57 protein-coding genes, 4 tRNA genes and 1 pseudogene (2 of these 62 running past the window's edge) are annotated in these 57,671 nt (G+C 40.0%); 22 read left to right on the top strand and 40 right to left on the bottom strand.

Annotation, left to right across the window (positions count from 1 at the left end; all coding sequences use genetic code 11):
• Both FTV27_RS07030 and gloB read left to right on the top strand, forming a co-directional pair.
• Window positions 1-234, top strand: partial view of a flavin reductase family protein gene (locus FTV27_RS07030; protein ID WP_180077708.1) — the 3' end only. The gene continues 375 nt to the left of window position 1, outside the view; 234 of the gene's 609 nt are visible here — the last part of the coding sequence; the start codon falls outside the window, past its left edge; its stop codon occupies window positions 232-234.
• Window positions 235-343: 109 nt separating this feature from the next.
• Window positions 344-1,075 carry a hydroxyacylglutathione hydrolase gene (gene gloB / locus FTV27_RS07025; protein WP_180077707.1) on the top strand — a complete coding sequence of 244 codons (732 nt, stop codon included), beginning with the start codon at window positions 344-346 and terminating at the stop codon, window positions 1,073-1,075.
• Window positions 1,076-1,166: 91 nt separating this feature from the next.
• On the opposite strand, the gene FTV27_RS07020 is transcribed toward gloB, so the two are convergent.
• A complete protein-coding gene (locus FTV27_RS07020) occupies window positions 1,167-1,433 on the bottom strand; it encodes a hypothetical protein (protein ID WP_111883866.1) in 267 nt (88 codons plus the stop codon).
• A 441-nt stretch (window positions 1,434-1,874) separates the two neighbouring features.
• Here FTV27_RS07020 and FTV27_RS07015 point away from each other — a divergent pair, with 441 nt between their 5' ends.
• Window positions 1,875-2,078 (top strand): hypothetical protein, encoded by a 204-nt coding sequence (locus FTV27_RS07015; protein ID WP_078188846.1) that lies wholly within the window; start codon window positions 1,875-1,877, stop codon window positions 2,076-2,078.
• 305 nt (window positions 2,079-2,383) lie between these two features.
• Here FTV27_RS07015 and FTV27_RS07010 read toward each other — a convergent pair.
• From FTV27_RS07010 to FTV27_RS06985, 6 genes are all read right to left on the bottom strand, one after another.
• Window positions 2,384-2,468 (bottom strand) — tRNA-Leu (locus FTV27_RS07010).
• Window positions 2,469-2,541: 73 nt separating this feature from the next.
• Window positions 2,542-2,626, bottom strand: a tRNA-Leu gene (locus FTV27_RS07005).
• 38 nt (window positions 2,627-2,664) lie between these two features.
• A tRNA-Trp gene (locus FTV27_RS07000) sits at window positions 2,665-2,738 on the bottom strand.
• 37 nt (window positions 2,739-2,775) lie between these two features.
• A tRNA-Leu gene (locus FTV27_RS06995) sits at window positions 2,776-2,860 on the bottom strand.
• Window positions 2,861-2,967: 107 nt separating this feature from the next.
• Window positions 2,968-3,792, bottom strand: a complete 825-nt coding sequence (locus FTV27_RS06990) for a protein kinase (protein WP_180077705.1) — start codon at window positions 3,790-3,792, stop codon at window positions 2,968-2,970.
• Window positions 3,770-5,281, bottom strand: coding sequence for a DUF3336 domain-containing protein (locus FTV27_RS06985; RefSeq protein WP_180077703.1), 1,512 nt, complete (start codon window positions 5,279-5,281; stop codon window positions 3,770-3,772). Before FTV27_RS06985 ends, FTV27_RS06990 begins: the two co-directional genes overlap by 23 nt.
• Before the next feature lie 189 nt (window positions 5,282-5,470).
• Between FTV27_RS06985 and FTV27_RS06980 the strand changes: the two genes are divergently transcribed.
• Complete coding sequence (locus FTV27_RS06980; RefSeq protein WP_180077701.1) at window positions 5,471-6,343, top strand: ATP-binding protein; 873 nt, start codon at window positions 5,471-5,473, stop codon at window positions 6,341-6,343.
• A gap of 69 nt (window positions 6,344-6,412) precedes the next feature.
• On the opposite strand, the gene FTV27_RS06975 is transcribed toward FTV27_RS06980, so the two are convergent.
• On the bottom strand, window positions 6,413-7,756 hold the full coding sequence (locus FTV27_RS06975; protein WP_180077699.1) for an amidase: 1,344 nt from the start codon (window positions 7,754-7,756) through the stop codon (window positions 6,413-6,415).
• On the bottom strand, window positions 7,753-9,048 hold the full coding sequence (locus FTV27_RS06970) for an MFS transporter (RefSeq protein ID WP_180077697.1): 1,296 nt from the start codon (window positions 9,046-9,048) through the stop codon (window positions 7,753-7,755). The genes FTV27_RS06975 and FTV27_RS06970 overlap by 4 nt, the downstream gene beginning before the upstream one ends.
• 97 nt (window positions 9,049-9,145) lie before the next feature.
• On the opposite strand from FTV27_RS06970, the gene FTV27_RS06965 reads away from it, so the two are divergent.
• Window positions 9,146-10,114, top strand: coding sequence for an Lrp/AsnC family transcriptional regulator (locus FTV27_RS06965; RefSeq protein WP_180023872.1), 969 nt, complete (start codon window positions 9,146-9,148; stop codon window positions 10,112-10,114).
• Between the two features lie 40 nt (window positions 10,115-10,154).
• Here the strand turns inward: FTV27_RS06965 and tsaD are convergent, their stop codons facing one another.
• Window positions 10,155-11,171 carry a tRNA (adenosine(37)-N6)-threonylcarbamoyltransferase complex transferase subunit TsaD gene (gene tsaD / locus FTV27_RS06960; protein ID WP_078193616.1) on the bottom strand — a complete coding sequence of 339 codons (1,017 nt, stop codon included), beginning with the start codon at window positions 11,169-11,171 and terminating at the stop codon, window positions 10,155-10,157.
• Window positions 11,172-11,317: 146 nt separating this feature from the next.
• Between tsaD and rpsU the strand changes: the two genes are divergently transcribed.
• A complete protein-coding gene (gene rpsU, locus FTV27_RS06955) occupies window positions 11,318-11,533 on the top strand; it encodes a 30S ribosomal protein S21 (protein WP_001136722.1) in 216 nt (71 codons plus the stop codon).
• Between the two features lie 39 nt (window positions 11,534-11,572).
• The gene (locus FTV27_RS06950) at window positions 11,573-12,019 is read left to right on the top strand and encodes a GatB/YqeY domain-containing protein (RefSeq protein WP_078193617.1); all 447 of its coding nucleotides are present in this window, start codon (window positions 11,573-11,575) and stop codon (window positions 12,017-12,019) included.
• Window positions 12,020-12,132: 113 nt separating this feature from the next.
• Here FTV27_RS06950 and FTV27_RS06945 read toward each other — a convergent pair whose 3' ends face one another.
• From FTV27_RS06945 to FTV27_RS06880, 14 genes are all read right to left on the bottom strand, one after another.
• Entirely contained in the window at window positions 12,133-12,681 is a 549-nt protein-coding gene (locus FTV27_RS06945; protein WP_180077695.1) for a GNAT family N-acetyltransferase, read from the bottom strand.
• A 47-nt stretch (window positions 12,682-12,728) separates the two neighbouring features.
• Window positions 12,729-13,088, bottom strand: coding sequence for a hypothetical protein (locus FTV27_RS06940; protein WP_111885700.1), 360 nt, complete (start codon window positions 13,086-13,088; stop codon window positions 12,729-12,731).
• Window positions 13,089-13,210: 122 nt separating this feature from the next.
• Entirely contained in the window at window positions 13,211-14,650 is a 1,440-nt protein-coding gene (locus tag FTV27_RS06935; RefSeq protein ID WP_180077693.1) for a M48 family metalloprotease, read from the bottom strand.
• An 85-nt stretch (window positions 14,651-14,735) separates the two neighbouring features.
• Window positions 14,736-15,707 carry a D-glycerate dehydrogenase gene (locus tag FTV27_RS06930; RefSeq protein WP_180077691.1) on the bottom strand — a complete coding sequence of 324 codons (972 nt, stop codon included), beginning with the start codon at window positions 15,705-15,707 and terminating at the stop codon, window positions 14,736-14,738.
• 20 nt (window positions 15,708-15,727) lie between these two features.
• Window positions 15,728-16,375: a hypothetical protein gene (locus FTV27_RS06925; RefSeq protein WP_180077689.1), complete on the bottom strand. Its 648-nt coding sequence runs from the start codon at window positions 16,373-16,375 to the stop codon at window positions 15,728-15,730.
• Between the two features lie 174 nt (window positions 16,376-16,549).
• Window positions 16,550-18,439, bottom strand: coding sequence for a M48 family metalloprotease (locus FTV27_RS06920; protein ID WP_180077687.1), 1,890 nt, complete (start codon window positions 18,437-18,439; stop codon window positions 16,550-16,552).
• A 91-nt stretch (window positions 18,440-18,530) separates the two neighbouring features.
• A complete protein-coding gene (purF, locus tag FTV27_RS06915; RefSeq protein WP_078193623.1) occupies window positions 18,531-20,069 on the bottom strand; it encodes an amidophosphoribosyltransferase in 1,539 nt (512 codons plus the stop codon).
• A gap of 24 nt (window positions 20,070-20,093) precedes the next feature.
• The gene (locus tag FTV27_RS06910; RefSeq protein ID WP_078188866.1) at window positions 20,094-20,681 is read right to left on the bottom strand and encodes a CvpA family protein; all 588 of its coding nucleotides are present in this window, start codon (window positions 20,679-20,681) and stop codon (window positions 20,094-20,096) included.
• Between the two features lie 5 nt (window positions 20,682-20,686).
• On the bottom strand, window positions 20,687-21,688 hold the full coding sequence (locus FTV27_RS06905) for a quinone-dependent dihydroorotate dehydrogenase (protein ID WP_078188867.1): 1,002 nt from the start codon (window positions 21,686-21,688) through the stop codon (window positions 20,687-20,689).
• A 90-nt stretch (window positions 21,689-21,778) separates the two neighbouring features.
• Window positions 21,779-22,258: a type II secretion system protein GspM gene (gspM, locus tag FTV27_RS06900; RefSeq protein ID WP_111885689.1), complete on the bottom strand. Its 480-nt coding sequence runs from the start codon at window positions 22,256-22,258 to the stop codon at window positions 21,779-21,781.
• Window positions 22,258-23,397 (bottom strand): type II secretion system protein GspL, encoded by a 1,140-nt coding sequence (gspL, locus tag FTV27_RS06895; protein WP_180077685.1) that lies wholly within the window; start codon window positions 23,395-23,397, stop codon window positions 22,258-22,260. The genes gspM and gspL overlap by 1 nt, the downstream gene beginning before the upstream one ends.
• A gap of 27 nt (window positions 23,398-23,424) precedes the next feature.
• On the bottom strand, window positions 23,425-23,880 hold the full coding sequence (locus FTV27_RS06890; RefSeq protein WP_180077683.1) for a phosphoglycerate mutase family protein: 456 nt from the start codon (window positions 23,878-23,880) through the stop codon (window positions 23,425-23,427).
• Between the two features lie 79 nt (window positions 23,881-23,959).
• On the bottom strand, window positions 23,960-25,033 hold the full coding sequence (locus tag FTV27_RS06885; protein ID WP_180077681.1) for an NAD(P)H-dependent glycerol-3-phosphate dehydrogenase: 1,074 nt from the start codon (window positions 25,031-25,033) through the stop codon (window positions 23,960-23,962).
• Between the two features lie 60 nt (window positions 25,034-25,093).
• Window positions 25,094-25,684, bottom strand: coding sequence for a nitroreductase family protein (locus tag FTV27_RS06880; protein WP_218948321.1), 591 nt, complete (start codon window positions 25,682-25,684; stop codon window positions 25,094-25,096).
• A 212-nt stretch (window positions 25,685-25,896) separates the two neighbouring features.
• On the opposite strand from FTV27_RS06880, the gene FTV27_RS06875 reads away from it, so the two are divergent.
• Complete coding sequence (locus FTV27_RS06875; RefSeq protein WP_078188876.1) at window positions 25,897-26,286, top strand: hypothetical protein; 390 nt, start codon at window positions 25,897-25,899, stop codon at window positions 26,284-26,286.
• A gap of 98 nt (window positions 26,287-26,384) precedes the next feature.
• Here the strand turns inward: FTV27_RS06875 and rhlB are convergent, their stop codons facing one another.
• The gene (rhlB, locus tag FTV27_RS06870; RefSeq protein WP_180003018.1) at window positions 26,385-27,536 is read right to left on the bottom strand and encodes an ATP-dependent RNA helicase RhlB; all 1,152 of its coding nucleotides are present in this window, start codon (window positions 27,534-27,536) and stop codon (window positions 26,385-26,387) included.
• A 99-nt stretch (window positions 27,537-27,635) separates the two neighbouring features.
• Window positions 27,636-27,848 (bottom strand): cold-shock protein, encoded by a 213-nt coding sequence (locus FTV27_RS06865; protein ID WP_005014923.1) that lies wholly within the window; start codon window positions 27,846-27,848, stop codon window positions 27,636-27,638.
• Between the two features lie 415 nt (window positions 27,849-28,263).
• On the opposite strand from FTV27_RS06865, the gene FTV27_RS06860 reads away from it, so the two are divergent.
• The 6 genes from FTV27_RS06860 (at window position 28,264) to FTV27_RS06835 (ending at window position 31,811) form a co-directional block, all read left to right on the top strand.
• The gene (locus tag FTV27_RS06860; protein WP_078189214.1) at window positions 28,264-28,458 is read left to right on the top strand and encodes a sulfurtransferase TusA family protein; all 195 of its coding nucleotides are present in this window, start codon (window positions 28,264-28,266) and stop codon (window positions 28,456-28,458) included.
• Between the two features lie 142 nt (window positions 28,459-28,600).
• Window positions 28,601-29,470: an RNA polymerase sigma factor RpoH gene (gene rpoH / locus FTV27_RS06855; RefSeq protein WP_078188879.1), complete on the top strand. Its 870-nt coding sequence runs from the start codon at window positions 28,601-28,603 to the stop codon at window positions 29,468-29,470.
• 168 nt (window positions 29,471-29,638) lie between these two features.
• Window positions 29,639-30,004: a DUF423 domain-containing protein gene (locus FTV27_RS06850; RefSeq protein ID WP_111885687.1), complete on the top strand. Its 366-nt coding sequence runs from the start codon at window positions 29,639-29,641 to the stop codon at window positions 30,002-30,004.
• A gap of 57 nt (window positions 30,005-30,061) precedes the next feature.
• Window positions 30,062-30,259 carry a sulfur carrier protein ThiS gene (thiS, locus tag FTV27_RS06845; RefSeq protein ID WP_111885686.1) on the top strand — a complete coding sequence of 66 codons (198 nt, stop codon included), beginning with the start codon at window positions 30,062-30,064 and terminating at the stop codon, window positions 30,257-30,259.
• Window positions 30,260-30,271: 12 nt separating this feature from the next.
• The gene (locus FTV27_RS06840) at window positions 30,272-31,057 is read left to right on the top strand and encodes a thiazole synthase (RefSeq protein WP_111885685.1); all 786 of its coding nucleotides are present in this window, start codon (window positions 30,272-30,274) and stop codon (window positions 31,055-31,057) included.
• Between the two features lie 181 nt (window positions 31,058-31,238).
• Window positions 31,239-31,811, top strand: coding sequence for a hypothetical protein (locus tag FTV27_RS06835; protein ID WP_180077679.1), 573 nt, complete (start codon window positions 31,239-31,241; stop codon window positions 31,809-31,811).
• A gap of 82 nt (window positions 31,812-31,893) precedes the next feature.
• On the opposite strand, the gene FTV27_RS06830 is transcribed toward FTV27_RS06835, so the two are convergent.
• Window positions 31,894-32,505, bottom strand: coding sequence for a glutathione binding-like protein (locus tag FTV27_RS06830; RefSeq protein ID WP_078188886.1), 612 nt, complete (start codon window positions 32,503-32,505; stop codon window positions 31,894-31,896).
• Between the two features lie 215 nt (window positions 32,506-32,720).
• On the opposite strand from FTV27_RS06830, the gene FTV27_RS06825 reads away from it, so the two are divergent.
• The 3 genes from FTV27_RS06825 (at window position 32,721) to trmB (ending at window position 37,285) form a co-directional block, all read left to right on the top strand.
• The gene (locus FTV27_RS06825; RefSeq protein ID WP_180077677.1) at window positions 32,721-34,163 is read left to right on the top strand and encodes a SulP family inorganic anion transporter; all 1,443 of its coding nucleotides are present in this window, start codon (window positions 32,721-32,723) and stop codon (window positions 34,161-34,163) included.
• A 289-nt stretch (window positions 34,164-34,452) separates the two neighbouring features.
• On the top strand, window positions 34,453-36,393 hold the full coding sequence (locus tag FTV27_RS06820) for a sensor histidine kinase (RefSeq protein ID WP_180077675.1): 1,941 nt from the start codon (window positions 34,453-34,455) through the stop codon (window positions 36,391-36,393).
• A 175-nt stretch (window positions 36,394-36,568) separates the two neighbouring features.
• Window positions 36,569-37,285 carry a tRNA (guanosine(46)-N7)-methyltransferase TrmB gene (trmB, locus tag FTV27_RS06815; protein ID WP_078188891.1) on the top strand — a complete coding sequence of 239 codons (717 nt, stop codon included), beginning with the start codon at window positions 36,569-36,571 and terminating at the stop codon, window positions 37,283-37,285.
• Between the two features lie 103 nt (window positions 37,286-37,388).
• Here the strand turns inward: trmB and FTV27_RS06810 are convergent.
• The 6 genes and pseudogenes from FTV27_RS06810 to FTV27_RS06785 all read right to left on the bottom strand — a co-directional run bounded on the left by FTV27_RS06810 (window position 37,389) and on the right by FTV27_RS06785 (window position 44,755).
• A pseudogene (locus FTV27_RS06810) lies at window positions 37,389-39,005 on the bottom strand (GMC family oxidoreductase).
• A gap of 222 nt (window positions 39,006-39,227) precedes the next feature.
• Window positions 39,228-39,905: a methyltransferase gene (locus FTV27_RS06805; RefSeq protein WP_180077674.1), complete on the bottom strand. Its 678-nt coding sequence runs from the start codon at window positions 39,903-39,905 to the stop codon at window positions 39,228-39,230.
• A gap of 62 nt (window positions 39,906-39,967) precedes the next feature.
• Complete coding sequence (locus FTV27_RS06800) at window positions 39,968-40,744, bottom strand: Rossmann-like and DUF2520 domain-containing protein (protein ID WP_180077673.1); 777 nt, start codon at window positions 40,742-40,744, stop codon at window positions 39,968-39,970.
• Window positions 40,745-40,971: 227 nt separating this feature from the next.
• Window positions 40,972-41,184 (bottom strand): hypothetical protein, encoded by a 213-nt coding sequence (locus FTV27_RS06795; protein ID WP_078193638.1) that lies wholly within the window; start codon window positions 41,182-41,184, stop codon window positions 40,972-40,974.
• 332 nt (window positions 41,185-41,516) lie between these two features.
• A complete protein-coding gene (pepN, locus tag FTV27_RS06790; RefSeq protein ID WP_180077671.1) occupies window positions 41,517-44,126 on the bottom strand; it encodes an aminopeptidase N in 2,610 nt (869 codons plus the stop codon).
• A gap of 353 nt (window positions 44,127-44,479) precedes the next feature.
• On the bottom strand, window positions 44,480-44,755 hold the full coding sequence (locus FTV27_RS06785) for a hypothetical protein (protein WP_078193640.1): 276 nt from the start codon (window positions 44,753-44,755) through the stop codon (window positions 44,480-44,482).
• A 494-nt stretch (window positions 44,756-45,249) separates the two neighbouring features.
• On the opposite strand from FTV27_RS06785, the gene FTV27_RS06780 reads away from it, so the two are divergent.
• The 3 genes from FTV27_RS06780 to thiM all read left to right on the top strand — a co-directional run bounded on the left by FTV27_RS06780 (window position 45,250) and on the right by thiM (window position 47,701).
• Window positions 45,250-45,513, top strand: a complete 264-nt coding sequence (locus FTV27_RS06780; RefSeq protein WP_078193641.1) for a hypothetical protein — start codon at window positions 45,250-45,252, stop codon at window positions 45,511-45,513.
• A gap of 149 nt (window positions 45,514-45,662) precedes the next feature.
• Window positions 45,663-46,820, top strand: a complete 1,158-nt coding sequence (locus FTV27_RS06775) for a hypothetical protein (RefSeq protein WP_111885041.1) — start codon at window positions 45,663-45,665, stop codon at window positions 46,818-46,820.
• A gap of 11 nt (window positions 46,821-46,831) precedes the next feature.
• The gene (gene thiM, locus FTV27_RS06770) at window positions 46,832-47,701 is read left to right on the top strand and encodes a hydroxyethylthiazole kinase (protein WP_180077670.1); all 870 of its coding nucleotides are present in this window, start codon (window positions 46,832-46,834) and stop codon (window positions 47,699-47,701) included.
• Between the two features lie 97 nt (window positions 47,702-47,798).
• On the opposite strand, the gene FTV27_RS06765 is transcribed toward thiM, so the two are convergent.
• The 3 genes from FTV27_RS06765 to FTV27_RS06755 all read right to left on the bottom strand — a co-directional run bounded on the left by FTV27_RS06765 (window position 47,799) and on the right by FTV27_RS06755 (window position 51,001).
• Complete coding sequence (locus FTV27_RS06765) at window positions 47,799-48,350, bottom strand: DUF3828 domain-containing protein (RefSeq protein ID WP_180077667.1); 552 nt, start codon at window positions 48,348-48,350, stop codon at window positions 47,799-47,801.
• Window positions 48,351-48,369: 19 nt separating this feature from the next.
• The gene (locus FTV27_RS06760; protein WP_180077666.1) at window positions 48,370-49,098 is read right to left on the bottom strand and encodes a hypothetical protein; all 729 of its coding nucleotides are present in this window, start codon (window positions 49,096-49,098) and stop codon (window positions 48,370-48,372) included.
• 382 nt (window positions 49,099-49,480) lie between these two features.
• Window positions 49,481-51,001, bottom strand: coding sequence for a transporter associated domain-containing protein (locus FTV27_RS06755; RefSeq protein ID WP_180077664.1), 1,521 nt, complete (start codon window positions 50,999-51,001; stop codon window positions 49,481-49,483).
• 616 nt (window positions 51,002-51,617) lie between these two features.
• Here FTV27_RS06755 and FTV27_RS06750 point away from each other — a divergent pair.
• On the top strand, window positions 51,618-52,082 hold the full coding sequence (locus tag FTV27_RS06750; RefSeq protein WP_078193646.1) for a MarR family winged helix-turn-helix transcriptional regulator: 465 nt from the start codon (window positions 51,618-51,620) through the stop codon (window positions 52,080-52,082).
• Window positions 52,083-52,102: 20 nt separating this feature from the next.
• On the opposite strand, the gene FTV27_RS06745 is transcribed toward FTV27_RS06750, so the two are convergent.
• On the bottom strand, window positions 52,103-52,762 hold the full coding sequence (locus FTV27_RS06745; RefSeq protein ID WP_180077662.1) for an SOS response-associated peptidase family protein: 660 nt from the start codon (window positions 52,760-52,762) through the stop codon (window positions 52,103-52,105).
• A gap of 38 nt (window positions 52,763-52,800) precedes the next feature.
• On the opposite strand from FTV27_RS06745, the gene FTV27_RS06740 reads away from it, so the two are divergent.
• Window positions 52,801-53,787 carry a hypothetical protein gene (locus FTV27_RS06740; protein ID WP_180077660.1) on the top strand — a complete coding sequence of 329 codons (987 nt, stop codon included), beginning with the start codon at window positions 52,801-52,803 and terminating at the stop codon, window positions 53,785-53,787.
• Window positions 53,788-53,863: 76 nt separating this feature from the next.
• Here FTV27_RS06740 and FTV27_RS06735 read toward each other — a convergent pair whose 3' ends face one another.
• The 3 genes from FTV27_RS06735 to FTV27_RS06725 form a co-directional block, all read right to left on the bottom strand.
• Window positions 53,864-55,306 (bottom strand): aldehyde dehydrogenase family protein, encoded by a 1,443-nt coding sequence (locus tag FTV27_RS06735; protein WP_180077658.1) that lies wholly within the window; start codon window positions 55,304-55,306, stop codon window positions 53,864-53,866.
• Between the two features lie 111 nt (window positions 55,307-55,417).
• Window positions 55,418-55,894, bottom strand: a complete 477-nt coding sequence (locus tag FTV27_RS06730) for a hypothetical protein (RefSeq protein ID WP_180077656.1) — start codon at window positions 55,892-55,894, stop codon at window positions 55,418-55,420.
• 88 nt (window positions 55,895-55,982) lie between these two features.
• Window positions 55,983-57,671 carry the 3' portion of a malate synthase G gene (locus tag FTV27_RS06725; protein WP_180077654.1) on the bottom strand. Its footprint extends 474 nt past the window's final position, so only the last 1,689 of its 2,163 coding nucleotides appear in the window; its start codon lies beyond the right edge, outside the window — the gene reads right to left on this strand; its stop codon occupies window positions 55,983-55,985.

Raw genomic sequence — 57,671 nt, 5'->3', positions numbered from 1 at the left:
GAAGGTTGTGCTGCTTGGCTACTGTGCAAACTTATTCCTGAGCCGCACAATCAACAAGCGCACGATCTGTTTATTGGCGAAGTCATTGCTGCCTATGCAGACGACCGCGTCTTCCGTAACGGACATTGGTATTATCATGAAGTAGCAGATGAATGGAAAAGCCTACACCATGTTGCTGGCGGGAACTTTTATACCATTGGTAATCCCGTATCTGTAGACGAGACACCAGACTAAAATAGCGCTGTGAGCTCTGTCGTTTATCTAGGGTTGAAAATCAATAATCATCCGTTTTGAGCATTTTCATGCTAACTTTAACTTAATTTTAAATATTGAATGAATGGATATGGCGTTTAAAATACATACATTGGATGTCAAAAATTCACTGCAAAATTATATTTGGCTGCTTGAACACACCGAAAGCCATGATGTCATTGCGGTAGATCCTACTGAAGCTGCCTTAGTCGAGCGCTATTGTCAGGAACATCAACTCAATCTCACACAAATTTGGTTAACGCATTGGCATAAAGATCACGTCGGTGGCGTACCGGAACTTATTCAGGATAAAAACATTGCCGTTTATGGTCCCCGTGCAGAATTAAGCCGTATTCCATGGGTGAATTATCCTCTCGATCATAATGACCGTTTTGAATTTCATGGTCTTGAAGTTGAAATAACAGCAACGCCCGGCCACACCCTTGGTCATATCGTATATTTTATCGATGACATTCATACACTGTTCTGTGGCGATGTATTATTTGCTATGGGCTGTGGACGTGTATTTGAAGGTACTTTTCAACAAATGTACGATTCATTGAACCGTATTGCCGCATTCCCTGCAGAAACTCAAGTGTATTGTACTCACGAATACACCCTATCGAATGCGCAGTTTGCGCGGCATGTTGAACCTGACAACCTTGCCATACAACAGCGGTTTGATGAGGTTGAATCCCTACGCATGCTCGGGCAATGTACTTTACCAAGCAGCATTGAATTAGAATTAGAAACCAATCCATTTTTACGCGCAGAAAGTGTTGAAACGTTTCAGCGCTTAAGAGAACTTAAAGACAATTTTTAATTGGATTGAGAGTTTAATGAATTTAAGATTTCATCACAAATATACTGTTTTATTTGTGATGAATGTTTCGGGCCGATTTATCATTTTATGTTTATAAAATTTGATTGGTTGCAGCAAACTCATCCAGTTCAGCTTGAGTCACAACTCGTACGGCTTGCATTTCATCGATACGTACCATCAATAAACCACCTAATGCCGGTTGATAACGTCGTGCACTACCAAATGGTGTATATGCCACTTTGGATTGCTCCGAAAAGACCAACCAATCTTCATGTCCAAGCATCACCGCAACAGGCGTCTGTCCTGCTTGTTGCATCTGTTCAATTTTTGCTTTTACAGCGTGCTCAATGTTCTGCATGCGTTCAATCTACTTATACCAATAGAACATAGTATAAAAGCTTTTCGATAAATCTTGATGAGAAATAGCATTGCAAGCTCACCTATCCAGCGAATTAGGCTTTGAACAAGCTGTTATTTGCAATCCACAACTGCATGCCCAAACAGCTGTGCATTCTAAGCCAAACAATCGTTTATTTTGCGCACAGCTTCTCTATAAACATAGTTCAGATTTTAAGCCAGCAGTTAAAACCCAAATTTTTAAAATACGTTATATTTACTTACATTAAGTTTAGCTTGTTATAAAACAGCGAGTTAAATAAGTTTATACCGTTTACAAGCCGATAATCTGTTTATTTATCCATCAAAATTTCATATTTTAAATAAAAGTTTTCCATTTCCCCTTTAAAAAATATTTTGACACCCCTATTTAATATTTTAATGATTGATAAGGAGTTCGCTCGTGAAAAAAGTGGTTAAAGCAAAAAATTTAGTTGCCTTCCGTCTTTGGTTAGAAAAGTTAGGATATTCTGTTCGTACACTGGCAGATAATCGTGGATTTACATTCAGTTTTAAAAAAGAATATGGTCTAGTGACTGTAGACTTGTCTGGTAATGCTTTGGCCATGCAGCTCGGTGAAGAGTTTGAAGATCATTTAAAGGCATAATCTTCTTTAAAATTTATTCGAACGATTAGAAATAAATGATTTAATTCGATTGATTCGAATCCGCATTTCAAAATTTGCCCGTATATTCGGGCTTTTTTTCACCTTTGTTTTACTGACTCATTTTAACGAGATAAATTTCAGACAATAAAAAAGCAAGATTAGACATCTTGCTGTATCTCTTCGTTCATCATTCTTTCATTAGATTTTTTATTAGAATTAGTCTTCAAAAAAGACCATGTTTAAGACACTGATTTTTTCGAATTTCAAAAACAAAAAAGCAAGGTATAAAACCTTGCTTAATCTAATGGTGGGGACGGAGAGACTCGAACTCTCACACCTCGCGGCGCTGGAACCTAAATCCAGTGCGTCTACCAATTTCGCCACGTCCCCAACTCGGGTGCTGACAATGTCAGACTTAAATTTGTTTTAAAAACCTGTTTATTTGGCAACTTAATAAATTAAGTGGTGGGGACGGAGAGACTCGAACTCTCACACCTCGCGGCGCTGGAACCTAAATCCAGTGCGTCTACCAATTTCGCCACGTCCCCAACAGGGTTGCTGACAATGTCAGACTATTTTTAAAACTTGGCAGAGGATCAAGGATTCGAACCTTGACGAACGGTTTTGGAGACCGTCATGCTACCATTACACCAATCCTCTGTGACCTTCACTACTAAACTCATGTTTAGTAATTCAGTGGTGGGGACGGAGAGACTCGAACTCTCACACCTCGCGGCGCTGGAACCTAAATCCAGTGCGTCTACCAATTTCGCCACGTCCCCGATGGCTGTGTATATTATAGAGATCACCCCTACATGACAAGCCTTTTTTATAAAAAAGCATCTTGTTTGTTTAAATAAAAAACAATAGTGCTTTTTTTGTATTTTTCTTAAGCAAATTCAGCAACTAAGTCGCTTTTTAAGCGATAAAAATCCACCAATCTGTCATTTTTTTGCTTCATCAACATGTGTTGCAATAGCTGACTAAACCCTTGATATTGCATTGGCAGATCAAGCTTTAAGCGTTGGCAATGTAAATAGGCCCAATCTTCATAGTTTTTCGCCTCTAAACGCTGTGATGTCAGCCATTCCAAGAAAATAATCCCCAGCGCATAGATATCACTGTGCAAAGATTTTGCTTGTCCATGGAAAAGTTCTGGAGCCATATAACGTGGTGTCGCAGTTAAGGCATTTTGCTGGTCAACAGCCAACGGGAGCGCTTGCTCAAAGTCGATGAGTCTGCACTGCCCTTGCCAATTCACAAAATGCTCTTGTTTTAAATCTGCATGTATCCAACCGTGCAAGCTTAATCGCTCAACCACATCGATTGCTTGCCATAGCACTTGCCTCACCTCCTCAATGCTCAAATTCGATACAGGCTGTAAGAACCAAGGCTCAGCATTGGGCAGTATTAATAGGCGATCAATAGGCTCTTGCTGAATACTGAGATGCGACTGTTTTATCACTTGAAAAGGTAGCGTGATGCTGTCTTGTGTAGACGCTTGATTGAATAGCTGGTACAGCTCAATTTCTCGACCGAAACTAGCTACATGTTCAGGGCTGCTGTCACTGACTTGCGCCTTGAGCCAATAACGTTGTTGATTGAATTGAAATTGATATAGACGACGGCCAAAAACCAAACTTTTGGTTTTGGTTTTTGGCTCATAAATGATTTGCGTTAAATCTGTGGATTTAAACCGCAATAAATTCTGCATGGCGTTGATTGGGTGCATTTTGATAATTTAATAATTCCAAACAATGCTGAATGGTCTTACCGATGCGAGCTTGCGTTTCGATTAATGAAATCTTCGGCCAAGTGGCTCTTTCACCTTCACGCTGCAATACTTTAAACAGGTAGGGTCGAGGATTTTGCAACATATAACTATAGTGTCTTAAGCCATATTTCCCCACAATATTGACATCACCATAGTAACGCTGATCCACCACGCCATAACCATGATCAAGCAAACGTCTTACAGGTGGGATACTTCCTGCACGCTCACGGGCAAAATCCATCACCCCTTTACTAATCACCTTACCTTGACGACGAACGATCCGCTCAGGCCAACTCAACATGCTTTTACGAAAGCGTGATGCATCATCCTGCATAAACGGCACAATATGCGGATTGACCTGACTGGCGATACTATAATTAATATTATACAAACGCGCCATTTTCTCCTGTGGGAAATCACTGCGCACACTACCATCCACCCAACGTGTAGCCGACATATATGGCGTAAATTGCCCGTCATAACGCTTACTGGTCAGTCCTACCGGTGGAAATAGAATGGGCACTGCACATGATGCCAATACTGCACTCCACACCAACAAATCGGGTGATGTATAGGCATTCATAATTCGTGCATCTTGTGATGCATCATAAGGCGCAACTGCCACATTGATATGCAGACCTGATTGCTTATATGCTTCGGCAAAAGTTAAGTCACCTAAGTTTTCAACCAAAAACTTTTTCAGATATTTTACATCTGCCAAACCACCATTGCCCTGCACTAACTCAGTCAATTTACGAAAGTGAAATGCCTCACTAAAGAAATTTTGTCCGTTTAATAAATTGGTAAATTCTGACGGTTTAGATACACCCAACATCCCGGTCATAATTGCGCCAGCACTGGAACCAGACAGAACTTTTGGCATCAAATCTTGTTCCATCAGTGCTTTACACACACCGGTATGAAACAAACCTAAAGTTGAACCGCCTGAAAACATCAAAACAGGTTGACCATAGGCTTTTTGGCTTTGTTCAAAGAATTCAATTTTTTGTGCAGCATCAAGACAAACGCATTCTTCAGATGCGATAAATGCCAAACTTTGACTCACCTCATCAACATAGTCTTCAATAATTTTTTTGGTGCCGACGTAGGCTTCTGTAAACAGTAAAGGATGAGCAATATTGCCAACATCATAAGTTAAACCTTCACTTAAAATGTACATCAAATCTCGAGTACGTTTCTGAGCACGATATCGTCTCAGTAACCCTAAACGATGAGTAATAATTTCTGCATCAAAATACGGTGAACTATTATCGAATTTCCATTCTTGCGCACCCGATTCTTCATCTATTTTAAGTGCGATATCTTTCCATTCTTCATAACATTCAGCACGGTCGAGCTGACGCTTTAATTTTTTTATCCGATATGCCTGATGTGGATTAATACTTTTTGAAAACCCTGTAAACAACATGACTATCCCTCAGCACACTTTAAACTGTTCACTCAGCTAGATTTATAACAACTTTTTGGTTATTCGAATAGCGCTGATCTCCTAGAACAATCATTTAACTTTGACATATTGAGGCGATTATAACTGCATTATTGATGTACACTGCTGTCATATACCAACCAACAACAAGACACGACAAGCTGACTTATCATGGCTACAATTGATTTACCTGACAACATCCTTCAATCGCTATCTACTGTACTCTTACAATTACAGCACAGTTTGCCTGAGCTTAAACAAGCACCCGATTTTTCGAGTATCGCTTTCAAATGGCAAGATAAGCAGCTTAAAGCCATTCAACAGCCCAAAGTCATGTATTTAGAAGACTTAAAAGGAATTGAACGTCAAAAAGAAAAAGTGATTCAAAACACTTTACAGTTTTTAAAAGGCTTACCTGCCAATGATGTTTTACTCACTGGCTCTCGTGGTACAGGTAAATCATCCATCGTACGTGCTCTGCTCACCCATTATGCAGACCAAGGTTTACGTTTAATTGAAATTGAGCGTGATGATTTATCTGATTTGCCAGAAATTCAAAAGTTAATTGAAAATCGCCCTGAAAAATTTATCGTATATTGTGATGATTTGGCATTCAATGCTGAAGATGAAAACTATCGCAGTTTAAAAAGTGTTTTAGATGGTTCATTACAATCAGGTTCGAGTAATTTTATTATTTATGCTACCAGTAACCGTCGTCATTTATTGCCTGAATTCATGCATGAAAACACACCTGTAACCAAGGTAGATGTGCCTCAATATACCGAACTTCACCCTCAAGAAGCGATTGAAGAAAAAATATCTCTTTCTGACCGCTTTGGGATGTGGCTGTCTTTTTATCCAATGGATCAAAATTTATATTTAGAAATTGTTGAACATTATTTGGCTAAAGCCGAGATGCCATGGACAGATGAAGCGCGTGCTGAGGCACTACGTTGGTGTCAAGGTCGTGGGCAACGTTCAGGGCGTGCTGCTTATCAATTTTCAAAGCATTGGATTGGGTCAGAACAACTTAAACAAGCCTAGAGCCAAAAAACTAAATAAAAAAAGAACCGCAATAGCGGTTCTTTATAATTGAATATGACAAATGATTCTTTAATTCTGACAAATAGGTGGAAGGACAGAACGAATACCTAAACCATTGGCAATTTTCTGCACTGTGTTTACCACATTAACATCATTAGCTTGATATGAAACCAATTGAATACCCATCGGCAGTCCACTTTCACTTTGAGCCATTGGAAAAGCATAACTTGGTGCATCTAAATAGTTAAATGGACGCGTGTATTCACCCACATGACTAAACTCGGTATCCGTTGAGCTTGACACAGCTGCAAGGAATGGGCTCACTGGAAACAGCAAACATTGACCATTTAAAGAAGCTTTAAATGTCTGCTGAAACTCAGTTCGCTCTGCAATCAATGACTCGTATTTTTCCTGTGAAATACTCTTACCGCGTAGCACACGCTGACGAACTAATTCCCACATCTGTGTTTCAGCATTTTCAGCTGTATCGCCATGATATAAATAACTTTCATAAGCAATAATGTCAGACGTCCGGTCCGATAAATTATGAAAATCGAAATGTGCAGGTGGTTGCCAGTTTTTAATTTCGATTCCCAATGATTCAATGCGTTTTAGCCCTTCGCGCCAAAGGGTTAATACCTCAGGCTCAAGCGGATATGGAAATGCAGATTCATCTAAAGCATAAATTACATTTTGACTTGATGCCGCTCCAACATCTTCATCCATCAATACATTGACTAAAGCGCTAATATCATCTGCAAATCGTGCAAAAGGCCCTAGAGTATCTAAAGTTTTGGATAAAGGTACTGCACCCGTGTCGGCAATTTTATGGGCTGAAGGTTTAAAACCAAATATGCCATTTAATGCTGCTGGTGTACGAATCGAACCACCTGTATCACCGCCAAAGGCCATAGGACTAAGACCACTAGCCACAGCAACCGCTGAACCTGAAGATGATCCACCCGGTGCAAATTGCTGCTCTGCCCACGGGTTTTTAGGTGTGCCTTGCATTGGATTTTGACCAGACAAACCAAAAGCCAACTCGGTCATTTTAGTTTTACCTAAAATCACAAAACCTAAATCTTGCAATTGATCAACCAGTTTACAGTTCGCTTGCGCTTTTTGATCTAAATAAACCGTACCTGCATAGGTGATATGACCCGCTACATCCAGATTATCCTTTAGTAAAATTGGCACACCATGAAATGGACTCAATCGTGTGCCTTGCTGAAGCAACTCATCTAAATGTTGTGCCTGTTGCAAAGCCTCGATTTCGAATAATTCCGAAATACAATCTAGATGTTTAAATGTTTGGTTTCGATCAATATAAAATTGAACTGTCTCTACTGAAGTTATCTTTTTGCAGGCAATCTGGCGACCAAGCTCAAGTGCAGATAAATTCACAATATTCATTTTATATCTTCCAAACCTTTTCCTGCCGTTTCAGGCATTTTCATAAATGTGATTAATGTTAATAATGCGCCAACCAATACCATAAAGTAGAAATAATCTTGTTTACCAATACTTTGTAGCCAAGTTAGCACATACGGTGTTGTGCCGCCGAGTAAAGCCACCATCAAATTGTAGGGTGCGCCAATGCCAACTGCACGAACTTCTGTCGGAAACTGTTCAGACATTACAGCTGGGCCAATGGCGGTATATAAAGCATATAAAACCAAGCCGAAAAGCTCGACCAATAAAATTGATGCAAACGTGCCATCCATCCATTTAATGATTGGATAAAAGAACACTAAATATCCCACAGCAAACACGATCAACTGTGGTTTACGCCCAATTTTGTCTGATAGCCAGCCAAATACAGGCTGACACAACATAAAGATAATTAAGCCAACAGTATTTGCAGCAAAGGCTGTTTGTGGCTCTGCGCCTAAAACTTTAATGGCATAGGTCGGGACATAGACCACAAAAATATAGAATGCAAATGTTGTTAAGATAGAAATACCCACAATACGAAGCGTTTCTTTCGGATGACGTTTAATCAGTACAACCAAAGGATTTTTTACTGATTCTTTTTTATGGGTCATTTCACTATCAGGTACTGATTTACGAATCCACATACCCACTAAGCCGCCAATCGCACCCAAAATAAACGGAATACGCCATCCGTATTCGCTCATTTGCGTTTCAGTTAAAGCACTTGTTAAAGCCCAAGCAAGACCTGAGGCCATCAAAATACCAATCGCTGAACTGAAAAACATAAAGCTTGAATAGAATCCGCGTTTATTTTTCGGTGCCATCTCTGAAAGATAAGTTGCCGCTGAAGCGAACTCACCACCCAAAGATAAACCCTGAAGTAATCGCGCTAATACCAAAATAATCGGCGCAAAAATACCAATTGATTCATAGGTTGGTGAAAGACCTATCATCAAAGAACCACCTGCCATCATTATGATGGTTGCGGCCAAAGCTGCTTTTCGACCATAGCGGTCAGAAAAGATACCCAATACGATTCCACCTAATGGGCGCATGAAGAAACCTACAGCAAAAATTGCGAAGGTCGCAAGCAAGGATGCAGTTGGATCATCTGAAGGGAAAAATTGTTTCGCGAAAAATACTGCAAAAGTTGCATAAATCGTCCAATCGAACCATTCAATAGCATTTCCTACAGTTCCTGCAAGAATAACTTTCTTTTGTGATACATTTCCTTGTGTGGAAATTGAGTTTTGCATTTTTGACTCATCCATAAGCGTCTCATTTAATATTTAGACATAAATAAAGGTTGTATTTTATTTTCTAGACTTAAATTTAGATTATAATTAGTTTTTGGACAAATCAATCATCATGAGTGAATCTTTTAGTTTCGACGAAATCGATACTGCATGCATCAAAGCTCTTATCTCCAATCCGAGAGGATCATGGCGAGAACTGAGCCAGATTAGTGATGTCCCTGAAAAAAAGCTGTCTCGACGTCTAGGTAGATTGCTAGATGACCAAGTTATACGAACTGCAATTGAATTAAATCCTGTGGTTGCCAATAAGGGTTACACCGTTCATGTCTGGATCAGTGTGAAATTTGGGAAGGAAAAAGAAGTTGCGCAATTTTTTGCAAACCGTCCAGAAGTACGCATTGTTTTTCTAACCACAGGACTTGCCGATATTTTTCTTGAAATTGGATTAGAAAAGGCCGCCGATCTCTCTGTTTGGATGCATGATTTTGTTACGCATATTCCGGATATTAAAACCGTAGAAACCCAAGCCGTATTAAAACCATTTACTTGGGCAAGCAAACCCAAAGCTTTAGAAGGTACAAGCGATAAAAACGTCAATTTTAGAAGTTTGACTGAAATAGAGTTAAAACTGATTCATGCTCTGTCTATTGATGGGCGTTCATCTATTAAAAGTTTGGCAGAGCAAATCGAACTCAGTGAACATAAAACTCAGAAATTATTGAATGATTTATTGGAAGAAGGCATTTTCAACATTCGTGTCGATGTAGAACCCAGTTTGATGGGCTATAAGTCCGAAGCGATTATTTTGATTAAAGCTCGTCCAGATGCAGCAAATCAAATTGCCAAAACCTTGTCTGAACTTAAAAACACACGCTGCCTATTTGGCATTAGTGGAGATTCACAATTTTTCTGGCATGTCCTATGTAATGATTTAAGTGATTTATGGAAACTCATTACAGAAGATCTTGGTAATTTTGAAGGCATTCAATCTTGCAATACCAACATGGTGACATTGGCATTAAAACGTGCAGGATTTATGCGAAAAATCAGCAGCGCGCAGTTATTTTCAAATTTAGATTAAAAAAAAGAACCGCAAATGCGGTTCTTTTTTTTAACGATTTTTACGCTTCGTTTGGATTACTTAATTCCGTCATCGGCCAACGCGGTGTAGTTGTAACAGACAAACCATCATGCTGACCCGCTTTAAGACGCTGATAACCTGCAAACGCAATCATTGCACCATTATCTGTACACAGCGCAGGTTCTGCATAAAACACATTTGCACGGATTTTTGCCAAGTCAGCTTCTAAGCGCTCACGTAAACGCTTGTTTGCACTTACACCACCGGCAATAACTAAACGTTTTAAACCAGTTTGTTTTAAGGCCTTCACTGATTTTTTCACCAATGTATCAACCAACGCTTCTTGGAATGATGCAGCGATATCCGCCTCACGACCTTCGCCTTCAACTTTTTTCAATTGAACTGAAACGGCAGTTTTTAAACCACTAAATGAAAAATCTAAACCTTGGTGTAGCATTGGACGTGGAAATTCAAAGGCATTGATGTCGCCATTGATCGCCAATTTCGAAATATTTGGACCACCTGGGTATGGTAGACCCATCATTTTAGCGACTTTATCGAATGCCTCACCTGCTGCATCATCAATCGACTCACCCAATAATTCATATTGACCAATTCCATAAGCAGCCATCAATTGAGTATGTCCGCCAGAGACTAAAAGTGCCACAAATGGAAATTCTGGTGGAGTTTTAGACAACAGCGGCGCCAACATATGACCTTCCATATGATGTACACCAATTGCAGGTTTATTCAGTGCAAATGCCAACGTACGACCAAACAATGCGCCTGTCATTAATGCACCCATCAAGCCCGGCCCGCGAGTATATGCGATGGCATCAATTTCAGATTTATCAACTTTACTTTCTTCAAGCAATTGTTTTAATAACGGAATTAACTTACGCACATGGTCACGTGAAGCTAATTCAGGTACCACACCACCATATTCTGCATGCAGTTTGATTTGGCTATACAATACTTGTCCGCGTAATCCTTGCTCACTATCGTAGAGTGCTAGTCCTGTTTCATCACACGAAGTTTCCAAGCCTAAAACGATCATTAAACTGCCTTTTGCCCATTTCAAAATATTGCTAAACCTATTATAGACTTGTGATATGAGATGTAAATGAGTAAAATACTGACCTTCACTTGTGATCAAGGGTAATTCGACCCGAGATCTTATCCATAACTTAATGAGGATTCTTCATGCCACAAGTTAAATTGAAAGAAGGCGAACCAGTAGACGTAGCTATCCGTCGTTTCAAACGTTCATGCGAAAAAGCGGGTGTTCTTGCTGACGTTCGTAAACGTGAATTCTACGAAAAACCAACTCAAGAACGTAAACGTAAAAAAGCTGCTGCTGTTAAACGCTACCAAAAGAAATTGGCTCGCGAATCAGTACGTACTACTCGCCTTTACTAAGATTAATTTGTGATTGATTGACTAACTTGGACAAGATAAATGACTACTTTAAAAAACCAAATAACTGAAGTTTTAAAAGCCGCTATGCGTGCTAAAGAAATGGACAAGTTAACGGTAATACGTAGTCTACAGGCAGCAATCAAGCAAATCGAAGTCGATGAGCGCATAGAGCTTGACGATAAGCAAGTTCTTGCGGTCATTGAAAAGCAAATCAAACAACGCAAAGAATCGGTTAAAGCCTTTTTAGGTGCAAACCGAGATGATTTAGCTAGTAAGGAACAAGCCGAGATTGAGGTGTTATCTCAATTTCTACCAGAAGCTATGACTGAGGAAGAACTTGATTCCATCATTGCGCAAACAATTACTGCGCAAGAAGCTACTAGCATGAAAGATATGGGTAAGGTGATGAACTCTCTACGTCCGCTCATAGCCGGACGTGCCGATCCCGCACAAGTTTCAGCTAAAATTAAAGCGAAACTCTCTTAATCTTTCATCTATATTGTTTGATTTGGTCTATTTAAGTACGCTGATGACTTAAATAGCCAAATTATCCAAATTCAAAAATAATTCAAATACATACATCATTTATTTTTTCTTTATTATCTAACGATTTCATACTTACAAATATCTCGCCAACTTCCATCTACTGGATTTTGAATTGCCGCTTCATCGATTTCAATCAATTTAAAATCTGCTCGTTCACATAGACGTCGCGCTCGCTTGTTTTCCACATCTACAAAAGCGTTTAATTGCTGAAATCCTAGACCATTTAATAATTGATCCACAAATAACTGCAAGGCTTCAGTCATCAAACCCTGCCCTTTAAATTCAACATTTCCCCAAAATCCAACGTTAGCTTGGTTTTCCATCCAATTGATTTGATGAATATCCATGACACCTAAAAAGTTATGCGACTGTTGCTCACGAATCACATAAACAAAATTTTCCTGATTTAACGCAGCCAACACTCTCGAAGCCAATGAAGCATCTAAATTAGGTTCTTGTAAGGACCAAGCCAAACTTGCAGGAAACATTCGTAAGGTTACTATACTTTGACAAATCGCCTCATAAAGTGCTTTTGCATCGTGGCGCTGAATCAACTGAAGCGTGATTCTGCCATGACTCATATCAAAATCATCGAGTTTCATTTTTATTCAGTTTCTCGTAATGATTTAAAATGCTTATAAATTAATTTTTAATTTAGGGCACATTGAACATTATATTTTTTTAATAATTGCATCTCTTTTGATGCGATCACCTGCTGAATCACATCCTGCTTATTCATATTACGGTACTCACGATCTAAAAATGCACGATTTTCGTCTGCAGCACGATAAAGATCATTCACATAAGTCTGAACAATACCGCAGTATTTCACTTGCTGGTCTGCTTTAAATCCCTGTTGCTGCGGATCTAACTGACTAAAAAATTGGCGTACATCGGTTTTATATTTTTCGTTAATATCATTCACAGCAATCACATATTGCTCTGCGCTAGCAGCTGCAATATTCGTTGCTAAGCCCAACAGACAGGCCGCCAAAATCATATTTTTCATTTGTAAGTTCTTAATCATAAAACATTTTACATCCAGCTAGTTTACACTGATTAATCCAAGCCACTAAAACTACAATTTACACTTTATAATCGACATAGATAAGTGCATCACATTTGAAATCTTTATATTTTTAATTTCCGTTCATTTTGCATTTCATCTACACGTTGCTTGATTTTCGCAGCAAGACTTTTCGAGTCTTTGGTGATGCGCTGTGCCTGTAACAAAGATTTAATCGCGCGTTCTTCATCCCCACCCCAATACTCTACTTCAGCTCGATATCGCAGCACATTGACCGAACGGAAGCTTGCGTCTTTGTCTGCATCAGCCATTTGCAACATGAGTCGCCAACCACTCAAGTCACGTGGATTTGCTTGTAAAAATCGCTGTAGAATCAGTTGTGCTTGCGCATATTCTTTGTTTCGAATCAAAGCCTCTGCATATTTATAATTTAATGCACGATTTTCAGGCATGATGATTGCCGAACTTTTCACAGCGTTCACGGCTTCAGCCGCTTTGTTTTGACCCAACAGCACATCGGTCTGCAAAATAGTAAAAAGTGCATGCGAAGCATTTTGTTTTGCTGCTTCATTTAATAACTTTTGAGCAGCACTAAAGTCACCTTGTTTAATATGCAAGCTCACCAAAGCCAACTCAGCTGCATAATTCTTTTGTGCCACCATTGCATTTAATTGCAATTCAGTTGCCTGACCTGAGAGTACTCGACTATACCAGCGCAGAATGTCAAAATCTTGATCAACCAAACTGGTTTTAACTTTAGGCAACTGATTGGCACGTAAGCGAGCTTCGCTCGTACGCTCCGTGGTTAATGGATGCGTCAACCAAAAATCAGGCAGAAAGCTCACTCGACTCGTAGAGCGATGCATCACTTCAAAGAAGTCAGCCATGCTCTGAGGATTGTATCCTGCACGGTACATATACTGCATCCCGATGCGGTCTGCTTCACGTTCTTGATTGCGGCTATAGGTTAGCTGTTTATCCATTAAAGCGGCTTGTGAACCCATCATTACAGCCGCACCTACATCACCATCTGCCTGTGAGGCCACCAAGGCTCCGACCAAGATACCGGCTAGGGACAATAAACCTTGCCCTTTAAAAGCTTCTTGTGAACGACTGTAATGACGTTGTGAGACATGTGCAATTTCATGCGCCATCACCCCTGCCACTTCATCCATGTTGCGAGCGGAATTAATTAATCCAGCATTTAATGCAAATAAACCACCCGGTACAGCAAAAGCATTAATTTGTGGATCATTAATTAATAACAATCCGACCGGTTGGTTGAGTTGGGTTTGGCTTAAAATATGCGTAAAGACAGATAAAAGACGATCTTCCATCCACGGATTTTCAGTCACAGGAAGTTGACGATGCACCTCACGATACACTTTCTCACCAATGGCACGTTCTTTTTGTTGATCCAACAAGCCGACGCCACTACCTATTTCAGGCACAGAAAATTGTGGGGATGAACTAAAATCTACGGACTGCGTCTGCGCCAATGTCGAACAAAGCCCGAGACCACATGCCAGTAAAATCTTTTTCAAAGTCTATTCTCTAAATTTCATATTCGTACTTCATCGAATATAGCATTGAATTTTGGTGAATTATGGAGAAAACTGTTGTGATTGTTTATTCAAATTTTGGATTGACCACATAGCGTGGCGCGCGCTCATGTACCAAAACATCCACTAGATTTTGATAAGCCAACTCTGCCATACGTTTACGGGTTGCCGCTGTTGCTGAACCCACATGGGGTAATGTCACGACATTGGCTAATGTAAATAATGGCGATTCTTGAAGCGGCTCTTGCTCATAAACATCTAAGCCTGCTGCAAAAATTTGACCACGACTTAATGCATCGATTAAAGCGGCTTCATCAATCACTGAACCGCGTGAAATATTGACCAATACCGCATGCGATTGCATCAAGGCCAACTCACGTTCACCAATTAAAGCTTTCGATTCTGCATTTAAATCCACTGCAACGACCACAAAGTCAGCACGTTGCAACAAATCATCCAAATCGCAATATTGCGCTGATAAAGATTCAGCCAATTCAATTTTTTCTCGGCGATTATGATAGAGCACATTCATATTAAAGCCGTAGCGAGCACGACGCCCAATCGCTGCGCCAATATGCCCTAAGCCAATAATTCCGATGGTTTTAGCAAAGACATCCATGCCAAATTGCTCAGGACCCACTGTACGCTTCCACTGCCCTTGTTTGGTCCATTGATCCAATACAGCCACTTTACGTGCTGCACTCATCAACAAGGTAAATGCTAAATCTGCTGTAGTTTCCGTCAATACATGCGGAGTGTGGCTCAACCAGATATTTTTTTGGTTTAAAAATGCTAGATCATAGTTGTCATAACCGACACTTACACTTGAGATGACTTTTAATTGTGATGCATGGGCTAAATTCGAAGCATTCAACAAACGCCCCGCACCAATCATGGCGTCAGCATCTTTTGAATGCTCAAGTATTTGCTGATTCACATCGCCCAATTTAGGGCTAATTTGGAAAACTTTAAATTGCTGTTCTAAACGTTGAATTATTTCTTGATCTATTTGACTAAAAACCACTACTTTTTTTTGCATAAATTTTCCATTTACGTAATTTAAGTATTTTGTCCTGCCTTATTCTGCATAAATTGCCATAGGCGCTTTTTCAATAAAGGCTGTTCAATCATTTGCTGTAAAGATGCCAATGGATACACCTTCGCATGCTCTAAATGCGGAATATCGCCTAGGCAAATGACATTTTTATCTAAGCTCATCGCATCGATAAAACCCTGTACATAAGATGCTGCACCACGACCATCTTGCAAATTCACCCAACCAAAAGGCCACTGTAAAGCAAAGAAATCGGCACTGACTGCGCGCTGAATATTGCTCCACAAAACTTGCTGCTCTGCCGTTAATTCTGTGGCATCAATGACAATGACACAGTGCATTAAACAGATGGCTTCTAAGTTAAACGAAGGGATTTGAACAATTGGACGAACTTCAACAGTTTCAACAACCTTTGGTTCATCTTTTGGTGCTTCTACAGGTTGATTTACAACAACATCAACGTTTTTTTTAAGCTCAGTCTGTGATGGAACAGGCGTTGGCTGAGGCGCATTTTTGAGTAGGATTTCAGAGACTATTTCAGGAGCCGCCTGATCTCGCCAAATATTTGAGCTAAATTGCTGACACGGTGCTGCCTGAGGAATCCATATATCAATTCCCATTGCCGCCATTATGCTTCGCTGATGCCCAATCATGCTTTCATTTTCACCTATTCAAGGCTTGATATTCTAACGGGATTCACTCTGTTTTGCTGAACTTTTATAAATCAATTAGATCATACTATTTCTTTAAAGATTCTGTAGACTTGCTCAGACTAATTTTGACTTAAAATTAAACAATTTATTCATAAATCAAGCCGCTATAAATAATTATACGATCATCAAACTATTTTTCTTTTGCATTAGTTCAACTATCTCAGCTGATTCAAATCCAATACGCCAATATAGTAGCTGCAGAACATCCAACTCATCTTGCGTGATAATTCGATCATTCCATAAACATATTTCAGCAACCCCAAGAATGCTTAACCGCTCACGCAGCAGCAGCCCAGAAATATCATTTAGGATTTCAGCCAAATCAATTGGCTCATCAGAAATATCTCGATAAAACTCTAGTTCTTCTTTCGTTAAGATTCGATTGAGGATTTTTTCACGCACTTCGAGTTGGTTGTCACTGTTAATTTGTTGCACATGCAACAAGGCATCAATCAAACGCACAATACTCGGTTTTACATCTTCTAAAGACGTAGGTGTATGTGCAGGCAACAGATTCAACTCATATTTCACTGTTTCAAGTAGTAAGGCGTCGAGTAATCCAATTTCACCATCTTCTTGAATAATTTTGGCCAGCTTGGTTAAGAACTGCCGTGAAATTATTGCTGGCATGGTACCAATATTTTTACATGCCTCATGAAAAATGGAGATATGCACACGACCATCAAGATTCAATAAGGCATCCACAATCGCACGACTCACTTCAGCTTCAGTCGGAATAAACTCTCGATACTGACGAATCATTAAAATAGCAACCATCACCTCACGCGAACCCGTTGCTGTTTGCAAGGCACGTTGGATCAATTCAGGCCGCTGCCAATTTTCACGAATCTCGGGGTTCAACGGTTTAATTGCATCTCGTATCGCAAAACTAATCGGTGACAAGCGCAGTAAAGGTAATGGTTGTGGCGAGTTCCATGGTGTTGCAACATCTGGACTAGCTTCTTCTAGTGAACGGAATAAATAAAATAGCGGCTGGTTTCGCAGTTTTTTTAAATTTTCTAGTTGCAAGTCATGAATGAGCGCCGGATTCAATTCAAAAATACGCTGTTCAATACTTGGGTGAATATTCATCCAGTTTTGCGGACTGAGTGAGTTTGCAAAACACATATGAGAAATCGATTCCGCATATTCACTATGAATTTGCGAACCTGAATGATGCACATAAATCCTTAATAAGGTTTGAATATTGGCATCATTTTGAATCAGACGTTTAGTTTTCTGGTCATTACGATAGGTTCGAGAACCTAAAGAGATATATTTAATAAAGCGGGAAATCAAAACACCTAAACTACCGATCAACCAAATAACTGCGCCAATCGCTACAAAGAGCGTTTCAAACTTATTGTCCCTTGCTTGTCCATTTTTATAGAAACCACGTTTTGCAATTTTACTGCCCCACTGACTAAAGGTCGTCAAACCGCTATATAAGATTTTCAAACGGGTATTTTCAGCAGCTTCCCCCGACAAGATCTTATTAAATTCATGGCTCAGCAAACCATACATTTCCATCTCATCTAGGGTTTGTAAAGCACCCCAGGTTAAAATGATCGATGTATCTCGAGGGCTAAAACCAGCGGTGAGCGCATTCACACCCACTTCATCAGGTAGGACATAAAGTGCAGGAGTATCGATTAAAAAAGTATCTGCCAGCTGCTCAGTCATACGCAGTGCAACACTTTCTTCAGGAATACTTTCTATCAGACTGAGACGACGCGCACCTAATTGTTTGGCAAGTGAATAACCACCTAAACGAAAGGTGTAAAAATCATAGAGAACTGAAACCAACATAATCAGCAGTACAGCAGCCACTAAAAATGGGCTAAGGACATGCCAATAGATAGACTGAGTGGAATCATAATAATCCACAATTAAACCGACAATTACATTAATAATTGCGACGGTCAAAAACACTGCCGCCATACACATGGTGACAGGCCAAAACATATTTTTGTTTTTTATAAAATCATAACCCACACGTCTCAATGTAATACCCTTAAGCTACATTGTCTTTTGTTTGCTCATCATAAATGAAAAAAGCGGGAAATTCCCGCTTTTTCAGTGTGTTTTCAGCAGATTATTCTTCGCGAACACCTGTTAAATCCACAGAAGCTGCATCAATGTTAACATCGATATAAGCTGGCTTTTCATTTTTTGCAGAGTCATTACGCTTACGCTCTAATGCTGCCAAATATTCAGCATCAATACCACCTGCCACATATTTACCATCAAATACCGAGCAATCAAAGTCTTGTAACTCAGGGACTTTCTTGGTGCGTACTGCAGATTTCAGATCTTCCAAGTCTTGGAAAATCAAGCGATCAGCACCAATAATTTCACGAATTTCTTCAACGCTACGTTCTGACGCAATCAGTTCAGATTTGGCTGGCATATCGATACCGTACACGTTTGGATATTTCACCATCGGTGCAGCAGACGCAAAGAATACTTTTTTCGCACCCGCATCACGCGCCATTTGAATGATTTCGTTACAAGTCGTACCACGTACAATCGAGTCATCGACCAATAGTACGTTTTTGCCTTGGAACTCTAGCTCTACAGGGTTAAGCTTTTGACGCACAGATTTTTTACGAAGTTGCTGACCCGGCATAATGAAGGTACGACCGATATAACGGTTCTTCATGAAGCCTTCACGGAATTTCACACCTAAAGTATTTGCAAGCTCTAGCGCTGAAGTACGTGAAGTATCAGGAATTGGGATCACGACATCGATATCGTGCTCATCACCCCATTCACGTAGAATTTTCTGAGCAAGTTTTTCGCCCATTTTCAAACGTGCTTTGTAAACTGAAATACCGTCAATGGTTGCGTCTGGACGCGCAAAATATACGTATTCAAAGATACAAGGACGATATTCAGGGGCTACTGCACACTGCTTGGTCGACATCACGCCATCAGCAGTAATATAAATTGCTTCACCCGGTGCAATATCACGTTCAACCTTAAAGCCGAGCGCGGTAATTGCGACAGATTCAGACGCAATGATATATTCCATACCATTTTCAGTTTCACGCGAACCGTAGATCAATGGACGAATACCATTTGGATCACGGAAACCTACAAGGCCCTGACCGGTGATCATAGCAACAACCGCATAACCACCTTTGCAACGTTCATGCACACGTGATACCACGTGGAATACATCTTCAGCGCTTGGTGTAAGTTTTGCGCGTTTTTGCAATTCGTGAGCAAATACGTTTAATAATACTTCTGAGTCTGAATCGGTGTTCATATGACGTAAGTCAGTCTTGAACAAGTCATCATGAATTTCAGCAGCATTAGTTAAGTTACCATTATGTGCAAGCGTGATGCCATAAGGTGAGTTTACATAGAATGGCTGAGCTTCAGCACTGCTTGAAGAACCAGCAGTTGGGTAACGAACATGGCCAATACCATAATTACCCTGTAATGCACGCATATGACGTGTGTGGAACACATCACGCACCATACCCGTATCTTTACGCAGGAATAAACGACCATCCTGACAAGTTACGATCCCGGCTGCATCCTGTCCACGATGTTGTAACATCGTTAACGCATCAAACAACATTTGGTTAACAGGTGATTTACCAGCTATACCAACTACTCCACACATAGCAACCTCGCAGACAAGCTAGGGTTAATAAAAAGGATTATTTGTTGACTCACCCGATCCAGAACGTCCGTGCTTGTTCTGCGACTCAGATGGTAGGTCTGAAGATTTCTGAGCATCTTCAGACTGAATATGATGAAGTGCTTGATTTGCAGCATCTTTGGACAATTCGGTTGCCCAAGGCGCATATGGCAATAATGACTGAACCATTTTAGATTGTTTCCAATGTGGTGAACTTTCTACCCAAGGACCTAATCCCTGCATAGTGATCAACACCACCAACAATCCTTTTAAGCTTCCAAAAACACCACCCGCCAGTCGATTTAAAGGACCGAGTTTTAATGTTTTCAAAATACTATTCAATAACCATGTAGCGACCCAAGTCATGACTACAATCAACAATACAATAAATGCGAACGCGGCAATCTTCTGTACCACTGGATCTGTACTTAAAGATGTCATCGAAGGTGCAAGGACGGTTGCATACTTTGCCGCAATGACAAGTGCAAGAATCCATCCAATGAAGTTCGCAAAGGCTTTTACAAATCCTTGACGCAAACCGTTAAGCCCTCCAATGAGCAAAATAATCAGTATAAAGATATCAATGGTATTCATGATATTTACAATGCGTCTACGCAGTCTTTTACAAGTGTCGGACCTGTATATATGAGGCCACTATACACTTGTACAAGGCTTGCTCCTGCTTTTTGTTTCGCAACAGCATCCGCGCCCGACAAAATACCACCCACACCGATCAATGGAATTTGACCGTTTAATACTTTAGCAAAAGCAGCCAAACATGCCGTACTTTTTTCAAAGACTGGCGCACCGGATAGACCACCAGCTTCATCACCAAATGGAAGGCCTTCAACACCTTCACGTGACAAAGTCGTATTGGTAACAATCAGACCATCAATTTTAAATTTTAACAATTGTTGTGCAATAAAATTAATGTCTTCAGGTTCTAGATCTGGTGCAACTTTAAGTACTAAGGGTACATAATGTTGATTTTCATCCGCCAATTCGAGTTGACGTTTCTTGAGCGTCTCTAACAGTTCAGTCAAAGCATCACCGCTTTGTAAGCTGCGAAGATTTTTTGTGTTAGGAGATGAAATATTAACCGTAATATACGAAGCGTAGTTATAAACTTTTTCTAGACAAATCAGATAATCGTCAACTGCTTTTTCAACAGGTGTGACTGCATTTTTACCGATATTGATCCCAAGTACACCCTTAAATTTTGCAGCTTTGACATTTTCGATCAGCTGATCCACGCCATCGTTGTTAAAACCCATACGGTTAATAATGGCTTTTGCTTTCGGTAAACGAAATAAACGAGGTTCAGGGTTCCCTGATTGTGGAAGTGGTGTAATTGTACCAATTTCAATAAAGCCGAAGCCCTGGCTCGCCAGCGCATCGATATAAGCACCGTTTTTATCAAGACCGGCTGCTAAACCAACAGGATTAGGAAATTCGATTCCCATACATGTCACTGGTTTAGACGCCACGTTTTGACGCATCATTCCCATCTTGTGAGAAGATTTCAACAGCGATAATGTCAGCTCATGTGCACGCTCTGGTGCTAAAGTAAACAACAAAGGGCGGGCTAGAGAATACAACATATCTATAAAAGTCTACTGCTTTTTAAGTCGGCATATTATAGGCACAGCACAAATAAAACACCATGCTTAGCAGATCTTTATTTTTACCGATTATTGTACACTCGCTGTTAATTTGACCTGTCCCGCTTCAGAACTTAACTCCATCTTTTCAATACTTAAGCCCATTTGAACCAATTGAGTCAAAAAATTGGCCAGAATTGCATAATTTTCATGCATCACTGCAATCTGTATTTGCTCACCGACTTGTTGAGATGCCACGGATAAACCCTGTTGTTGCGATACACGCTGAACTTTTTCCAACGCGCTCAGTTGTGTATCACCTGCCGGTTTCATCGTGACGGCATTACTTTGCATCCAAACAACAGTATCTTTGAGTTCATTCACGCGCTTTTGTTGAAAATTTGCAGCTTTGTTCATATAAAACAGTGCCGAACCAATCGCTGCCCCTACAACAAAAATTGTGGTAAAGATCACCATGACTCGTTCACGAGTAGAAAGTTGGTCTAAATAATCAGTGATGCGCTCAATTTGCCCATCTATACGTTGCTGTAGGTTTTCCATTTTTATCATTATTGTATTTTCACCAATCCAATCGCGCCGTTGGCACTTGGTTGAATATTCCCTAATTCGACTTTAAAACCTTGTTGTTTTAATTGATTGGTTAGGGTTTGTAGTACTTCTGCCGAATTAGCTTTTAACTCCATATTCAGCATCGAGGATTCATAGCTCACACGATTTGCAGAAATTTGGTTTTGCATTAGAACAGGACCAACACGGCTCAGTAAGGACAGCGCCTGCGCATTGCCGGTTTGACTCTGACGCAATTGTGACTCGAACTGGCTTTTCAGCGTTTGTTCAGTGACAGGATAGCTTTGCCCAAACCAATATTTAAACTGATCAATCGCTTGTGACGCAGTGATATTTGCGACTTTTTTGTATTGATACCAACGAACTGCATCATAACTAAACTGAGTAATTAGAGCCGCAACCAAAACAGCTGCACATGCTTTCCAATAGCCACTCACACCCGTATTGGCTTTGGCTTTCGGCAAAACATTGAGTGGATGTTGTTTCGGTTTTTTTATATTGGGTAATTCATAATGAAAAGATTCAATGTGATCATGCGTTACAGCAGCTTCAAGACTATGCGTCTGATCTGAACTTAGATTTGAAATCTTATAGTTCGGCTGACCAATTTGATAATCTAAGTACAAAGCCAAATCATCAACGGATTGCCCGACATATTCACCATTTCGGACCAATAAATGACCGCTGACATTTGCCAAAACATGTTGCCCAGCTTCTGGGCTTGGCAAGACCAAAAAGTCAGGTAATAACGAAATGACTTTTACAGGAATTAGCGTCAAAGCATGCTGCATCGTTTCAACTGTACTATGCGCAATCCCCATGACCGTTAATTCATCTGGACTTTGAAAATGATGCAATACTTTCATTGCATCCAAAGGCAAAATGACATATTCCTCAAGTAAATATTTTACGCCGTCTGGGCCAAGTTTTTTATATTGGTTTTTTGGAAAATTTTGCTGAATGATTTGTACATCACGACTTGGAAAGAAAACAACCGCTTCCTTTCCCGCATGTGGCTGAATTTCCTGAATCAATTGTTCAAGCGTCGATGACTGCTTCCAGAAATCCCCTTCTGACCATTGCCAAACCCCATTGGCTTCGGGCATCCATAAATACAACATTAATTTTTCTGCCGTTTTAATTGGTTTTTATGTTGATGGTATAAACGTTTTAATTTGTGTTGATAACCCTGGAGCAATGACCGCTTGTTCATAAATGCGCGCTTCTGCCAAAGCATAGGGATTAAAATATTCTGAGACCAAAACACTGGCCATATGTGCCACAACGTTCATATGGCACACCACTACAATAGACTCATACGGTAAATGTGACAACCATTCCACTGCAACTTTGGCATCATCTTCCGGTTTGATGGCATTACAAATAACCACAGGCACATGTGGAAAATGTTTTTGCAAAGATGAAAGTGTTTGCTGCGCACGCAGTAGCGGACTCACCACAAAAACGTCTGGTTGAATTATATCTTTCAAATATGCTGCAGTTTCTGCCGCTTGAGTTTGTCCGCGCGCTGTTAAAGGACGCTTTTCATCATTCCCCATTACTGGCGAAGCAGCTTCGCCATGCCTAACCAATGTCAGTTGCATAAAATTTCCTTATTCTATTCCGCACATTATATATAGCCAGTATGACAAAGCTATGTGTATTGCATATTAATCAGCAAACTTAAACTTGCTGATGTGGCAAAACAAATTCAACATCACTACGATGGCCATTTTTCATCAGTGACAATGCAATATTCAGTGCCGGTGCACCTTCAAAAATCACTTCGTACAAGGCACTGGTAATTGGCATATATACACCGAGCTCTTCAGAGCGTGCGCGTACTTGCACAATGGTATTAATCCCTTCCGCAGTTTGTCCCAGTTCTTTGGTGGCTTGCTCTAAGCTTTTACCACTACCGAGTGCAAAGCCGACTTGGTAATTACGGCTGAGCGGACTACTACAAGTTGCAAATAAATCACCGACACCAGATAAACCTAGGAATGTTAACGGGTTTGCGCCCAATTTCACTGCAAAACGGCTCATTTCTGCCAAAGCACGTGTCAAAATCATACTCTTGGTATTTTCACCGACACCATAAGCCGCAGCTAGACCCATCGCGACTGCATAGATATTTTTCAGAGCACCGCCCAATTCCACGCCATGCACATCATCACTGGCAAATACACGGAACAACGCACTGTGTAGCGCTTGTTGAACTGCATAACGAACCAGCTCAGATTGGCTTGCGATCACTGTTCCTGCTGGTTGTCCTGCAACAATTTCCTTCGCCAAGTTTGGCCCTGAAAGCACACCATAAGGGACTTCAGGAAGTTCTTCACGAATAATATCGCTCATAAAGCTAAAGGTATTGGCTTCAATACCTTTGGTTAAAGACACCACTGCTTGTGACGTGATAAAAGGCTTGATCTGCTGTAAAACACTACGGAAGGAATGGCTCGGAATGGCCACCAAAATAATGTCACGATTACATACTGCTTTTTCTAAATCTGAAACAGCAAGCAAACTTGCTTCTAATTGAAAATCTGGCAAGTAACGTTTATTAATATGTGTTGCATTAATGTCCGCAGCTACCGCCTCATCACGAATCCATATCATGGTGTCACAGCCATTCCGTACTGCGGTATTGGCCATCGCAGTACCAAAACTCCCACCACCCAACACCGTAACACGTAGTGCATTTTTTTGGTCAACTGACACAGGGCTAACAAGACTTGCAAAATCAAGTTCTGACATTGTTCTTTTATCCTAATTTCTTTACTGATCGAACTTCATCAATCGATCTATTTTTCACTTTTATTGGTTTGCTTTATGCCAATGGCTTACAAAGTCAGCAGACTGTATTTCAGCACGAGGTGGAATTGCTTTCACAGCTGTACCGATATAAATAATGCCTGAAATCAAATCGTTTTCCGTTAAGCCTAAGGCTTGTTTAAACAATTTAGATTCAACCACCGCCCCACTACGCCACATGGTTGAAAAGCCCTGTGCTTGTAAAGAGAGCAAAAAGTTTTGTACTGCTGCGCCTGAACTTAAAATTTGTTCGAAATGCGGAACTTTGGGATGATCTTGTAATTGAGTTAAAGCCAAAACCAATAGTGGCGCACGAAATGGATGGTGTTTCACACGTTCCAACTGCGCTTCTTCTGTTTGTCCAGTATCGGCTAAAGCATGTGAAAGCAACTCACCAAATGCTTCACGTTCAGTTTCAGAAATAATCACGAAACGCGTAGGCTTAAGACGATGATGATCTGGCGCCGTTAAAGCGGCTTGAAACGCATTTTCCAATTGCTCAGCATTCGGCGCAGGTTCAATTAAATGACCAATCGACTGACGCTGATGAATATTTTGATGAACTGTATCAACTGCTGATTTTAGAATTGACATCTATACACTGTACTTTAAAACGTTTGCTCAAGATTAGCATATTCTCAATAACTTACTCTAGAATGTTTACATCAGACTCGGTGCTTATTTGTTAAGTCAGCTTTATTCACAGATTTACTATAAAAAAACCGCATAACTTGTACAGCAGTTCCCTGTTCTATAAGAAATTTTATGTTCAAATAAATCAAATTGTTTCTAACTCGGGGCACCGCATGAAAAAATTCAACAAAACTGTTGCCATTGTTAGCACGCTAAGCGCAACTGTGCTTTTAGCTGCATGTACATCTACGCCAACAAAATCTTTAGCGATTCAAAAACCAAATAATCAATATGAAGTGACTGCCGTAGGTAAAACTAGTTTAGCGGCAAAAAATAATGCAATTGCAGCAGCAAATAGTACCTGTGGTAAAAATGCGACCCCTGTCGTCGTGGATGAAAAGCAAGAATACAACGGTGTTTTAAAAGGCGTGGTCGATGAAAAGACAGGTCAAATGATTCAGGCGGCGGCTGGCGTACTTGGTACCATTACAGGAAATAGCGGCAGCATCAGCAAAGATGATGATTACCAAACCGTACTAACCTTTAGTTGCCGTGCAAACTAAAACGTTAGTCTGTGATTTCGTTTTGCCATTAACTCAAAATGAAATAGTCGACATGAAATAAAAAAGCCTGCAAATCTGCAGGCTTTTTAGAAGCAAAATTAGCAATAACCGTCTAAACGGGTTAAAGGTAATTTTTGACCAATGGCTTTTTCAATTTCAGGCAGTGAAAAAGCATCATCTTCAGACAAGAAACTAATACTCACACCACGAGTACCTGCACGACCTGTACGACCGATACGGTGTACATAATCATCAGACTGTTCAGGAAGTGTGAAGTTCACTACATGAGAAACACCATCGACATGGATACCACGACCCGCAACGTCTGTTGCAATCATGATGTTATGTTGACCATTTTTGAACTGATCAAGCATTTTCAAACGTTTATCTTGAGCGATTTCACCTGACAACATCACCACTTTATAACCATCTTTTTTGAGGTGATCATAAAGTTTACGCACTTGATCACGACGGTTGGCAAAGATCATGACCTTTTCAATTGGTTCATCACGTAAGATGTCTTCCAACAATTTATATTTATCAGACTTCGCCACCATGTAGACACGTTGCTCTACATCTGCATTAGTTTTTTTCTCAGGTTCAATTTCAACAGTTACTGGTTCAAACAACCATTGCTGTGCCAAATTTAAAACGTCATAACTAAATGTTGCAGAGAACATCAAAGTTTGTCGTTGTTCTTTACGTGGTGAAAAGCGCACGATACGTTTTACAGATGGGATAAAGCCCATATCTAATAAACGGTCAGCTTCATCAATCACTAAAAATTCTATTTGATCGAGCCAAACTTCTTTTTGTTCAACAAAGTCAATTAAGCGACCCGGTGTCGCCACCATAATGTCGACAAAATTACGATTTAATAGATTTTTTTGCTTATCAAAATCTACCCCACCGAGCAAAGTCATGACATTGAGATCAGTGTATTTCACTAATTCTTTTGCATCACTTTCAATTTGCAAAGCAAGTTCGCGCGTTGGTGCAAGAATCAATGCACGCGGTTCACCACGATAACGCTGTTCCTTAATTGGATTATTCAACAAGTCATTGATCACACTGACCAAGAAAGCCGCAGTCTTACCAGTACCAGTTTGAGCACGACCAATAGCGTCATGTCCAGCCAATGTAAATTTTAAAACCTTTTGCTGAATAGGCGTCATATCCTTAAAACCTAAAGCATCAATGGCTTTTTTAAGGTTCGGATGTAAATTTAAGGTTTCAAAACCTGATGACATATAGATGTGCCCTAATTGAATAATCACAAAATTGCTGAAGCATTATAAACAAAAAACGCCCCAATTTACATTGGAGCGTTTTTGAGTACATTCAGACGATTAGTCTAAAGGTTGTACTTCTTCAGCTTGGAAGCCTTTTTGACCTTTAACAACGCTGAATTCTACGCGTTGACCGTCACGAAGTGAACGGTGGCCTTCGCCCATAATTGCGCGGAAATGAACGAATACGTCGTCGCCGCCGTTACGTTGAATAAAGCCGAAGCCTTTAGTGTCGTTGAACCATTTAACAACGCCTTGTTCACGAGCTGTCATAAGTTAATCCTTATCGTATTTAAAAAAGAAGGACCACCCGGTGTTGCAAACAGCAGACCAAACAAGGTTAAAAAAAATATTTTTATTTCTAAGCTTGTAATCATTCTGTAAAACTATCAACAAAATCCCGGTTACATCCAAATATATCAAGAGTTAAGAGGCTTCACAGCCAACAAAAATCTTAACAACGCAACGAGCTTAACACGGGTTTACCGCAATTAATAGATTTTTTTGATCTATTTTCCTTTTGAATATTCTTATTTTTTCACATCGTTTGAGTTATAAATCACAAAGGATTTTTACCTATTTTAGATTGGGATTTGGCACTGTATTTGCTAATATTTCCATTGAAATGTAAACATGTTGGATCTGCTTCGTGAGTGACAGCCAAAATTCGCTTTTAACTGTAGATGCAATGGGTAAACCCTGCCCGATGCCACTATTGATGCTCAAAAAAGCTTTAAAGAAAAGTCCAGACCAATCTTTATTGTTAAAGTCATCCGATCCGCACAGCCAACAAGATGTATCACGATACTGTCAAATACATCAGTTAAACTGTGAAATGCGCAAAATTTCCGATTCTGAGTTTCATTACTTGATTGAATCTTAAAAAGATTCAGTTAAACTAAATTGCTTCATAATTGAATAAAAGTTTACATTTCTATACCCAATTTTCCATAATTTACGGAAATATTGGATTAAGATGAATCTTAGTTATTGGGCTTACCCATTTTAATTCTCAAGGAGAAAACATGAGTGACAGCAGCAATCAATTGATGCCCCTGTCATTATCGGCACCTGGGGTGAATCTTGGTGCTTATATTAGTACTGTTAATCAGATTCCAATTTTATCGGCCGAACAAGAAAAAGAGCTGGCCGAACGTTATTATTATGACCAAGATTTAGACGCAGCTAAAATGCTTGTGATGTCACATCTTCGTTTTGTTGTACATATCGCACGTAGCTATGCAGGCTACGGCTTGCCACAAGGTGACCTGATTCAAGAAGGTAACTTGGGCCTAATGAAAGCGGTAAAACGTTTTGACCCAAACATGGGCGTACGTCTCGTATCTTTTGCTGTGCATTGGATTAAAGCAGAAATTCATGAATATGTGATTCGTAACTGGCGTATTGTCAAAATTGCGACCACTAAAGCGCAGCGTAAATTATTCTTTAATTTACGTAGCTTAAAAAAGTCATCTAAAAAATTAACTTTGGCTGAAGCACAGTCGATTGCCAATGACTTAAATGTAACACCTGAACAAGTCTTGGAAATGGAAGGCCGTTTAACCGCTTATGATGCTGCCTTTGAAGCTCAAGGTGATGACGACGATGAAGGTTCGACCCATGTCGCTCCTGCCCTTTATCTCGAAGATAACCGTTACGACCCTGCGCGTTTAGCGGAAGATGAAGATTACGAAGAACAAAGCACTTCAGCTTTACATGAAGCCATGGATCAGTTGGATGACCGTTCACGTAACATCTTACAACGTCGCTGGTTAGATGACGAAAAGTCGACGCTGCATGAATTGGCGGCGGAATATAATGTATCTGCTGAACGTATTCGTCAGTTGGAAAAAAATGCGATGGAAAAAATTAAAGTCGCAATGTCCTCAAACTAAGTTGAAGGCTTTTCCAGTCATTCTTAAAAAGAGCATTTCGATGCTCTTTTTTATGTCTGAATAGTATTGAATGACAAGCTACAACACAAAAACTTTGGGCATTTTTGCTTTAACCCTGCGTGCTAAATATGCTATGGTTATGCGCAAATTTTGTTAAGGTGAATGCACATGTGGATTGCCATTTCCGCACTTAACTTAGCTTTTGCTGTAATGCTTGGTGCCTTTGGTGCACACGGATTAAAAGCTCGCGCGACTGAAGCCCAATTGGCTTGGTGGCAAACTGCAACGGACTATTTCTTTTATCATGCACTGGGCTTACTTGCCCTCGCGATCTTATCCAAAGTCATTCCCCAACTTCCAATAAAAGCCAGTTTCCTACTTATACAAATTGGTATTTTCTTCTTCTGTGGTTCTTTATATGTGATGGCTCTAGGTTTACCACGCAGTCTCGGTGCCATTACCCCAATTGGTGGAGCGTTGATGATTGCTGGATGGCTCATATTGGCCTGGAATGCATTTAAATACGCAAAATAATTAACCACAGATTTTGGCCTTATTCAATAGGTAAGGCAGCAAGAACGGAATCCACAAATGCAAATCTATTTAAACGGCGAAGCTACACAAACCGAATGTGTCAACCTCTTGCAATTGGTTCAACAATTACAACTGGAAGGCAAACGCTTCGCTGTTGAAAAAAATGAAATGATCATCTCGAAAAGTAAATTGGAACAAACCCCAATTGCAGAGCAAGATCATATTGAAATTATTCATGCCGTAGGTGGCGGCTAAAATGGAGCTCCCATGGAAGATACACCCCTAATCATTGGTTCACGTACATTTAATTCACGACTTTTAGTTGGTACAGGTAAGTACAAGGACTTAACGGAAACTGACCAGGCCATTCAAGCCAGTGGTGCTGAAATTGTGACCGTTGCCATTCGCCGTGTGAATATTGGTCAACATCCAGACCAGCCGAACTTGCTTTCTGTAGTTCCACCTGAGAAATATACGATTTTGCCAAATACAGCCGGTTGTTTCGATGCGAACAGCGCGGTTCGTACTTGTATGTTGGCGCGTGAACTCTTAGATGGTCACAATCTGGTTAAACTTGAGGTTTTAGGCGATGAGAAAACCCTATATCCAAATATTACCGAGACTTTAAAAGCTGCACGTACATTGATTGACGATGGCTTTGAAATCATGGTTTATACCTCAGATGACCCGATTGTGGCACAAGAACTGGAAAGCATGGGCTGTGTAGCGATTATGCCTTTAGGTAGTCTCATTGGCTCAGGTTTAGGCATTCTCAACCCACATACTATTTCGATCATTAAAGACAATGCCAAAGTGCCTGTCTTGGTCGATGCGGGTGTAGGTACAGCAAGTGATGCAGCGATAGCGATGGAATTGGGCTGTGATGGCGTATTAATGAATACAGCAATTGCAGCTGCACAAAACCCTGTTCTGATGGCTTCAGCGATGAAAAAAGCAGTTGAAGCAGGACGTGAAGCATTCCTAGCAGGACGTATGCCGCGTAAACGCATGGCAAATGCCAGTTCACCTGAAACTGGATACTTCTTTAAATAAGAACTCATTCACGGTATAAAAGAGGACTCTATTGAGTCCTTTTTTTGATTTTGAAAACCTGATAACAATGAAAATATCCCATATATTTTGTACTTTGAGTCTTTGTGTCGCATCTAGTTGGCTGTCTGCCCAAGTGCCCAGCACAGCCAAATCACTCGCGCCTCAAGGTTGGGACATTTTGATGGCTACGACTGGCGACCTAAACAAAGATCAAATGCCAGATATTGCGATGATCGTGGAAAAACAAAAAGTCGATGTGGTGACCTATGATGACGATGGCAAAGTCGTTCATAACCATCCACGACAACTCATCGTATTTTTTAAAACCGCAAAGGGATATCAACGTATCGTAGAAAACAACAGTATCCCAGTCGCTCAGCAGCCCAATTCATGCTTACTTGATCCACTTGCTGAAGCAGAAGACATCCAAATCAGTAAAGGCAATTTACTCGTTCATTTTAGTTATTTTATGGCTTGTGGTGGCTGGGAATGGCCCCGACATAGTTATACCTTCCGTTGGCAAAATCAACGCTTTGACCTGATTGGTTTTGACTACAATAGCTTTCACCGCGCTTCTGGTGAAAAAACATCGAAAAGCTATAATTTTTCGACCTTAAAACGTAAGGAAATTGTAGGCGGCAATATGTTTGAAGATGCCAAAACTCAGACCAAATGGTCAACCTTCAAAGCACCACAACAGCTGACGCTTAAAAATATTAACTTTGATGATTTCTATACGCAGTTCGAGTACTAAGTTAAACCTGAGCAATGCCAATCTAGCAATAAAAAAACCGCCAATTTCGGCGGTCTTTTTTAATTCAATTTGAATACACAACTTAAGGAATTAAACCTTCATCTCGCATCGCAATTTGAACTGATTGGCGCTCTGCAACTTTGTTGCGTAATGCAATGATATTTTTATATGGCGTTAAATCATGACCGATGCCATTTGACCAATTTGTCAGTACAAAGAGATAAGCATCTGCTGGGCCAAAGTTATCATCGACCAAATAGTCGTTATCCGATTCACCAATCGCTTTATCGATGTATGTCAATAAACGATCAATTTCTGCATAAGCTTTTTCTTTAGCGTCTGCATCTAATGGTGCACCAAAGAATACGGCATAGGCATCATGTAATTCTGAGTTCAAATAGCCAAGCCATTCTAAAACTTTGGCACGACCTAAACCTGATGGCGGAATTAAGTCTTGTTTTGGATCATGCTGTGCAAGGAACGGTAAAATGGCCACATTCTCGGTCAGGATCAAACCTGGGTTAATTTCTAATGCAGGTACATAACCTTTTGGGTTGATCTCGTAATAATCTACCCCTTTTTCTGTTTTATGGTTTTTTAGGTCAACACGGACCAAATCAAAATCGACATTAATTTCATTTAAAATTATATGTGATGCTAATGAACATGCACCTGGAGAATAATAAAGCTTCATATCTGATCCTTGTTATGTACTATTCAATGTTTTAAATCTCTTCTGTCAAACTTTCAAGTGATCAAACCTGTAAATTGCAAAAAAGCGTAAATGCTGAAACACATATACTCATTGACTATTATCCATATTTAAGAAGATTTCAAGTCACTGTGTTATGCATTTTTATACTCAGTTGTTTTAACATAGCCGCGTTTAAGATTTGATGAAAAGTTACCGTGTTACAACTTAAAAAAGAACAATGGTTTTCCAATATTCGTACTGATGTACTCGCTGGCTTGGTGGTTGGACTTGCGTTGATTCCAGAATCCATCGCCTTTTCAGCTATTGCTGGGGTTGACCCTCAGGTTGGTTTGTACGCTTCGTTTTGTATTGCCGTCACCATTGCCTTTTTTGGTGGTCGTACAGCAATGATTTCAGCTGCTACGGGTGCGATGGCCTTACTTATGATCACTTTGGTCAAAGATCATGGTTTGCAATACCTTTTGGCTGCCACGGTTTTGACTGGTGTGATTCAGATCATTGCTGGCTATTTTAAAGTCGCAAAACTTATGCGCTTCGTCTCGCAGTCAGTGGTGTATGGTTTTTTAAATGCACTCGCGATTTTGATTTTTTTCGCACAGCTACCTGAAATGTCAAAGATGGATAGTTTGGGCTATGTCTTTATGCTTTTAGGGCTTGCGATTATTTATCTTTTTCCATATCTACCTAAAATTGGCAAAGCCATTCCATCACCGCTGATTTGCATTATTGTCCTCAGTGGTTTGGCATTATTTTTAGGTGCTGACCTGCGTACTGTGAGTGATTTGGGTAAGTTTCCAGAGACTTTACCTATTTTCTTGATTCCTGAAATTCCTTTTAATCTTGAAACCCTCACGATTATTTTTCCCTATTCCATTACCCTAGCAACAGTTGGCCTATTAGAAACCATGATGACCACGACAGTGATCAATGAAGTCACTGGAACTGAAGGTGATCGTCATCAGGAATGTCGTGGTCAAGGGATTGCCAATATAGTCAGTGGCTTTATGGGCGGCATGGCTGGATGTGCCATGATTGGGCAGTCGATTATTAATGTTAGTTCTGGCGCGCGAACTCGCCTTTCCACTTTGGTTGCAGGTGTATTTTTGTTGTGTTTGGTGGTGTTCTTAAAAGACTGGTTGGCTTATGTCCCAATGGCGGCCTTAGTCGCGATTATGGTCATGGTGTCATTCACTACTTTCCAGTGGAATTCCGTCAAGCAATTTTCAAAGCATCCAATGTCTTTTAATGTCGTGATGATTGCTGTGGTGATCGTGGTGCTTGCAACACATAACTTGGCGCTTGGCGTATTGGTTGGTGTGCTCCTCTCTGCGTTGTTTATTATCAATCAACTAGAAAGTTCGGTAAAAGTCACATCAGAACTTAAAGACAAAGTCCGTAGTTACACGGTCTATGGGCAAATTTTCTTTAGTAGCTCTGAGAGTTTTTATCAATTTTTTGATTTTCAGGAGAGGGTTAGTCATGTGCGAATTGATCTGAGTCATGCACATATTTGGGATATTACTTCCGTTAATATTTTGAAGAATGTCGTACAAAAATTTGAATCACAACAGATTCAAGTAGAGGTTTTTGGCTTAAATGAAGCAAGTAGCACTTTACTTGACCGTGTCAGTGACTAATGGATTTTTGAAATATTCACTTTGAATCAAATCAATTTTCAATAAAGCGCGACCTATTGGGACCCTAAGCAGGATATATATAGCAAAGGGTTTCAATAATCAAAGTCTCATTTGTAATGACATTACATAAAATACTAAGCCTATAAAAAAGCGAAAAATTCACCATTCATTCGATTTAACTGTATAATTCATCTCATAAAATTATAACTATCAAAAATAAAACAAAGATTTGATGTGACTTTCTATTTATTTTTTTAAATTGTGGATACACAAAATTGGGGGAATTTTGATGGTATGGTTTTGGTCACGACACTGCATTCAAGCAAATCGGCTGCTGGTCTTAGCGAGTCTATTTTGCCTGCTATGTTGTATTGCTATACCCACTTTTGCCAATGCCACCCCTCAGATCTCAAGCAGTCATTGTCCTGTTGAAATTACCCATATTGCCACAGCTAAAAGCGCTGTCGAGCAAGAGCGCCCACGTACAGGTTGGCAAAATCTGCAAAAGCTTCCAGACACTTGGAATAAACGTTGGCCGGATTATCATGGTATCGCTTGGTACAAAATCCAATTTAAGTTGAACTGTGACCTCCATCAGTTAAATCAACCCATTGCTATCGCTATACAAGGCATCACCCAAAGTGGTCGGGTTTATATCAACGATGCCCTACTTTGGCAAGATTACATTTCAGCAGAACATTTTTCACGAAGCCAACATCAACCAAGAATTTTGAACTTGCCTAGCTCGAGTTTAAAGCAAGGTGTTAATACCATTTGGGTGCAAGTGTATGGTTCAGTGACCCAAAAATCAGGACTAAGCTCAGTTCAAATTGGGGAATACCAGCAAGTCTATGATACCTTTAAAATTTGGTTACTCGAACAACGACAATTAGTCGAACTCAATACGATGATTAATTTCGTCGTGGCTGTGTTCTTTTTTTTAGCATGGCTCGCCAATCGTAATGAAAGAGCTTACTTATGGTTAACCATCACAGGCATGGCTTGGGTATTTTATAGCCTGTGTATTATTTTTAATGGGCCAATTGCATTTCTAACCACCGTACAGATCGACCGTATGCAAAATATCATTTTCTGCTTTTATACGGTTTTTGGCTGTATTGGTGCATGGTATTTTGCAAACCACCCATTTCCAAAAATTCAGAAACTATTATTAAGTCTTGCCACCATCGCCGCTCTCTGTATAGGTTTTGCACCAGAGGCTTATTTAAAGACCGTCATCCAAATTTGTTTCAGCTTCTTTGTTTTGGTCTTTGTGGCCAAATGTATTAGCTACCCGTACTTGGCGTATAAAGCCAAAATGGTTGAAACCTATTTGCTTGCAACGCTTTATCTGATTTATTTACCGATTGCGGTACATGATGCGCACTTTATGATGACCATGGAAGGTCATGCGCTCTCGCCCTATACCGGGCCAGTGACCACCCTCATCTTGGGCGGCGTACTGGCTTTGCGTTTAGCTCGACACACCCGTCAAATTGAACGTTTTAATAAGACCTTAACTGAAAATGTACAACGAGCTGAACTGAAACTGGCTACGTCACTTGGTCAACAACATCAACTCGCGCTTGAAAATGCACGACTTCAAGAACGAATTCATTTATCTCATGACTTACATGATGGTTTAGGCGGATCAATTGTTCGTTCAATTTTACTGTTAGAACAAAATGACAAAATTGAAAAACCACAAATCATGTCGATGCTTAAACTGTTCCGAAATGATTTAAGACAAGTCATCGATTCAGGTTCGAGTATAGGAACGAAAGTTCCAGACACCCCGATCGAATGGGCGGCACCGATTCGCCATCGCTTTGTACAGCTCTTTGAAGAATTAGACATGAGCTCGAGCTGGAAAATTGCTGCCGAATGGATTCACTCACCTTCTGCGACCCAATGTCTCAATTTGACTCGTGTCGCAGAAGAAACCCTGACCAACATTTTAAAGCATAGTCGGGCTAGCAAAGTTCAAGTCAGTTTGTTCGAAACAGAGACTCAACTGATATTACGTATTGAAGATAATGGTATCGGCTTCAACCCTGACGAAGTTGAACAAGGTCTACATGTTGGTCTACATAGTATGCAAACACGAATCCATCGTATCGGTGGTGAATTTAAAATACAGTCACAGCCGGGTTGTACCGTTCTTGAGGCCATTTTACCGTTTAAACATGATGATACAGATAGTGAAAATCTTGACGATAAAATCGCCTAGCTTAATGTTATTTCATCGCTTTTGAGCTGAGTAATTCACTGTACATTGCAAATCCTCGGCACGGCTTCCGTCGGTGAGATTGAGCAAAAAGAGGATATATTCACGGTAAAAAATTTGACTTGTGCATCTCAGGACTTAAAATACCGCATTCGAATTTTTTACATTTGCCAAAGTTATGTCGAACGATCAATTAGACCAGCACGCAGTAGATCTGGATAACCTAAACGAACACCGTGAAATCGTGACGTTTATGCGCCGCTCTGCGCCACTTAATACTTCGCAACGTACTGCGCTGGAACAATATGGTCATCTAATTTTGGAATATCCTGTTGGGGATTTGCGTCAGCATTTTGAACACCCTGAACGTCCATTAACTGTTGAGATCGGTTTTGGTATGGGTCGCTCTTTGGTACTGATGGCAAAAGCAAACCCAGAACGTAACTTTGTCGGCATTGAAGTACATGTTCCGGGTATCGCTCAATGTGTGTATGAAGCAGGTCTTGCAGGGTTAACTAACCTTCGAGTATTAGATGCTGATGCCATCCAAGTGCTACGTGAAATGCCAGATAACAGTATTAACACTGTGCAATTATACTTCCCAGATCCATGGCAGAAGAAACGTCATTTCAAACGTCGTTTTGTATCTCATGACCGTATGCCATTGGTTGAAGAAAAATTAGAAATCGGCGGTACATTCCACTCAGCGACTGACTGGGAACCGTATGCTGAATGGATGATCGAAGTACTTGAAGAACGTCCACGTCTTGAAAACCTTGCAGGTAAAGGCAATAGCTACCCTCGTCCAGACTGGCGTCCGCAAACTAAGTTTGAACGTCGCGGAATTGAAGCAGGCCATAAAATTAATGACTTCATCTTCAAAAAAGTAAACTAACTTTGGAATAAAGCAAAAAACCACCGTTAGCGGTGGTTTTTTATTGCTGTCGTATTTTTAGATTTATCTTTGTTGTATCAAATCATATAAAAACGGCTTACATCTAAGCTACTTGTGATTGGAGCTGACTTTGTCGAATCATATCCATGGCTTTTTCAGCAATCATCACTGTCGGTGCATTGATATTGCCATTCACCACAGAAGGCATGATAGATGCATCGACGACACGAAGGTTTTGAATGCCGTAGACTTTCAATTCAGGGTCAATCACAGACATCTCATCTACGCCCATCTTACAACTACCGACAGGGTGATAAACCGTATCCACACGCTGACGTAAGATTGCACGTATATCATCATCTGTTTTGACCTGTGAGGTAAATAAATCTTGCTGATAATGACTCGATAAAGACGGCGACATCATCAATTGCTGCGTCAACTTAAAACCTTGTACCAAATCTTCTAAATCCTGTTCATCCTCTAAAAAGTTTGGATCAATCAATAATGGATCATTGATACTGGAACCACTTAGTTTGATCGTGCCGCGACTTCTTGGATTGAGCAGACACACATGACACGATAAACCATGGCTTGCATGAAATTTCCGTGCATGATCATCTACTAAAGCCACGACAAAGTGTAATTGCAAATTTGGTATCGCTAAATCGGGTGAAGACTTTAGAAAACCACCGCATTCTGCAAAATTTGAAGCAATCATACCCCGTCGTTCCTTACGATAGCGACTGAACTGCTTGAACATATCAATTGAGCCGGGTAAAGACACGCCAAATGTGCCTTGGTATTCTTTGACTTTATAACCAAAAATGAAATCGGGATGGTCGTGAAAGTTCTTTCCTACACCCGGTAAATGATGTTTCACTTCAATACCATGCGCTTGGAGTTCGGCCTGATCGCCTACTCCAGACAACATTAAAATCTGCGGTGATTGCATTGCACCGGCACTGAGCAAGACCTCTCGTCTTGCTTTTAGGTGTTTCATTTGCCCTGCATGTTGGACTTCAACACCTGTGGCCACTTTATCTTCTATAATGATTTTATGTGTTGTGGCTTTGGTCTATACAGTTAAATATGGTCGGTTTAAATGCGGAAACAAATAAGCACGCGCCACACTACAACGCTCTCCATTGATATGTGTTACCTGATAAATCCCTAAGCCTTCTTGTTCTGCGCCATTAAAATCATCAAGGACTTTATGACCTTGTGCACGAGCCGCTTCGGTATAGCGTTGATGGAAAATATTATCGCTTTGTACATCTGTGACGGAAAGAGGGCCGTCATTACCGTGAAATTCATTCTGTATTCGGTTGTTATTTTCCGAGCGAATAAAATATGGCAAGACCTCGTCGTATGACCAGCCAGTATTTCCCTGTGCCGCCCATTGATCATAGTCATTTTTATGTCCACGAATATAAATCATGGCATTAATACTGGATGAACCACCCAGGCATTTTCCACGTGGTTGATAGCCTTTACGACCATTCAAGCCCGCTTGAGGCACAGTTTCAAAGCCCCAATTATTGATCTTGGTCGGCAAGCTCACCACGCATGCAGCTGGAATATTGACCGTCCACTGATCACCTTACCCACCTGCTTCTAATAAGCACACAGATATATGTGGATCTTCACTGAGGCGTGCAGCCAGTACGCACCCCGCACTTCCACCACCAATCACAAGGTAATCAAATTCCATTTTTGACATTATTTTCATCCAATTGATTCTTTTTATAAATGCACAATAAGGGATTTAACGCTGACTGAAAAGTTTCTTTTTTAAAATTGTAAGCGTGCTACTGTGCAAGAAGAATGAAACTAATGATCGAAATTTTGAGGCAAGCATCACTCATGCAAGGTAGCAATAATATCTGTCAAAATAATCAATGAACTTAATACGCCCAATCTTGGACTCTATTATTTTTTTAATTTATCGATATTTAAAAGCACAGTAAGCCGCATAGCTAAAGATTTGACTGAAACAATAAATTTGATCAAAGCCTATTTCCGTCAGTAAGCTTTGATAGTGCTGCTGGCTAATCAGTTCAAAATCATCTTCTAAACGCTGCATCATTTTTGTCGCTTGCGCAGCAGATAAACCTTGCATTTGGCAAAATTCAGGCAGGACACGCTGCTCAAAATTCGAATGAGTTTGCATCAAGTCAAAACTTAAAAAAATGCCCTGCGGTTTAAGCAGTTCAAATGCTTTTGCTAAAAAATTCGTTTTCTCTGACAACGCAATGAAATGCGTCACCAAGATACTCAGCACCGCATCAAAACAACTTACTTCCTCAAAAGCAGTATGACTGCCCAAAACAAAATTGACGCGATGCAACTGTCCAGCGGCTTCAACGCGTTGCCGTGTTTGATTCAGCATATTTTCAGACAATTCTGTAACGGTAAATGACCATGTTGGATTCAAGGCCATGAGATAACCCAATTCATAGCCCGTCCCACATCCAATGATCAGTACATGGGCACCTTCAGCGACATGGCAATTCAACACCGCCTGAATTTGTTGATGGACAAGTTCATAGCCGGGAATTAATTTTCGTATATGTGCATCATAACTTTCGACCACTTGTGGGCTATTAAAATCTTTTGCCATGTAACATCCTGTTTGACATGTATGTCTAAGCTAATAAATATTCATTATTCTATATGGATTGTTTATTTCTGATGATGCCCAAGAATCTGCTGACTCAACATTTCATAGACCGCTTTCAGATCGACTTGATCAGCTTGCTCAAGCATATTGGCATGCATCTGCATGATATTTTGATCCCCACGCATTGCAGGGCCTGTTTGCATGTTACGTGGTTCAGCCTGAGTAGCTTTATTGGCTGTCTCTAAAATCAAAGGATAAAGCAAGCTAAAATCGACGTGTTTTGCATCGACAATCTGCTTTGCCATGTCATAACAATAATTACTAAAATTACAGGCAAACACCGCAGCAAGATGCAGACTCAAGCGCTGTGCCGAATCATATTGATAAACCCTTTGGCTAATGCTGTTTGCTAAATCTGTAAGTGTAGTCAAATCTGCAGAGTCGGCCGCTTCTACAAAGATCGGTGTCGAGGTCCAATCCACATCTCGATCTAAACTAAAGGTTTGTAAAGGATAAAACACCCCTGCTCGTGAATGCTGTTGGGTCAGTACCGTGATATTGGTGCTACCAGACGTATGCACAATCAAAACCTGTGACAGATAGGCTTTGACTTGCTGAATAACGGTTGCAATCGACTGGTCGCTCACTGCAATAATCAAAAGATCAATCTCAGCATTCAACTCAGTTGGGGAATGAATGGCTTCTGCACCTACAGTTGCTGCAAGTTTTTCTGCATTATCAAGATTTCGCGCAAAAACTTGCACAATGTGATGTTGTGGATGAAGCACATTGAGCAAATGATGTGCAACACGACCTGCACCCACAATACTGATTCGCATATAATTTTAACTCATTTTGGATGGCTACAGCATGTCAGGAAAATATCCGACGTGCAAATCGAGTCGTATTGATAGAATGATTTATTTTCAATACTTCCCATCAATTTCGCTCAGATAAGCACAAAAAAAGGGATGCGCTCCATCCCTTTTGCTAGATATCAATCTGAGTGTAATTCATATCATATCGCTTTCAATCTAGACAATATCCACGATATGCATTTGAGCCTTTACGATTTACCAATGATTTGATTCAGAGTCTGTAGGTATTGTTCTGCATCTCGGCGCGCATTGAATTTCTTTTCAAATACACCTGTGTTTTGCACACTGTTGGGTGTGTATTCTACCGAAACAACAAAGGTATCAAGCAAATCTCTATTAATCCGAATTGCAATAATATGATGTGAGTTTAAATAAAAACCTTCATCAACCTTAACTAACATGACCCGCCTCAAAAATCCCACATAATAAAATAGATAAAAAATCTAAACATTCATAAACTTGGATGCCTTACCGCATACAGTCATTCATGTGTTAGACCTATTTTATTGTAACGCCATTATGTGATTTATGTTGCAATTATTATGTAATTTAAATAAATGCTCAGAGAAATTTTTTGAGTTTCAGTCATCTAAACATGATTGATTTTCAATTCTAACTAAAGATTGGATAAAAAGACTGGATATAAAAAAAGCCTGCTGCCATAGCCATGGCAACAGGCTCATTTCAGTACGACTGATTTAACTCAAATCAATCGTACAGAGAGGTTGAATGATTAAACACTTAACATGCTATTTAAGGTTTCTGATACATTCTTCGATTTCACGACAGGTTTAAGCGCTTCAAGTTCGGCTTTAACTTCACTACGCTGCGGCTCTGCCAACGTGTACCAACGGGACAAAATTTGCAGTAACCGTGAACCGACAATTGGATTTTTCTCATCGAGGAATTTTGCTAATTCAACAATATGCTGCACACCAAAGCTCCAAGTGTTGACAGGATTGCTATTTAAGCCACCAGTAACCGCACGAATACGGTTCGGTACTTTCAAGTCATAGTCAGGATGAGCAGTCAGTGCCTTAATGGTTTCCGCAGTTGCTTTCGGATGTGCCGCTTGCAACATAAACCATTGGTCCATCGACAAAGCTTCATTCTTAAAGCGTGTGTAGAAGGCTTCTAAAGCTTGCTGTGCTTGTGGTGCATCATTCCAAACCAATACTTTTAAAGCACCAAGACGTTCAGACATATTGCCTGTAGAGCTGAATTGTTCATAGGCCAATTCAAATACGGATGCATCGCCTTGACGTGCCATCATACTCAACATGATGTTTTTCAATGCACGAACACCCATGGCTTGTGAAAATTCTTGCTGCGCATCTGGGTCTAAAGTTGCATAAGTCTCTTTAAAGAATGAACCTAGCTCACGTGCCACACGACTTAACAGTGCTTCACGCTGTTCTTGCACTTGGGCAGGACTGTAGTCGGTATCAATACGACTACCTAAATAACCCTCTGTCGGTACATCGAATAAACGTGAAGCAAGTAATGGATCACGCTCAACCAATGCTGGTAATGTATTTTGAATAGCTTGGACATAGATGTCAGCATCATGGCCATTTAACAAAATACGTTCTAACAAGGTTTGGCTGGCTTGCCATTGGTTAAAACCATTCGGCTCGTACTGCATCAGGAAAGCAAGCTCTTCATCTGAATAGTTAAATTCAAGATTAACAGGTGCGGAGAAATTACGCAGTAAAGACACAACAGGCTGGGTTTTTACACCGCTAAATGTAATGGTTGCAGTATCGGTATCAAATAAATACACGCCATCTTTGATGCCATTTTCAACCAATGCATCTGAGCTGAGAACTAACTGTTCACCACTCATCGCATCAAACAATGCCAAAGCCACAGGAATAGGCACAGCTTTTAAATTTGGATATTTCGGATGCGCTTTTATGCTTTGTTTCAAACTTAAAGTATAGGTTTGGTTTGCAGCATCGTACTCACCTTTTGCTTCAAGTTTTGGTGTACCCGGTTGGTTATACCAAATCAAGAAACTCGATAAATCTACACCTGATCCCGCTGTTAGTGCTGCTACCCAATCTTCAACAGTCACGGCTTGACCATCGTGGCGTTTGAAATATTCGTCAGTACCTGCACGGAATTTTTCTTTGCCCAAGAGTGTCGCCATCATGCGGTTAATTTCTGCACCTTTTTCATACACAGTTGCGGTATAAAAGTTATTAATTTCAACAAAATGATCTGGACGCGGTGGATGTGAAAGCGGGCCTGAATCTTCTGGGAACTGATGAGCTTTTAACACAGCAACGTCATCGATCCGTTGTACCGCAGCAGATTGTAAATCTTCTGAGAACGACTGATCACGGAATACTGTCAAACCTTCTTTTAAGCAGAGTTGGAACCAATCACGACAGGTAATACGGTTACCCGTCCAGTTATGGAAGTATTCATGTGCAATCACAGACTGAACGCGCATGATCGCAGCATCAGTGGTGTATTCTTCATCAGCAAGCACACAAGAGGTGTTGAAAATATTCAAACCTTTGTTTTCCATTGCACCCATGTTAAATGCACTGGTTGCCACGATCATATAATTGTCTAAATCATAAGGACGACCATAATGTTCTTCGTCCCAACGCATCGAATGTTTTAAAGCTTCCATGGCAATATGACATTTTGGAATGTCTTTTTCTTCTGCATAGATTTCTAAAGCAACATTACGACCTTCAGACGTCACATAAGTGTCTTTAAGTACTGCCAAATCACCAATCACACAAGCAAATAGATACGATGGTTTTTTGGTTGGATCTTGCCAAACGGTATAATGACGACCTTCACCGGTTTCACCCGCTTCAATCAAATTACCATTGGCAAGTAATACAGGGAATTTTTTATCCGCTTCGACACGTGTGGTAAATACCGATAGCACATCAGGACGGTCAGGATAATAGGTAATTTTACGGAAGCCTTCAGGCTCGTTTTGAGTAACGAATAAATCGCCTGCCGCTTGGTATAAACCTTCGAGTTGAGTATTGCTTTCAGGATGAATCACGACTTCGGTTTCAATGACAGCTTGGTCAGGTGCATTTGAAATTACCAGTTGTTCTGCATCTACAATATAGGCATCTGCTGGCAAAACTTGACCATTTAAGCGAATTGACTTGAGTTCCAAATCACGACCCAATAACACCAAATCCCCTGCCGTTTGACGCTGCATCACTAATTTTGCATTTACATTGGTATGCTCATCAAAGACTTGAATATCTAGATCGATACTATCTACGACAAATGATGGTTTTTGATAATCTTTTAAATAAACAGTTTGGTCTGCTTCGACCACTGGATTTGCCGCAATATTCATATCTCGTCCTATTCCTTAGTTATTGCTTCATCAGCTTTTTGAACACATTGTGAATGACTTGATCATACGACAAGATGCATAAGCTGTCTTCGCATTTACAATGATTTATATATGGGCTCAGCGCATGTTGTTTTCAATCATCTTTATAGAATAATTTAAAGGCTGGCACATATTTTCGCCATGTTTAAGCAAAATAAATGCCTGAGTTGAGTACAGCTATAACAATGTGCAAATTTTTTATCTACCTAAAATAAATAAAGCGCCTATATACTAGAAAGAGAAAGTACAGGTGCTTAATCCATCTGTACGTTCAAATTATTGCGCTCAAACTTTCCTGATTAAGACTTAGAGGATTATTGATTTGCGAAAATTAAATCGAGTGCACTGTCGTAGTCTGCTGCAAAGTAAAATTGAAATGCCGTGACTTTTGAGGTGAGGAATTGCTGAATTTCTTCCGTCGCACCCGCCACATAAATTTTAGATACTTGATGTTGCTGCGCCAGGCCAAGTAACTCGATCGTCTTTTCCAGTGTTTGATCATGCCCAATAATCAGCGCACCAACCGTACCCTGTGGCTGCTTATATAATTGCATACGGGTGATATTGCTGTTTTTAAGTGCGTCTGACATATGTATTCCATACAAAGAAAGGATAAAAAAGATCAAAACCTTTAGAAATCCAGCTGAATCATGCTGTGTATCAAGTTCAGTAGATTCCGTTTGGTTTCAATCCTAGAAGCCTAGATCATTAAAAATTATAAGCTCAATATATACAAATATACTTTTCAAATCCAATCGCTTAGGTGATTCCTTCCAAAAAGCACCTTAGTACGTAATTTATATCAATCTTCTAATTTGTATTTGATTGCATACTTCTGTTTAAACGATGCACCAAGATGTTTCTTTTTCAACAGTTTAAGCATTTTGAGAATTCATTAGACATAGCCATACGCATCAATATTATTTTGTTACTTTTAAATTAATAATTTATTTTCAATATCTTAATAAAACAATATGCCGTTTATCTGCTTTAAAATCTCTACTCAAAACATTTGAGCATGTGTTTTGCATCTACTTAATTGCCAAAAGCAAAATATTCAGGCTAAAACAAAAAGAGGTGCATTATGTTTATTAAAGAACACATCATCCGTATTGAAAATATGAAGACCCTGCAAGCTCTTGATGCTGCAAATATCGATCATCAGGTAATTGCAATGTTTATGACCTGCGAAGGGATCCCACTCAAAGCCTTTGAGGTCAGTTCATTACTTAACTCATATAGTGCATTAGGCACTAAAAAAGTCGCGTCTAAAAAAGTGCAAGCTTTAATACAAGCCAAACAACTTGGAGAGGAGGACGAATCGATCCCATGCCCAGCCGCCTATTAATAATCCATTCTGACTAAAAGTTGCATCATCACTATGCAGCTTTTTTTATTTGTCGACATATCGGCTGAGCTGCCGCAACTGAAATTGCAAACCCGTCTTTAAACAGAGATGTGTATAATCAATTTAATCTTTCAATAAACGCTGGCAACATGTTCAATATTCTACGCAAACAAATGGATGAAAGTACGCAATGCCCGTTGTGTCGTGCATCTATGTATTGGGTAGATGCTGAAAAATTAGATGAGCAAGAATTTAATTTTTATCAGTGTAGCCACTGTCATCATCAAATATTTCCAGAACAGCAATACAACTGTCATTGTGAAAACTGTCAGGCTGCGCGAAAAAAACTCCTGAAAGAAACCCGTTTACAAGAACAGCGTAAACTTAAAAATAAAGATATCGTTGAGCGTGAATTAAGTGAACTGAGCTTTTTACAGAAACTCTTTTTGCTGGCTTTATTGGATAATCATGTCCAAGAACATACGGCACATCAAGAATTTATCGACTGGGACGCTATTAAGTATCATAACATCAGCCCGAATTATTTCTTCCAACAATCACTCAAAAAGCATCTCGTGCATGAGCAAATTTTGATTGTGAAAGATGATGCGCTACAAGCTGAACAGTATTATATCAATGTCCGTTTGGATGGATATTCAGAGCCCAGCCTTTTTAGCGTAGCGCAGCAACTCCGCCATTGGTTTTATGAAAATTTAGCTCTGGGTGTTCCTTTTAAAAGTGCTGACGAAGTGAAAGAGTGCTTGTATCTCCTACTGTTTCAAGAAATTGTGCAATTTATGCAGTTTTACTGTAAGACATGGGGTATTCAAATTGCAGGGAATAAAAGCTTTCAAGTGTTCTGTTATCGCCTACTCGACCATCTTGCGGTTGGGCAGATTTATTATATGATTCAGTCAGCACTCGAATACCTACATAAACAAAAAGCCTTGCAAGTGCGTAATGAAAATTTCATTAATACCAATCTGTTAAAAAAGACCTTACAGCAATACCGTGAACGTGGCTTACAGGAAAAATGGGAAACCTTTACCCTCCCTCGTCCGCCACAACTCCCCTTTAGTAAAATGAGTGAAATTTTGCTCTTTAACTTTTTAGGACTCGATGAAAGTATCTTTGTGCAACCGATACGCCATGCTTGGAAAAAAATCGAACCACGATTAAATTTTTATTCCACAAAGCGCTGCATGTACTGTGGTTCACAAGAGCTCTCTGTCGATTATGATGCCGCAGATTATGTGACCCTGTTCTGCCGTAATTGTAAACATCAAGACCATTACTTCACCCGCTAAGGGAGAAAACGATGAATCAATCTGAAAATTTTGAAACGACCATGAACAGTGAATTGACTGACTTAAATAGCCCGCTTTTGCAAAGCGTTATTAATGCGTGGATTGAACTTCAATCCAAACAACCTTTGGTGCATATCCTCACCAATGCAGTCGCGAGCAATTATGTGGCCAATGTCCTTTTAGCTGCGGGTGCTTCTCCTGCAATGATTGACAATCCCTTTGAAGCCGAAAGCTTTGCCTCAATTGCCAGTGCCTTGAATATCAATTTAGGTACGCCAACGTCTGAACAAATGCAGGCCATGCAAATCGCTGCACAAACAGCACAAAATTTAAATAAACCTTGGGTGCTTGACCCTGTCGGTTATGGCCCCGTTTTGCCGTGGCGATCTGAAATGGTTGACCAATTACTCCAGTACAAGCCAAGCATAATCCGTGGCAATGCATCAGAAATCAGTGGTCTTGCAGGTAATCAAGGTGAGTCACGCGGTGTCGATAGCACGCTCAATAGTGCAGAAATTTACTTAAATGCTGCACCCTTATTAGAACACTGTGAATGTGTGGCAATTTCAGGCGAATCGGATTTCATCTTATCGAAAGAAATGAATGCGGTGATACAGATTAATGGTGGATCTTACTTACAACCCAAAGTGACGGCTTCTGGCTGCGCTTTAGGTGCGTTAACAGCGGCGTATTGCGCCGTAAGTGAAACGCTAACTGCTGGCACGATCGCAGCACATTTGCACTTTGCGATTGCGGGTCAAAAAGCCTATGAAATTAGCTCAAGTGTCGGCAGTTTTAATGTTGCATTTTTAGATGAAATTTATAATCTCAATGAAGATGATTTCAATCAACTTGCCAACATGCAAATTTATGCACTATGAAGCTATGATAGCTTGAGAAAACAAAAACAGCTTGAGTAAAAGACTCAAGCTGTTCAGGATTTCACGCTGTTTTTTATAATTAGAACGCGTCAAAAGCTTACTGTGCCGTGCTGTCACTTGCAGCATTGGCATCAAACGCTTCTGAATCTTCGATCGTTTCTGTTGGATTACTCAAAATCATGTCGAGGTCATAGTCCCCCGCATAAACAATATTTTTGATTTTTGAACAGTCGCCATCACTCATTTCATAATTTAATACTTTGGCTTCATCGCCAATTTTAAACTCAGCACGAACGACGTTTTTATTTTCATCAAAACTCAGTTTAGGCTGTACGCCCTTTTTCGAATTTTGCTGCATATCTTGGCTATCCGTGAATATATCAAAATCCACATTACACACTTGTTGCGACTGCTTACAGTTAATTTCTGCTTGCATACGTTCTGCTAACGATGGCTCAAAATAGGCAGCAAGTTGATCTTTACTCAAAGCATGTAATTTCAACTCTTGGTCATAAATTTGTTTGACCAGTTTTTCCGGTGCAACACATTTCTGCGATTGCTCTTGTACTTTTTGCTCTGCAGGCTGACAAGCCGTTAAAAAGATTGCCGCACCGAAACCGAATAATCGATATATCGTCATTTGTCGCATAATACATCCATGTCCATCATTAAACTGCCCGCCCAACTGCCAGATTCATACTTGCTTCAAAAATGGTTGATACATTTAATTTACAAATACACATTAACCCCATGCCATCAAAATAATCTGGCACGTGCTGCATAAAAAATTGAACATGTTCATCAGATTTTTTCCGTAGCCGAACCAATTGCTCAGGCGTCACCTTCGGTAAATCACAACGATGAACAAAAATATCCTCAGCCCGATGCTGCACATCATGCTGACGGATTTTATAACTATTTAAAACATCCACATACTCGGTGGGCATCGGGACACCATGCCTTGGATAAAACTTAACAGAGCGCGAGGCAAATAATGTATATACCTTTGGTTGTGCCAATGTAGCCACAAACCACATTGGAATCGCTGGAAAACGAATCTGATGCTGCATCGCCACTTTAATCGCCGAGTTTAAGGTTAGGTTTTTCCGACGATAATCAACCAATACCCCTGCCCGTGAATTAAAAATAAAAATCGGCCGATTGTTATGCATAATTTTTAATATACGCACAATGTTTTGCCCAATCAGTTTTTCCTGCTCAAAATACTGAATGATTGGTAAGGCAACAATATCTGGGTCATGCATGTATTGATAAAGTTGCTCAATCCTAGAAGTTGGGAAAATACATTGATCAAACTCCCAGAGCCGTTGAAACAACTCATGTTTTTCTTCAATCGTGAGTTTGCAAAAATCAATGATATTCTCAGTGATCGCCATACCAACACCCATTTTCTTAATGGATTAACTTTGATGTTTTTTCAAAGTCCCTAGTTATAAAGTTTTCCGAAGCAGTATTTAAATGAAATAAAATTATTCATAGATCATCAATGATGATTAAAACCCCAAGTTAAAAATGAATCGCTATTTACCCTCATGCTTTTTTAAAATCAACCCTATCAATATTTTTTACTTTTGAACCGCTTTAACCCTCTAAAAGCTCAAAAGTTGCAGCATTTTTTGACTGTTACATCATGTAAATATGATACGTTTTAACATCGTGAATTGCAGCCCCTGTTATATAGGATTTCTTATACTTTCTAGTCATACAAAAAAGACAGCTTCGAAAAGCTGTCTTTGAGTTATTTTTAAAATTTAAGCATTAAGCTTGGTAATAGATATCAACCGTTTTAATGCGGTTTTCATCCATTGCCGTAACTTTAAATTGGATGCCTTTAAAATCAACCACAGTCCCGACTTCAACATTGCCGTGGGTCTGATCTAAAATAAGACCTGAAACACTGATATAACCATCATCTTCTTCGATCAAGTCCAGCATTTCCAGTTCAAGTTCTAACTGATACAGATCGAGCATGCCTGAAGCTTTCCAATGTTCATCATCGATTTTAATCAAATCAAGTTGTTCATCTGCATCAGGGAATTCACCAGCAATCGCTTCAAACACATCGAGTGGTGAAATCAGACCTTGTACCGCCCCAAACTCATCCGTAACCAGCACCAAAGAGCCTTTAGAAGTCCGCAAGGTATTAATCGCATCAATCACCTTCATCTTTTGGAAAATAAAGATTGGACGATGACGTTTAATCAATGCTTTTAGATCATCTTCACTGTCTAGAACATCAATAAGTTCTTTCGCGCGGACAATACTAATCACTTTATCCAAGCTACCACGACACACAGGGAATAAACTGTGCGGCACTGAAAGGACTTGCTCACGAATTTGTTCAGGTGTGTCATTTAAATCCACCCAAGAAATTTGATTACGGGGAGTCATGATCGACGCAACTGAACGCTCTGCAAGCGTCAATACACCACCAATCATGTAACGCTCTTCGTCTGCAAAGGTTTCTTGCGCCTGATTACCGACTTGATCAGCTTCTAAGCGTCCACCCATCAGCTTTAAAATACTGTCCGCAGTACGGTGGCGTAATGGAATTTTCGCTTCGTGTTTTTGAGCATTGCGTTGACTAAACTGGTTAAAGGCTTCGATGATAATCGCAACACCAATACCTGAGTAGATATAGCCTTTCGGAATGTGGAAACCAAAACCTTCTGCAATCAAGCTAATCCCGATAAGCAATAAGAAGCTTAAACATAGGATCACGACGGTCGGATGTCGGTTTACAAAAGCCGTTAGCGGTTTAGATGCAAGTAACATCACTGCCATTGCCACAATCATTGCAGCCATCATGACATAAATGTTGTCGACCATACCGATCGCTGTAATGACAGAGTCTAAAGAGAAAACCGCATCTAAGACAACAATTTGCGCAACAACTGCTGTAAAGCTGGCATATGCCACTTTTGTTGTCACTTGAACTTCTGGTTTTCCTTCTAATTTCTCATGTAGCTCTGTGACCGCCTTATAGACTAAGAACAATCCACCAAACAATAATATGAGATCTCGACCAGAGAATGTCCAATCAAAAACGGTAATCAGGGGCTTTGTTAATGTGACCAACCAAGAGATTGCAAATAACAATCCTAATCGCATTAACAATGCGAGTGAAAGACCAAGTACACGAGCTTTGTCACGTTGTTCTGGAGGGAGTTTTTCTGCCAAAATGGCAATAAAGACTAGGTTATCAATACCTAGTACAATTTCTAAAATAATTAATGTAAGTAAACCAACCCAGATTCCGGGATCTAACAAAAATTCCATTAGCTCTCTTCCTCATTCTGGATTGTGAAAATATCTTCAAGCAGACCAACGCACGGCGACGGATCCATAAATTTAACCTGTGTAACTAGAGACCATTCCATTATGCACAATCTTGCGCATTTGTAATGTATTCAAGCATATTTTTTCGCATCAACAATATGACAAAATGTTAAAAACACTGTGAGTTATATATCACTTAGCTGATATAAATACACAGCAAGATGGTTAAACCTATTTTTTGAGAATATTGCTTCCAATTTTAAAAAAAAGCTTGAATTCACCTGACTTTTAATTAAATGTAATTAAGGACGCTTGTAATAGATTGTATGACAAATCTAATGAATTATTTATTTCTACCTTTTGGTAAAAAATATTAATATTCAATTCAAATTAAAAAATTATTTATTTTCACTACACTATCTCTATACCTGACCTTAATTTTAATTTCTTTTAAGCATTTAGACAGAATATCAATATAATCTATTTAGATAATCTAAAAATGAGATATCTTCTACTTTCTATTTTTTTATTGTGAACTCTTGCTATTACCCTCTATTTTTCAATAGAATGTTAAAACATTAAATAAAATTAAAACAAATATTCAGGGGACTCCTTTATGACAAAAAAGTATTCAAAATTTTTACCATCCACCGATGACTTTAGTTTAGAAAATTTTCCTTTCTACTGGGTTACTCAGGTGCATTCACAATATGTTTTAAACGTCGACCATGCATTGAAAAAGTATGGCGTTGATAATTCACGTCGTCGCATCCTGCTCGCACTCAAGTCTAAACCTCATGCGAGTGTTTCGGATTTATCTGAAATGGTCGTATCTAAAATGTCGACCACAACCAAGATCGTTTATCGCTTAAAAGATGAAGGCTTGGTAGATACTTATTCTTGTGAAGATGATGCACGTATTACCCGGGTTGTATTAACTGATAAAGGCACTGCAATGACGCAGAAGATTAACGATCTAACGAATGTCGTTCTAGAGCAATCTTTTGAAGGCTTAACACCGCTACAAATTGAAAAAACCATGGAAAGCTTAAAGCATATCTTTAAAAACTTAGCTCGATAAGCATTTGCATCACCGAAATATCAATCGAAAAAGTTCAGTTGGGGACTGATTTTTTCGATTTTTATTTTGGGTGCGTGCGCACATTCAAACTCATCAACAGGAAAACCTTGTACAAAACTTTGGATGTTGGGTGATTTCCAACTTAGCCATTCCTCTAAACGCGCATGCGGAATCACAATGACCGAGCGCTTTACATTGCCCGGCTCATGAAAGTGTTTCATCATCTCATGCTGAATAGCATCCATCGTAATCATGGTACTTGAACGTACAATCTCATCACCTTGCCGACAAATGTCATATAAGGCAGCAATATAAAACGCTTCTCCATCTCTGCGTTTGACACTCCAACGCTGCGGCTTATTATCGATATACATTGACTCATAAAATTCAGACACGGGTATCACGCCAAACTTACATTTTGAGATCGCATTAATAAACGTAGGCTTTTGATACAAAGTTTCATTTCGAGCATTATAGGTTTTAAGTGCGATTGATTTGTCTGCGGCCCATTTAGGCACCATGCCAAAATTCACTTTTCGCCACTCTAACCCTTGTTCAGACTTAAAGAGTAACGGCAAATCATAATTTGGATAGACTTCCTCAGGATATTCAAAGCTGATTTCAGGCAAGTTTTGAGACTTTAATTGCGATAAGGTAATCGGTTTGAAATTAGCACACATATTTGCCATAATCCGCAAAAAATCAATCTTTATAATAAATGAAAAATCTAGACCGAAGTCGCTTTATCGTCTTAATTCTAAGTATGTGCCTGTATCCAACCGCACATGCCGCAAAAGTCTCTGTACATACCGTTTCATTTCTACCTTTTAGTCTCGACGCGCTCTATCTCAACGAATATCCATTTAAACAAGACCTAATCAATGAGACTGAGATTCCGGCAGGCAAGTACCGCATTCAATATAAGCATTTTCGCAATCATCAAATGATCAGTACACATCATTGGGTTACGGTCAAAAATCTTCCCAACACCCAAGAACAACAATTTTCATTGGTCATCTTGCCTGATGGTGAAGTAATCAATGTCTCTGACTTTAAAATTACATCTCCAGAGATGTTTCCTGAAATCCGTTTTGCAAAACGTGCTCAAAATAGTTATCGCTTGATGCAAAATCAGCAAAGACAAAGAGATCAGTTTGGCGTGATTCTTCCTGACGCAGATGAAGCCCATACGACGGAATTGGAAGATCAATTTGGTTGGTTTACGGTGAACGAAGATGAAGGGCGTGTCAGGACTAATTGTACAGGCACGTTTAAAATCAATCCTCAAGATGCGCTCCCCTATTTCACTACTGCAAATTCAGCTCTTCAGTTTAATTATCAACAAGGAAACAAAATACATAATGCATATTTAGCGTTTAGTGATAACAATCCGCTTATTCCAATCGAAGATCGAACAATTCATGAGGCAACAGATTACAAAAATGGCTTGAAGTTTGATGTGTATATTCACAATATCCAAAAAATGAAAACCGAGAGTATTTCTTCTAATTATTCAATCTACAATTACAAGGTTCAGGTCAAGCTGTATATGACGGCCTTGCAGCGTAAACCTATGCTGTTGATGAATCACAAAATGTACTATCAGGATAATTGTTCAAGCCAAGATATTGGCTCTTTTCTGTATTACAAAACACGTTGGAGTCGTTTTTGGGACTATATACTTCCTGATATTTCATGGAAATAAACTAGAAATGTCCTGCATAACAGAACCTGCAGTGAAGTCTATTGCACAAGATAAAATAGACTTCACTTTGAGTATTTTAAGCAGGGAAAGTTTGCCAATGGGTGCGGGTGAATTCCTCAAATATCCACTCACCATTAAAACGACCAAGCCCTGAATTACGTTCACCACCAAAGGGTGCATTTGAATGATCCGCCACACTGATGCCATTGATATGCGTCATGCCTATATCGAGTTTGGCAGCAAACTCTCCGCCGCGTGCTAGGTTTGAGGTACATACTGCACTCGACAAACCAAATCGGGTTGAATTTGCCAATTCTAGTGCATGCGCTTCATCTCGCGCTTTTAAAATCGGCAAGATTGGCCCAAAACTTTCTTCTAATGCAATATCAGCATGTGCATCCACATGGGTGAAAATATGCGGTGCAACCAATTGACCTTCAATACCCCCCGCGTAGGCTAAAATTGCATCTTGCTGAATGACGTTTTGAATAATGGTTTTTATTTTATCGACCTGCGACTTATTGATAATGGGCCCTATCAGGGTTTCAGCATCATTCGGATCACCGACCACAATGCTTTTTACCCGTTTAATTAATTTTTCAACATAAGCATCGTGCAAGGATTCATCCACAATCACTCGATTGGTACTCATGCAAATTTGTCCTTGATGCAAAAAACGCCCCATCACGGTCAGTTCAACGGCTAAATTTAAATCTGCATCATCTAAAATGACCAAAGGCGCATTACCGCCAAGTTCCAGCGCTAAACGCTTAATCCGTGAACTTCCTAGCGCTTTCACCCCCACCTGTTGACCCACTTCAGTTGAACCTGTAAATGAAATCAATTTAGGTACAGGATGCTCAACAAAGTAGTCGCCAATTTCACTGCCACTGCCTGCAACGACATTTAACACGCCATGCGGCAAACCCGCTTCTTCAAATAATTTTCCAAGCAACGTTCCACCTGTCACTGGCGTGTCGCTTGCAGGCTTCAGCACCACACTATTGCCGCAGGCAATCGCAGTCACCACAGAGCGCATCGACAAATGAAATGGAAAATTCCACGGGCTAATCACCGCAATGACACCCAAGGGTTTGCGCAGTACAAAACTCTTGCGGCTCGGGTCTTTACTCTCTAGCTGAGTAGTTTGCATTTTTTCAGGAAAACGCAACGATTCTTGGATAATGCCGAGCGCTGCATCAACTTCAATATTGGCTTTTAAACGTGTACTACCAGATTCATCTATCAGCCATTGAATAATTTCTTCTCTGCGTTGCTGAATGGTTTGAATTAATTTGCTGATAACTTGCTGACGCACTTCAATGGACTTGGTCACTTCTGATTTAAAGGCAGCTTCTGCCGCACTATAAGCACTGTCTACATCGACACTGCTGGCTGCCTGCAATTCAAAAATCTCTGCTTGGCTAAAGGGATTTATATTTTTGATGTATCGCGTTGAAGTCCCTGCTCGCCACTGTCCACCAATATATTGCAAATCTAATGCGGTATATGCTGACATCGCTTCCATCCTATTTTTATCATTCATCCCAATGTAAAGGCTTCAGCATTGAAAAGCTATGAGAAAAACAGGATAAAACTTTATAATTAATTTCTTTTACAACCTTATACTTTAAACAGGCTGATGAATCTGCCGCATCGCTTTATAGATTCGCCAATAAATATAACAGCTAATGATGACTTCAAAACTTAGATCTTTAACTGTGGTGAGTTGCTCAAGCGCAGCCTCCTCCATGTTTAGGGTCAACATGGGTAACAGCCCTTCGACAACAACAGCGATCAAGATAAAGAGGACTAAACTCTGAATCGTTACGGGCAAATACAATGCAATAAAGCGCTTTAAAAAATCTCGGCCTTGCTCGCCGCCATTGGCTTTAAAGATGGCATTCACCCAGCTAATCAGCAGACCAACTTGTAAAACAAACGAAGCCCAAGCTTCTGTAGGTTTGGATTCTGGGGTTAAGGTCAGTGCTAAGTAGCTAAAGAAAATCAATATTGAGCTGGCAATATAGTAGTTTTTATAATGGGTTTCAGAGACTTTATTCAGTCTTATATCATCCACCAACCGATTTACATTCCATATATACATGGCGTTTCCTTTTCATTTTTTATGTCGACATTCTAAATTTCTCAAACAATAAAAAAAGCCTCCGAAGAGGCTTTTTTTGATTTACAGATTAGTCACCTGTATAACCTTTTAATTTTAAACGGTAAGCATGAAGAAGCGGCTCTGTATAACCAGAAGGCTGCTCGCCACCTTTGAATACTAAGTCATAAGCAGCTTTGTATGCATAACCATCAAAGCCTGGTGCCATTGGTGTGTAAAGTGGATCGTTGGCATTTTGCTCATCCACAACTTTCGCCATGCGCTTAAATACTTCTTCAACTTGTTCAGCAGTTACGATACCGTGACGTAACCAGTTCGCAACGTGTTGAGAAGAAATACGTAAAGTTGCACGGTCTTCCATCAAACCAACGTTGTTGATGTCTAGAACTTTTGAACAACCTACACCCAAATCAACCCAACGAACCACATAACCCAAGATACCTTGAAGGTTATTTTCGAGTTCTTTGGTTTTCTCTTCTTCAGACCAGTTTGTATCTGTCGCTAAAGGCGGCGTTAACAAGTCATCTAAAGATAGCGGTTGAGTATTCAACAACTCTTTTTGACGCTCAGAAACATTGCACTGATGGTAGTGAATCGCGTGAATAACAGCACCAGATGGAGACGGAACCCATGCACAGCTTGCGCCAGCTTCTGGATGCTCAATCTTAGTTTTGTACATATCAAGCAACATATCTGGTTTTGGCCACATGCCTTTACCGATTTGCGCTTTACCACGTAAGCCGGCTTGAAGACCGATCATCACGTTACGGTTTTCATATGCAGGGAACCAGATTTGAGACTTCACTTCGCCTTTACGAACGAATGGACCTGCTTCCATGAAAGTATGGATTTCATCACCCGTACGGTCCATGAAACCTGTATTAATAAAGATCGTACGATCTTTCGCTTGCGCGATACAGTTTTTCAAGTTCACAGAAGTACGACGTTCTTCGTCCATGATACCGATTTTCAAAGTCTTCGCAGGTAGACCAAGCGCTTGTTCAGCACGCTCAAATAATTCAACTGCAAATGCCACTTCTTCAGGACCATGCATTTTTGGCTTCACGATATACATTGAACCTTTACGCGAGTTCTTAATCGTGTTTTCACCACGGATGTCAGCAATCGTAAGAAGCGGAGTAACCAAGGCATCCATGATACCTTCATAAATTTCTTCGCCATCGACAAGGATCGCAGGGTTTGTCATCAAATGACCCACATTACGAAGCAACATCAATGAACGACCGTGAAGCGTAGTTTCACCACCGATTAAATTTTTGTGCGTACGATCTTTATTTAATGTACGCGTGATGGTCTTACCATTTTTCTCGATTGACTCAGAAAGTGTACCTTTCATTAAGCCTAACCAGTTACGGTAGCCTTCAACTTTCTCTTCAGCATCAACTGCTGCAATTGAGTCTTCTAAGTCTTGAATTGTGGTTACCGCAGCTTCAAGAACTAAGTCTTTAACGCCCGCAGCATCAGTTGAACCAATTGGGCTCGTCGCATCAATTTCAATGATTACATGCAAACCATTGTTTAAAAGTACGATTTCAGTTGGCGCAGCTTCGTCACCATTAAAACCAACAAACTGAGCTTCTTTCGCTAAAGTTGCAGTTGAGCCATCTTTTAGGCTTACAACTAACTTTTTGCCTTCTACCGCATATTTAGTTGCATCTGCATGCGAACCATTAGCTAGCGGGAAAGTTTCATTTAAGAAGTTTTTAGCAAATTCGATAACTTTTGCGCCACGAGCTGG

Source organism: Acinetobacter sp. YH12251 (genome assembly GCF_013417465.1).
Classification (GTDB): Bacteria; Pseudomonadota; Gammaproteobacteria; order Pseudomonadales; family Moraxellaceae; genus Acinetobacter; species Acinetobacter amyesii.
This window is presented reverse-complemented; position numbering and strand designations above follow the sequence as displayed.

Bases quoted from the DNA above. Each gene is read 5' to 3' on its own strand.
- gloB (WP_180077707.1), top strand. From the start codon at position 344: ATGGCGTTTAAAATACATACATTGGATGTCAAAAATTCACTGCAAAAT.
- FTV27_RS07020 (WP_111883866.1), bottom strand. From the start codon at position 1,433: ATGCAGAACATTGAGCACGCTGTAAAAGCAAAAATTGAACAGATGCAA.
- FTV27_RS06990 (WP_180077705.1), bottom strand. From the start codon at position 3,792: ATGCAGAATTTATTGCGGTTTAAATCCACAGATTTAACGCAAATCATT.
- FTV27_RS06985 (WP_180077703.1), bottom strand. From the start codon at position 5,281: ATGTTGTTTACAGGGTTTTCAAAAAGTATTAATCCACATCAGGCATAT.
- FTV27_RS06980 (WP_180077701.1), top strand. From the start codon at position 5,471: ATGGCTACAATTGATTTACCTGACAACATCCTTCAATCGCTATCTACT.
- FTV27_RS06975 (WP_180077699.1), bottom strand. From the start codon at position 7,756: ATGAATATTGTGAATTTATCTGCACTTGAGCTTGGTCGCCAGATTGCC.
- FTV27_RS06970 (WP_180077697.1), bottom strand. From the start codon at position 9,048: ATGGATGAGTCAAAAATGCAAAACTCAATTTCCACACAAGGAAATGTA.
- FTV27_RS06965 (WP_180023872.1), top strand. From the start codon at position 9,146: ATGAGTGAATCTTTTAGTTTCGACGAAATCGATACTGCATGCATCAAA.
- tsaD (WP_078193616.1), bottom strand. From the start codon at position 11,171: ATGATCGTTTTAGGCTTGGAAACTTCGTGTGATGAAACAGGACTAGCA.
- rpsU (WP_001136722.1), top strand. From the start codon at position 11,318: ATGCCACAAGTTAAATTGAAAGAAGGCGAACCAGTAGACGTAGCTATC.
- FTV27_RS06950 (WP_078193617.1), top strand. From the start codon at position 11,573: ATGACTACTTTAAAAAACCAAATAACTGAAGTTTTAAAAGCCGCTATG.
- FTV27_RS06945 (WP_180077695.1), bottom strand. From the start codon at position 12,681: ATGAAACTCGATGATTTTGATATGAGTCATGGCAGAATCACGCTTCAG.
- FTV27_RS06940 (WP_111885700.1), bottom strand. From the start codon at position 13,088: ATGAAAAATATGATTTTGGCGGCCTGTCTGTTGGGCTTAGCAACGAAT.
- FTV27_RS06930 (WP_180077691.1), bottom strand. From the start codon at position 15,707: ATGCAAAAAAAAGTAGTGGTTTTTAGTCAAATAGATCAAGAAATAATT.
- FTV27_RS06925 (WP_180077689.1), bottom strand. From the start codon at position 16,375: ATGATTGGGCATCAGCGAAGCATAATGGCGGCAATGGGAATTGATATA.
- purF (WP_078193623.1), bottom strand. From the start codon at position 20,069: ATGTGTGGAGTAGTTGGTATAGCTGGTAAATCACCTGTTAACCAAATG.
- FTV27_RS06910 (WP_078188866.1), bottom strand. From the start codon at position 20,681: ATGAATACCATTGATATCTTTATACTGATTATTTTGCTCATTGGAGGG.
- FTV27_RS06905 (WP_078188867.1), bottom strand. From the start codon at position 21,688: ATGTTGTATTCTCTAGCCCGCCCTTTGTTGTTTACTTTAGCACCAGAG.
- gspM (WP_111885689.1), bottom strand. From the start codon at position 22,258: ATGATAAAAATGGAAAACCTACAGCAACGTATAGATGGGCAAATTGAG.
- gspL (WP_180077685.1), bottom strand. From the start codon at position 23,397: ATGTTGTATTTATGGATGCCCGAAGCCAATGGGGTTTGGCAATGGTCA.
- FTV27_RS06890 (WP_180077683.1), bottom strand. From the start codon at position 23,880: ATGCAACTGACATTGGTTAGGCATGGCGAAGCTGCTTCGCCAGTAATG.
- FTV27_RS06885 (WP_180077681.1), bottom strand. From the start codon at position 25,033: ATGTCAGAACTTGATTTTGCAAGTCTTGTTAGCCCTGTGTCAGTTGAC.
- FTV27_RS06880 (WP_218948321.1), bottom strand. From the start codon at position 25,684: ATGTCAATTCTAAAATCAGCAGTTGATACAGTTCATCAAAATATTCAT.
- FTV27_RS06875 (WP_078188876.1), top strand. From the start codon at position 25,897: ATGAAAAAATTCAACAAAACTGTTGCCATTGTTAGCACGCTAAGCGCA.
- rhlB (WP_180003018.1), bottom strand. From the start codon at position 27,536: ATGTCATCAGGTTTTGAAACCTTAAATTTACATCCGAACCTTAAAAAA.
- FTV27_RS06865 (WP_005014923.1), bottom strand. From the start codon at position 27,848: ATGACAGCTCGTGAACAAGGCGTTGTTAAATGGTTCAACGACACTAAA.
- FTV27_RS06860 (WP_078189214.1), top strand. From the start codon at position 28,264: ATGGGTAAACCCTGCCCGATGCCACTATTGATGCTCAAAAAAGCTTTA.
- rpoH (WP_078188879.1), top strand. From the start codon at position 28,601: ATGAGTGACAGCAGCAATCAATTGATGCCCCTGTCATTATCGGCACCT.
- FTV27_RS06850 (WP_111885687.1), top strand. From the start codon at position 29,639: ATGTGGATTGCCATTTCCGCACTTAACTTAGCTTTTGCTGTAATGCTT.
- thiS (WP_111885686.1), top strand. From the start codon at position 30,062: ATGCAAATCTATTTAAACGGCGAAGCTACACAAACCGAATGTGTCAAC.
- FTV27_RS06840 (WP_111885685.1), top strand. From the start codon at position 30,272: ATGGAAGATACACCCCTAATCATTGGTTCACGTACATTTAATTCACGA.
- FTV27_RS06835 (WP_180077679.1), top strand. From the start codon at position 31,239: ATGGCTACGACTGGCGACCTAAACAAAGATCAAATGCCAGATATTGCG.
- FTV27_RS06830 (WP_078188886.1), bottom strand. From the start codon at position 32,505: ATGAAGCTTTATTATTCTCCAGGTGCATGTTCATTAGCATCACATATA.
- FTV27_RS06820 (WP_180077675.1), top strand. From the start codon at position 34,453: ATGGTATGGTTTTGGTCACGACACTGCATTCAAGCAAATCGGCTGCTG.
- trmB (WP_078188891.1), top strand. From the start codon at position 36,569: ATGTCGAACGATCAATTAGACCAGCACGCAGTAGATCTGGATAACCTA.
- FTV27_RS06805 (WP_180077674.1), bottom strand. From the start codon at position 39,905: ATGGCAAAAGATTTTAATAGCCCACAAGTGGTCGAAAGTTATGATGCA.
- FTV27_RS06800 (WP_180077673.1), bottom strand. From the start codon at position 40,744: ATGCGAATCAGTATTGTGGGTGCAGGTCGTGTTGCACATCATTTGCTC.
- FTV27_RS06795 (WP_078193638.1), bottom strand. From the start codon at position 41,184: ATGTTAGTTAAGGTTGATGAAGGTTTTTATTTAAACTCACATCATATT.
- pepN (WP_180077671.1), bottom strand. From the start codon at position 44,126: ATGAATATTGCGGCAAATCCAGTGGTCGAAGCAGACCAAACTGTTTAT.
- FTV27_RS06785 (WP_078193640.1), bottom strand. From the start codon at position 44,755: ATGTCAGACGCACTTAAAAACAGCAATATCACCCGTATGCAATTATAT.
- FTV27_RS06780 (WP_078193641.1), top strand. From the start codon at position 45,250: ATGTTTATTAAAGAACACATCATCCGTATTGAAAATATGAAGACCCTG.
- FTV27_RS06775 (WP_111885041.1), top strand. From the start codon at position 45,663: ATGTTCAATATTCTACGCAAACAAATGGATGAAAGTACGCAATGCCCG.
- thiM (WP_180077670.1), top strand. From the start codon at position 46,832: ATGAATCAATCTGAAAATTTTGAAACGACCATGAACAGTGAATTGACT.
- FTV27_RS06765 (WP_180077667.1), bottom strand. From the start codon at position 48,350: ATGCGACAAATGACGATATATCGATTATTCGGTTTCGGTGCGGCAATC.
- FTV27_RS06760 (WP_180077666.1), bottom strand. From the start codon at position 49,098: ATGGCGATCACTGAGAATATCATTGATTTTTGCAAACTCACGATTGAA.
- FTV27_RS06755 (WP_180077664.1), bottom strand. From the start codon at position 51,001: ATGGAATTTTTGTTAGATCCCGGAATCTGGGTTGGTTTACTTACATTA.
- FTV27_RS06750 (WP_078193646.1), top strand. From the start codon at position 51,618: ATGACAAAAAAGTATTCAAAATTTTTACCATCCACCGATGACTTTAGT.
- FTV27_RS06745 (WP_180077662.1), bottom strand. From the start codon at position 52,762: ATGTGTGCTAATTTCAAACCGATTACCTTATCGCAATTAAAGTCTCAA.
- FTV27_RS06740 (WP_180077660.1), top strand. From the start codon at position 52,801: ATGAAAAATCTAGACCGAAGTCGCTTTATCGTCTTAATTCTAAGTATG.
- FTV27_RS06735 (WP_180077658.1), bottom strand. From the start codon at position 55,306: ATGTCAGCATATACCGCATTAGATTTGCAATATATTGGTGGACAGTGG.
- FTV27_RS06730 (WP_180077656.1), bottom strand. From the start codon at position 55,894: ATGTATATATGGAATGTAAATCGGTTGGTGGATGATATAAGACTGAAT.